The organism is Stenotrophomonas sp. CASM114 (assembly GCF_049384325.1).
GTDB classification, from domain to species: Bacteria; Pseudomonadota; Gammaproteobacteria; order Xanthomonadales; family Xanthomonadaceae; genus Stenotrophomonas; species Stenotrophomonas muris.
In genome coordinates, this window is sequence record NZ_JBMRGJ010000029.1 from 1 (window position 1) to 43,183 (window position 43,183).

General features: G+C 67.5%; 38 protein-coding genes and 2 pseudogenes. 20 read left to right on the top strand and 20 right to left on the bottom strand.

Annotated elements, in window-relative coordinates; all coding sequences use genetic code 11:
* Window positions 1–89 precede the first annotated feature (89 nt).
* The 3 genes from VG566_RS18920 to cyoE are packed head-to-tail and all read left to right on the top strand — an operon-like array spanning window position 90 to window position 2,731.
* The gene (locus VG566_RS18920) at window positions 90–659 is read left to right on the top strand and encodes a hypothetical protein (RefSeq protein WP_046428212.1); all 570 of its coding nucleotides are present in this window, start codon (window positions 90–92) and stop codon (window positions 657–659) included.
* 10 nt (window positions 660–669) lie between these two features.
* Window positions 670–1,833, top strand: coding sequence for a COX15/CtaA family protein (locus VG566_RS18925; protein ID WP_041863006.1), 1,164 nt, complete (start codon window positions 670–672; stop codon window positions 1,831–1,833).
* A 4-nt stretch (window positions 1,834–1,837) separates the two neighbouring features.
* Complete coding sequence (gene cyoE / locus VG566_RS18930) at window positions 1,838–2,731, top strand: heme o synthase (protein WP_164167394.1); 894 nt, start codon at window positions 1,838–1,840, stop codon at window positions 2,729–2,731.
* On the opposite strand, the pseudogene VG566_RS18935 reads toward cyoE, so the two are convergent.
* Window positions 2,718–3,062 (bottom strand): annotated as a pseudogene (locus tag VG566_RS18935) (hypothetical protein); the annotation flags it as partial. The gene cyoE and the pseudogene VG566_RS18935 sit on opposite strands and share 14 nt — an antisense overlap.
* Between VG566_RS18935 and VG566_RS18940 the strand changes: the two are divergent.
* The gene (locus VG566_RS18940; protein WP_401735332.1) at window positions 2,982–3,677 is read left to right on the top strand and encodes a calcium-binding protein; all 696 of its coding nucleotides are present in this window, start codon (window positions 2,982–2,984) and stop codon (window positions 3,675–3,677) included. The pseudogene VG566_RS18935 and the gene VG566_RS18940 sit on opposite strands and share 81 nt — an antisense overlap.
* Before the next feature lie 58 nt (window positions 3,678–3,735).
* On the opposite strand, the gene VG566_RS18945 is transcribed toward VG566_RS18940, so the two are convergent.
* The 6 genes from VG566_RS18945 to rpsU form a co-directional block, all read right to left on the bottom strand.
* A complete protein-coding gene (locus VG566_RS18945; protein WP_049408380.1) occupies window positions 3,736–4,707 on the bottom strand; it encodes a bile acid:sodium symporter family protein in 972 nt (323 codons plus the stop codon).
* A gap of 28 nt (window positions 4,708–4,735) precedes the next feature.
* Window positions 4,736–5,236, bottom strand: coding sequence for a fused DSP-PTPase phosphatase/NAD kinase-like protein (locus tag VG566_RS18950; RefSeq protein ID WP_241884910.1), 501 nt, complete (start codon window positions 5,234–5,236; stop codon window positions 4,736–4,738).
* Window positions 5,237–5,263: 27 nt separating this feature from the next.
* Window positions 5,264–7,003 carry a DNA primase gene (gene dnaG / locus VG566_RS18955; RefSeq protein ID WP_032957772.1) on the bottom strand — a complete coding sequence of 580 codons (1,740 nt, stop codon included), beginning with the start codon at window positions 7,001–7,003 and terminating at the stop codon, window positions 5,264–5,266.
* A 61-nt stretch (window positions 7,004–7,064) separates the two neighbouring features.
* On the bottom strand, window positions 7,065–7,985 hold the full coding sequence (locus tag VG566_RS18960; RefSeq protein WP_032957774.1) for a YihY/virulence factor BrkB family protein: 921 nt from the start codon (window positions 7,983–7,985) through the stop codon (window positions 7,065–7,067).
* Between the two features lie 105 nt (window positions 7,986–8,090).
* Window positions 8,091–8,534, bottom strand: coding sequence for a GatB/YqeY domain-containing protein (locus VG566_RS18965; RefSeq protein ID WP_014645703.1), 444 nt, complete (start codon window positions 8,532–8,534; stop codon window positions 8,091–8,093).
* Window positions 8,535–8,667: 133 nt separating this feature from the next.
* On the bottom strand, window positions 8,668–8,883 hold the full coding sequence (rpsU, locus tag VG566_RS18970; protein WP_002808376.1) for a 30S ribosomal protein S21: 216 nt from the start codon (window positions 8,881–8,883) through the stop codon (window positions 8,668–8,670).
* A 166-nt stretch (window positions 8,884–9,049) separates the two neighbouring features.
* Between rpsU and tsaD the strand changes: the two genes are divergently transcribed.
* Window positions 9,050–10,075 (top strand): tRNA (adenosine(37)-N6)-threonylcarbamoyltransferase complex transferase subunit TsaD, encoded by a 1,026-nt coding sequence (gene tsaD, locus VG566_RS18975; protein ID WP_032957776.1) that lies wholly within the window; start codon window positions 9,050–9,052, stop codon window positions 10,073–10,075.
* 33 nt (window positions 10,076–10,108) lie between these two features.
* Here the strand turns inward: tsaD and VG566_RS18980 are convergent.
* Window positions 10,109–10,774 (bottom strand): annotated as a pseudogene (locus VG566_RS18980) (hypothetical protein).
* 357 nt (window positions 10,775–11,131) lie between these two features.
* Here VG566_RS18980 and folB point away from each other — a divergent pair.
* The 4 genes from folB to VG566_RS19000 all read left to right on the top strand — a co-directional run bounded on the left by folB (window position 11,132) and on the right by VG566_RS19000 (window position 15,818).
* Entirely contained in the window at window positions 11,132–11,485 is a 354-nt protein-coding gene (gene folB / locus VG566_RS18985; protein ID WP_005407807.1) for a dihydroneopterin aldolase, read from the top strand.
* Between the two features lie 91 nt (window positions 11,486–11,576).
* A complete protein-coding gene (locus tag VG566_RS18990) occupies window positions 11,577–12,848 on the top strand; it encodes a mechanosensitive ion channel family protein (protein ID WP_046428231.1) in 1,272 nt (423 codons plus the stop codon).
* A gap of 128 nt (window positions 12,849–12,976) precedes the next feature.
* Complete coding sequence (locus VG566_RS18995; protein WP_169411575.1) at window positions 12,977–15,151, top strand: glycoside hydrolase family 3 N-terminal domain-containing protein; 2,175 nt, start codon at window positions 12,977–12,979, stop codon at window positions 15,149–15,151.
* 127 nt (window positions 15,152–15,278) lie between these two features.
* On the top strand, window positions 15,279–15,818 hold the full coding sequence (locus VG566_RS19000; RefSeq protein ID WP_241884909.1) for a hypothetical protein: 540 nt from the start codon (window positions 15,279–15,281) through the stop codon (window positions 15,816–15,818).
* A gap of 111 nt (window positions 15,819–15,929) precedes the next feature.
* Here VG566_RS19000 and VG566_RS19005 read toward each other — a convergent pair whose 3' ends face one another.
* The gene (locus VG566_RS19005) at window positions 15,930–17,096 is read right to left on the bottom strand and encodes a PQQ-dependent sugar dehydrogenase (RefSeq protein ID WP_241884908.1); all 1,167 of its coding nucleotides are present in this window, start codon (window positions 17,094–17,096) and stop codon (window positions 15,930–15,932) included.
* A gap of 168 nt (window positions 17,097–17,264) precedes the next feature.
* Between VG566_RS19005 and yiaA the strand changes: the two genes are divergently transcribed.
* Window positions 17,265–17,717: an inner membrane protein YiaA gene (yiaA, locus tag VG566_RS19010; RefSeq protein WP_014645710.1), complete on the top strand. Its 453-nt coding sequence runs from the start codon at window positions 17,265–17,267 to the stop codon at window positions 17,715–17,717.
* 107 nt (window positions 17,718–17,824) lie between these two features.
* Here the strand turns inward: yiaA and VG566_RS19015 are convergent, their stop codons facing one another.
* The 6 genes from VG566_RS19015 to VG566_RS19040 all read right to left on the bottom strand — a co-directional run bounded on the left by VG566_RS19015 (window position 17,825) and on the right by VG566_RS19040 (window position 24,227).
* A complete protein-coding gene (locus VG566_RS19015; protein WP_241884907.1) occupies window positions 17,825–18,148 on the bottom strand; it encodes a hypothetical protein in 324 nt (107 codons plus the stop codon).
* A 110-nt stretch (window positions 18,149–18,258) separates the two neighbouring features.
* Window positions 18,259–19,560, bottom strand: coding sequence for an APC family permease (locus tag VG566_RS19020; RefSeq protein WP_049408363.1), 1,302 nt, complete (start codon window positions 19,558–19,560; stop codon window positions 18,259–18,261).
* Window positions 19,557–20,318 (bottom strand): L,D-transpeptidase family protein, encoded by a 762-nt coding sequence (locus tag VG566_RS19025; RefSeq protein WP_049441421.1) that lies wholly within the window; start codon window positions 20,316–20,318, stop codon window positions 19,557–19,559. Before VG566_RS19025 ends, VG566_RS19020 begins: the two co-directional genes overlap by 4 nt.
* Window positions 20,319–20,333: 15 nt before the next feature.
* Window positions 20,334–21,182 (bottom strand): MurR/RpiR family transcriptional regulator, encoded by an 849-nt coding sequence (locus VG566_RS19030; RefSeq protein WP_241884906.1) that lies wholly within the window; start codon window positions 21,180–21,182, stop codon window positions 20,334–20,336.
* A 514-nt stretch (window positions 21,183–21,696) separates the two neighbouring features.
* Window positions 21,697–22,791, bottom strand: a complete 1,095-nt coding sequence (locus VG566_RS19035; RefSeq protein WP_014645715.1) for a dipeptide epimerase — start codon at window positions 22,789–22,791, stop codon at window positions 21,697–21,699.
* On the bottom strand, window positions 22,788–24,227 hold the full coding sequence (locus VG566_RS19040) for an SH3 domain-containing protein (RefSeq protein WP_134966454.1): 1,440 nt from the start codon (window positions 24,225–24,227) through the stop codon (window positions 22,788–22,790). Before VG566_RS19040 ends, VG566_RS19035 begins: the two co-directional genes overlap by 4 nt.
* 132 nt (window positions 24,228–24,359) lie before the next feature.
* On the opposite strand from VG566_RS19040, the gene VG566_RS19045 reads away from it, so the two are divergent.
* The 9 genes from VG566_RS19045 (at window position 24,360) to hglS (ending at window position 35,388) form a co-directional block, all read left to right on the top strand.
* Window positions 24,360–25,832 (top strand): transglutaminase-like domain-containing protein, encoded by a 1,473-nt coding sequence (locus VG566_RS19045; protein ID WP_134966455.1) that lies wholly within the window; start codon window positions 24,360–24,362, stop codon window positions 25,830–25,832.
* Between the two features lie 51 nt (window positions 25,833–25,883).
* Window positions 25,884–28,883, top strand: a complete 3,000-nt coding sequence (locus VG566_RS19050) for a TonB-dependent receptor (protein ID WP_241884924.1) — start codon at window positions 25,884–25,886, stop codon at window positions 28,881–28,883.
* Window positions 28,871–30,457, top strand: a complete 1,587-nt coding sequence (locus VG566_RS19055) for a serine hydrolase (protein ID WP_241884923.1) — start codon at window positions 28,871–28,873, stop codon at window positions 30,455–30,457. Before VG566_RS19050 ends, VG566_RS19055 begins: the two co-directional genes overlap by 13 nt.
* On the top strand, window positions 30,390–31,103 hold the full coding sequence (locus tag VG566_RS19060) for a M15 family metallopeptidase (protein ID WP_241884922.1): 714 nt from the start codon (window positions 30,390–30,392) through the stop codon (window positions 31,101–31,103). Before VG566_RS19055 ends, VG566_RS19060 begins: the two co-directional genes overlap by 68 nt.
* Before the next feature lie 377 nt (window positions 31,104–31,480).
* A complete protein-coding gene (locus VG566_RS19065; RefSeq protein ID WP_012478956.1) occupies window positions 31,481–31,852 on the top strand; it encodes a hypothetical protein in 372 nt (123 codons plus the stop codon).
* 232 nt (window positions 31,853–32,084) lie between these two features.
* On the top strand, window positions 32,085–32,495 hold the full coding sequence (locus tag VG566_RS19070) for an EF-hand domain-containing protein (protein WP_014035758.1): 411 nt from the start codon (window positions 32,085–32,087) through the stop codon (window positions 32,493–32,495).
* A 95-nt stretch (window positions 32,496–32,590) separates the two neighbouring features.
* Window positions 32,591–33,343, top strand: a complete 753-nt coding sequence (locus VG566_RS19075) for an HAD family hydrolase (protein ID WP_014645722.1) — start codon at window positions 32,591–32,593, stop codon at window positions 33,341–33,343.
* Window positions 33,344–33,374: 31 nt separating this feature from the next.
* Window positions 33,375–33,863 (top strand): hypothetical protein, encoded by a 489-nt coding sequence (locus VG566_RS19080; RefSeq protein ID WP_049405514.1) that lies wholly within the window; start codon window positions 33,375–33,377, stop codon window positions 33,861–33,863.
* A 160-nt stretch (window positions 33,864–34,023) separates the two neighbouring features.
* Window positions 34,024–35,388 carry a 2-oxoadipate dioxygenase/decarboxylase HglS gene (gene hglS, locus VG566_RS19085; RefSeq protein ID WP_014645724.1) on the top strand — a complete coding sequence of 455 codons (1,365 nt, stop codon included), beginning with the start codon at window positions 34,024–34,026 and terminating at the stop codon, window positions 35,386–35,388.
* Window positions 35,389–35,463: 75 nt separating this feature from the next.
* On the opposite strand, the gene VG566_RS19090 is transcribed toward hglS, so the two are convergent.
* Window positions 35,464–36,978: an acetyl-CoA hydrolase/transferase family protein gene (locus tag VG566_RS19090; RefSeq protein WP_032960979.1), complete on the bottom strand. Its 1,515-nt coding sequence runs from the start codon at window positions 36,976–36,978 to the stop codon at window positions 35,464–35,466.
* A 374-nt stretch (window positions 36,979–37,352) separates the two neighbouring features.
* On the opposite strand from VG566_RS19090, the gene glnE reads away from it, so the two are divergent.
* Window positions 37,353–40,148: a bifunctional [glutamate--ammonia ligase]-adenylyl-L-tyrosine phosphorylase/[glutamate--ammonia-ligase] adenylyltransferase gene (gene glnE / locus VG566_RS19095; protein ID WP_241884873.1), complete on the top strand. Its 2,796-nt coding sequence runs from the start codon at window positions 37,353–37,355 to the stop codon at window positions 40,146–40,148.
* Between the two features lie 361 nt (window positions 40,149–40,509).
* Here glnE and VG566_RS19100 read toward each other — a convergent pair whose 3' ends face one another.
* From VG566_RS19100 to VG566_RS19115, 4 genes are all read right to left on the bottom strand, one after another.
* The gene (locus VG566_RS19100; RefSeq protein ID WP_014645727.1) at window positions 40,510–41,070 is read right to left on the bottom strand and encodes a queuosine precursor transporter; all 561 of its coding nucleotides are present in this window, start codon (window positions 41,068–41,070) and stop codon (window positions 40,510–40,512) included.
* A 75-nt stretch (window positions 41,071–41,145) separates the two neighbouring features.
* Entirely contained in the window at window positions 41,146–41,661 is a 516-nt protein-coding gene (locus VG566_RS19105; RefSeq protein WP_241884872.1) for a hypothetical protein, read from the bottom strand.
* 32 nt (window positions 41,662–41,693) lie between these two features.
* Entirely contained in the window at window positions 41,694–42,197 is a 504-nt protein-coding gene (locus VG566_RS19110) for a hypothetical protein (RefSeq protein ID WP_241884871.1), read from the bottom strand.
* 19 nt (window positions 42,198–42,216) lie between these two features.
* Window positions 42,217–43,068, bottom strand: coding sequence for a DUF2145 domain-containing protein (locus VG566_RS19115; protein WP_241884870.1), 852 nt, complete (start codon window positions 43,066–43,068; stop codon window positions 42,217–42,219).
* Between the last annotated feature and the right edge of the window lie 115 nt (window positions 43,069–43,183).

The following is a 43,183-nucleotide window of genomic DNA, read 5'->3' on the forward strand; positions in this document are numbered from 1 at the left end:
CCGCTGGCCGGCAACCCCCGCAATCCTGGATGCCGGCCAGCGGCCGGCACTACCGGCATCCCCTACCCAACCATGAGAAAATGCCCCGCATGAACACTGCTACGTCCCCGCAGGCGCGCGGTTCCGGCCGCCGGACCCTGGTGCTGCTGTTTGCCGTGTTCTTCGGGGCGATGGCACTGGCCGCCGTGCTGCGCTTCTCCGGCTGGCAGCCGACCGGGCACCGCAATGCCGGCCAGCTGCTGAAGCCGCCGGTGGACCTGCGCCAGCAGGCGCCGACCCTGGCCAGCGGCCAGTCCTACCCCTGGAACCCCGAGGCCCGTACCTGGCGCCTGCTGGTGGCCCCGGCCGGTGCCTGCGACGCGCAGTGCGTCACTTTGTCGCAGGGACTGGGCAAGGTGTGGCAGCTGTTCGGCCATAACGCCGATAATGTCGAGATCCTGTGGCTGGGTACGCCACCGGCGTCGATCGCCTCGCTGCCCGCGCTGCGGCCGCTGGCTCCGTCGCCAGCCCTGCGCGCGGCGTTGCCGGGCGTCGATGATCCGGCGGGACTGCCGGTCTACGTGATCGATCCGAACGGCTTCGTGATCATGCGCCATGCCCCGGGTTCCGACCTCGGTGGCCTGCGCAAGGACATGGCCACGTTGCTGAAACTGAAGTGAGTCCCGTTTGATGAGCCTTTCCGCGCGTCCGGCGCTGCACCGCAATTTCCACCGCCTGGCGTGGTTCGCCATGATCATGACCGCGAGCACGATCATGTTCGGCGCCTTCGTGCGCCTGTCCGATGCCGGCCTGAGCTGCCCGGACTGGCCGACCTGCTATGGCCAGGCCACCTGGCCGCAGCACGTGGAAGAGACCATCGGCCACCCGGCGGCGGAGATCCGCCCGCTGGAGACCCACAAGGCCTGGCGAGAACAGGTGCATCGCTTCCTGGCCGGCGCGCTGGGCATCGAGATCCTGACCCTGGCGCTGCTGGCCACGCGCAAGCGACGATTCGGAAGCACGGCGGTGGTGACCGCCTGCGTGCTGGTGGCCGCCGGCATACCGCTGTACATGATGGGCTGGCACGGCACCGCCAGTGCCCTGGCTCTGACCGGCGAGGCGATCCTGCTGATCGCCGCGCTGCGCTGGAGCAACATCGATCTCGCACGTGCGGCGCTGCTGACCTTGGCGGTGGTGATCTTCCAGGCCCTGCTGGGCATGTGGACGGTGACCCTGCTGCTCAAACCCATCGTGGTGATGGGCCATCTGCTGGGTGGCATGCTGATGTTCGGCCTGCTGGTGTGGATGGCCTGGCGCGCGACGCACATGCCGATCACCCTGGCCGAAGCGCCGAAGCTGAAGTGGCTGATGCGCATCGGCGTGGCAGTGCTGGTTACCCAGATCGCGCTGGGTGGTTGGGTCAGCGCCAACTACGCCGCACTCGCCTGCGGCGGTGGCAGCGCCTCGCTGGACAACTTCCCGCGCTGCGCCAACCAGTGGTGGCCGCAGCACAACTTCGTCGAAGGCTTCACCCTGTGGCGCGGCATCGGTGTGGATTACGAAGGCGGTGTGCTGGATGGCGCTTCGCGCATCGCCATCCAGATGGCGCACCGCCTGTTCGCGGTGGTGGTGGCCGTCTACCTGCTGTGGCTTGGCGTGCGCCTGTTCCGGTTGCCGAGCATGCGTGGCTGGGCCAGCGCGCTGATCGCGCTGCTGGTGCTGCAGGTCACGCTCGGCATCCTCAACGTGAAGCTGGCGCTGCCGCTGGAAGTGGCCGTGGCCCACAACGGCGTGGCCGTTGCCCTGTTGTTCGTACTGGTCAGCCTGCTGGCCCGCCTGCGTGCCCCGGACTGATTCCATGTTTTCCAATTACCGCCAGTACTGGGACCTGACCAAGCCCAAGGTCGTCGCCCTGATCGTCTTCACCGCCCTGGTCGGCATGGTCCTGGCCATCCCGGGCGTGCCCAGCTGGGAGCAGGTGCGCGCCGGCCTGCTCGGCTTCCTCGGCATCTGGCTGGCGGCCTCGGCCGCGGCCGCCATCAACCAGCTGCTGGACGCGCACATCGATGCGCAGATGGCGCGCACCTCGTGGCGCCCGCTGGTGGTGGGCAAGGTCAAGCCGTGGCAGGTGCTGGTGTTCGCCGGCGTGCTGATCGTGCTGTCGATGACCATTCTGGTGCTGTGGGTGAACCTGATCACCGCGGTGCTGACCTTCGCCTCGCTGATCGGCTACGCGGTGATCTACACCGTGTACCTCAAGCGTGCGACCTCGCAGAACATCGTCATCGGTGGCCTGGCCGGCGCGATGCCGCCGATGCTGGGCTGGGCCGCAGTGACCGGCATGCAGGGTTCGTCGGACTGGGCGTACTCGTCGCTGCTGGTGCTGATCATCTTCATCTGGACCCCGCCGCACTTCTGGGCGCTGGCGATCTTCCGCCGCGAGGATTACGCCAAGGCGGAGATCCCGATGCTGCCGGTGACCCACGGCGTGGTGCATACCCGCAAGCAGATCATGGTGTATTCGGTGGTGCTGGCGCTGGTCTGCCTGTTGCCATACCTGGTGGGCATGAGTGGTGCGTTCTACCTGGGCGGCGCGATCGTGCTCAACGCCGTGTTCCTCTGGTACGCCTGGCGCATGCTCGACCCGCCGGATGAGCTGTTCTCGATGAAGATGTTCTATTACTCCATCGTCTACCTGATGGCGCTGTTTGCCTTCCTGCTGGTGGACCACTGGATCCTGCCCTGGCTGTGACCTCGGGGTCGGATCCCCGAAGGGGCTCTGACCCCACCTGATCGCGCGGACATCCTCGCATGACGTGGATCACCTTGAACCGCCGTCTCGGCGTCGCCATTGCTGTTCCTGACCCCAGAGAAAGGAAGCAGCAGGGATGCATTCGTTCTTCCGTTGGACCACCGCGCTGATGCTGGCGCTGGGCATGGCCGTGACCGCGCATGCCGACGACACTACCGCGCAGATCCGCCAATACGCCGCTGGCCATCGCATGCTGGTGCTGGGCGAATTCCACGGCACACGCGAGACGCCACTGCTGGTGCGGCAGCTGGTGGACGACTACAGCCGCAATGGCGCGCCGGTCCTGCTGGCGCTGGAACTGCCACGTGCCGAGAATCCTGTGCTGCGCGACTATCTGGAATCCGATGGCGGGGCCGCGGCGCGCCAGCACCTGCACGGCCGCGCGTTCTGGACCGTACGCGACGACCAGCACGATGGTCGCCGCAGCCGCGACATGCTGGCGATGATCGAAGGCCTGCGCGCGCTGAAGGCGCAGGGCCGCGCGATCGAGGTGGTTGGCTACGACGTCAATCACAGTGACGGCGGCAGCCAGGCCCGCGATGACCGCATGGCCGCCGAACTACGGCGCCTGTACCAGCGCCTGCCCGATGGCGCACGGATGGTTGTGCTGACCGGCAATGTCCACGCCATGCTGCAGCGCCCCGCCGATGCTCCGCCGGAAATGCAGACCCAGCCGATGGCATCGGTACTGCGCGACCTGGATATCTACAGCGTGCGGCTGGAAGCGTTGCGCGGCCACTTCTGGGGATGCATGGACCGCTGCAAGGCGCTGGCGCTGCTCGAACGGCCCGCGCGTGCGCCGGAGGTCAACACCCACGCCGGCCGCGAGTACGACCTGTGGGTGTGGATGCCGCAGCTGAGCGTGGGCACGCTGGTGGAGCCGTGAATCCACGCATGGCGTGGATCTGCTGTAGATCCACGCCATGCGTGGATGGATTTCCGGGTCAGGGCTTGCGCCGCGCATACCGCTGCGCGATCACACCGCAGACGATCAGCTGGATCTGGTGGTAGATCATCACCGGCAGCACGATGGCGCCCAGGCTGCCGCCGGCGAACAGCACCTTGGCGATCGGCACGCCGGTGGCCAGGCTCTTCTTCGAGCCGCAGAACACGATGGCGATCTCGTCCTCGCGGTTGAAGCGCAGGCGACGGGCGATGAAGGTGATCAGCGGCATGGCGATGCCCAGCAGCACGGCGGCCACCACCGCCACAGCCAGCAGCGACAGCAGCGGGGTCTTGCTCCACAGGCCTTCGGTGACGGCTTCGCCGAACGCCGAGTACACCACCAGCAGGATGGTGGCCTGGTCGGTGTAGCGCAGCAGCGCGCGCTGGCGTTCCACCCAGCCGGCAATCCACGGCCGCAGCAGGTGGCCGGCCACGAACGGCACCAGCAGCTGCAGCATGATGCCGCCGATCGCATGCAGCGGATCATGGATGCCGCCCGAGGTGCCGGCCAGCGCGGTCAGCAGCAGCGGGGTCAGGAACACGCCGAGGATGCTCGACAGCGAGGCGCTGCACACCGCTGCCGGCACGTTGCCATGCGCCATCGAAGTGAACGCGATGGACGACTGCACGGTGGAGGGCAGGGTGCACAGGAACAGCACGCCGAGGTACAGCTCCGGGGTCAGCAGCCAGCCCGACAGTGGCTTGAACATCAGCCCCAGCAGCGGGAACAGGATGAAGGTGCATGCCAGGATGGTCAGGTGCAGCCGCCAGTGCAGCATGCCGCCGATGATCGACTCGCGCGGCAGGCGCGCGCCATGCAGGAAGAACAGCGCGGCGATGGCGACGGTGGTGACATCGTCGAGGACGATGGCGGCGGCGCCCTTCATCGGCAGCAGCGAGGCCAGGCCGACGGTGCACAGCAGGGCGAGGGTGAAGTTGTCCGGTCGCAGGCGCGACCACCAGCGGGTCATGGTGGGCAGGGTCCTTGGTGCGGAGGGTTCAGGGCGAGGTGACCGGCGTGGCCAGGCGTTGGCGGGTGGCGGCTTCCAGCGACTTCAGGCCAGCACGCTGGCCCAGCTGAAGGGCCTGTTCGGGGCTGGCATGTTCGTACCGTGCATTGACCAGGCCGAGCACGGCGCCGGCGCGGTTGCCGGACGCACAGTGCAGCAGCGCCGGCCCCTGGCTCTGCTGCAGGGCCAGGTGCACGGCGCGCACGTTGGCCGTATCCAGGCCATCGGCGCCGGCCACCGGAATGCGCACGTAGCGCAGGCCCAATGATTCGGCGAGGCGGGTTTCATCGAAGCCCCGGTCCTCGCCGGGCTGGCGCAGGTCGATCACGGTGCGCACGCCCTGTGCAGCCAAGGCCTGCAGCTGTGCGGCGCTGGGCTGGCCGCCGGCATACAGGCCGGGGCGGACTTCGTTGAGGGGCGCGTCTTCGGCCAGGGCCGTCAGTGGCAGGCAGAGCGACAACAACAGCAGGCAGGTCAGGCGCAGCAGCATGGTCTTCTCCGTGAAAACGTTCTGCCGCTACAGGCGCAGTCCGGCGCGCGCCTTCAGCAGCTCGCGCAGTTCGTACTTGTCAGTATCGTCCAGGCCCTGCTGGCGCTGTTTTGCCAACAACTCCTCCAGACGTTGCACCAGCAGCTGTTTCTCCAGCTGTGCCACTGCGTCGTGCAGTTCCTGGGTCCAGCTGGCCTCGGTGCCGGGCAGCGTCTGTGCGGCCAGGGTATGCAGCGAGGCCTGTTCCTCGCGCCCGTCGAAGTGTTCCAGCAGGGCGCCGGTACTGATGTCCGGGCGCTGTTCGACCAGCCCCAGCAGCTCCAGCAGCAGTTCCACGCCGGGCAGGCGCAGGCCCTGGAAGTGGTGCTTGCCGCCCAGCGTCAGCGCCAGCGACGGCTGCTGCAGCAGTACGGCGATCGCGCCGCGCACCAGGCTGCGCTTGGCCACGGGCTGGATCGTCCGCTGCGGCTGGCGTTGCGGCATCGGCGCGCGCGTGGCCTGGGCAGTACCGCCCAGGCCGGTCAGCTGCGCCAGCTGCTGCTTCATCAGGTCGCCAAAGGCACCGTCGGGAATCTGCGCCAGCATCGGCTTTGCCCGTTCTGCCAGGCGCGCCTTGCCGTCCAGCGTGCCCAGGTTGATCTCGCGGGTCAGTTCGTCGAAGAAGAACTGCGACAGCGGCGTGGCCTGCTTCAGGCGTTCGTTGAAGGCCTCGGCGCCTTCCTTGCGCACGATGGTGTCCGGGTCCTCGCCATCGGGCAGGAACAGGAAGAACGCCTGGCGGCCATCCTTCATGCGCGGCAGCACCGATTCCAGCGCCTTCCAGCCGGCGCGGCGGCCGGCGGCGTCGCCGTCGAAGCAGAAGAACACGTCCGGTGCGTTGCGGAACAGCAGCTCGGCATGGTCCGGCGTGGTCGCGGTACCCAGCGTTGCCACCGCCTGGGTGACGCCGAACTGGAACAGCGAGACCACGTCCATGTAGCCCTCGACCACGATCAGCCGCTCGATCTTCTGGTTGGCCTGGCGCACCTGCCACAGGCCGTACAGTTCGCGGCCCTTGTGGAACAGCGCGGTCTCGGGCGAGTTGAGGTACTTGGGGCCGTCGTCCTTCTCGAACACGCGGCCGCCGAAGGCGATCACCCGGCCACGGCGGTCGAAGATCGGGAACATCACCCGGTCGCGGAACTTGTCGTAGACGTGGCCGCGGTCGTTCTTGGAGAACAGGCCGGCGCGGTCGAGCAGCTTCATGCGCCGCTCGTCCTTGCCCAGCGCGTCGCGCAGGCCGCTGTAGCCATCCGGTGCGTAACCGATCTGGAAGCGTGCGCGGTTCTCTTCGTCCACGCCACGCCCATCCAGGTAGCTGCGGGCCTTCTCGCTGCCCTCCAGGTTCTTCTGGAAGAACTTGGTCGCCGCGTCCAGCGCAGAGTACAGCTCGCGGCTGTCGTCCTGCTGCTGCGGGCTGCGCGGATTCTCGTTGCGCGGCACTTCCATGCCGGCGCGCTTGGCCAGTTCATCCACCGCGTCGAGGAACTCGAGGCGGTCGTAGTTCATCAGGAAGCTGATCGCGGTGCCGTGCGCGCCACAGCCGAAGCAGTGATAGAACTGCTTGGTGGGCGAGACCGTGAACGACGCCGAGCGCTCGTCATGGAACGGGCAGCGCGCGGCGTACTCCTTGCCCTGGCGCTTCAACGGTACGCGGCTGCCCACCACCTCGACGATGTCGGTGCGGGCGAGCAGGTCGTCGATGAAAGCGTCGGGGATACGGGCCATGGGCAACAGGGCAGGGCGCGGTGCAGGACCACGCGACGGAACCGGGGGCGGTCGGCCTAGTTTACCCCCTGTCGGGCACCTGGCTGGCGGTTGCCGGATCAATGCCGGCTGCGGCCAGGTGATGACGCGCGCGCAGGCGCTCATCGATCACCGCCGTCATCAGTGCGCCAACGAAGAACACGACGGTGGCGTAGTAGATCCAGACCAGCGAGATCACCAGCGCGCCCATCGAGCCGTAGGCACTGCCGGGGGCCACGGTGGCGATGTAGACGCCGATGCCGTAGCGGCCCAGTGCGAACAGTGCCGAGGTGATGACGCCGCCGATGAAGGCCTGCCGCCAGGCCACGCGGCGGTCGGGCAGGTAGTGGTACATGAAGGCGAAGCCGACTGCGTAAAGCAGCAGGCTCGTGACGTACCCCAGCGCGGGCAGGATCGAGGGCAGCTGGGCGAAGGCCACCTGCAGTACCGTGGTGGCCGTCATCGACAGGATCAGCAGGAAGCCCAGGGCCAGCACCACGCCGAACGAGAACACGCGCTTGCGCAGCCAGGCCTTGAGGCCTTCCAGGCGCTCGCCGCTGGTGCGGAAGATCAGGTTCAGTGCGTTCTGCAGCTGGGCGAACACGGCGGTGGCGCCGACGAACAGCAGCAGCGTGCTCCACACACCCGCCAGCGAGCCGACATCCGGCTGGTTGTCGGCGTTCTTCAGAACGGTTTCGGCCACGGTAGCCGCGCTGCTGCCGGCCACCGAGCTGATCTGGTCGATCAGCGCCTGCTGGGCCGGTGGGTACAGCGAGGCGGTCAGCCACAGCAGCAGCACCAGCAACGGTGCCATCGACAGCAGGGCGTAGAAGGAGACGGAAGCTGCCTGGGTCAGCACGTCGACGTCGATGAAGCGCTTGGCCACCGCCATCGGAAAGCTGTCCTGCAGGCGCTTGAGGTACTTGTGCAGGGACACGGGAACGTTGGGCTCGGGTTCAACCATGTGTGCGGTTGTAGCAGGCGACCGACGAAGGTGCGGTGAAGCGGGTGCATCAATGGGGTCAGAGCCCTTCCGCGCTGCGGAAGGGATCCGACCCCAGGTGCTGGATTACGCCAGCAGCTGCTTGACCAGCTTGGAGACCAGGCCCATGTCGGCCTGGCCGGCGAGCTTGGGCTTCAGCGCGCCCATCAGCTTGCCCATGTCGGCCGGGCCGGCGGCACCGGTCTCGGCGATGGCGGCCTGGATGGCGGCCACGATCTCGGCCTCGCCCATCTTGGCCGGCAGGTAGGCTTCGATGACCACGATCTCGGCGCGCTCGATCTCGGCCAGGTCTTCGCGGTTGGCGGCTTCGTACTGGCTGACCGAGTCCTTGCGCTGCTTGACCATCTTGTCGAGCACGGCGATCACGGCGGTGTCGTCCAGCTCGATGCGCTCGTCGACTTCGCGCTGCTTGATGGCAGCGTTGATCAGGCGGATCACGCCCAGCTTGTGCTTCTCGCCCGCCTTCATGGCGGCCTTCATGTCTTCGGTGAGCTGCTGCTTCATGCTCATGAGGAACCTCGTGGTGGTAGGTGGGGCGGGGCGGCTGCCCGAACCCGGAAACGCAAAAAGCCGGCGACGCTCGCGCGTGCCGGCTTCGGCTCCATCGCGACAGGCAGGCCCGCCGCAATGAAGATGCGTCCGATCAGTACAGGCGCTGACGCTTGGTGACGTCGCGCGACGAGCGGCGCAGCTGACGCTTCACAGCAGCGGCGGCCTTGCGCTTGCGCTCCTGGGTCGGCTTTTCGTAGAACTCGCGCTTGCGGGTTTCGGCCAGCACACCGGCCTTTTCGCAAGTGCGCTTGAAGCGGCGAAGAGCAAACTCGAAGGGCTCGTTCTCGCGGACTTTGACGCTGGGCATGGAATCTCCGGGACACAGTAGAACCGGGTCACGCCCGGCGAGCCGCACATTATAGCGGCGAAACGACAAACTGCAAGCGGCCAACCCTGAATACGGGCCGGGGGTTCGAAAGCAGTGAGATCTGCACGTCCCCCGAGGGGGCGGCAGGGGCGTCATAATAGCAGGCATGCGAGTCCTTGGCATCGAATCCTCCTGTGATGAGACCGGCGTGGCGGTGTATGACACCGACCTGGCCGGCAGCGCGGCCCTGCGCGCCCATGCGGTCTACAGCCAGATCGCCCTGCACGCCGAATACGGTGGTGTGGTGCCCGAGCTGGCCAGCCGCGACCATGTCCGCAAGCTGCTGCCACTGGTACGCCAGACCCTGGCCGACGCCGGCCTGGGCGTGGGCGATATCGATGGCGTGGCCTACACCGCCGGTCCCGGCCTGGTCGGCGCGCTGCTGGTGGGCGCTGGCGTGGCGCGTTCGCTGGCCTGGGCGCTGGAGGTGCCGGCCGTGGGCGTACACCATATGGAAGGCCACCTGCTGGCCCCGCTGATGGAAGACGACCCGCCGGAAGCGCCGTTCGTGGCCCTGCTGGTGTCCGGTGGCCACACCCAGCTGGTGGCGGTGGATGCGATCGGCCAGTACCGCCTGCTGGGCGAGACCCTGGACGACGCGGCCGGCGAGGCCTTCGACAAGACCGCCAAGCTGATGGGCCTGCCGTACCCGGGCGGCCCGCAGCTGGCCAGGCTGGCCGAGCAGGGCACGCCGGGCGCGTACCGCTTCGCGCGGCCGATGACCGACCGCCCTGGGCTGGATTTCAGCTTCTCCGGCCTGAAGACCCAGGTCCTGATGGCCTGGCGCGACAGTGACCAGAGCGAGCAGACCCGCGCCGACATCGCCCGGGGCTTTGAGGACGCGGTGGTCGAGACCCTGTCGATCAAGTGCGAGCGCGCACTGGAAGCGGCCGGGACCAACGTGATCGTGGTGGCCGGCGGCGTCGGCGCCAACACGCGCCTGCGCGCCCGCCTGCAGCAGATGGCCGAGCGCCTCGGCGGCCGTGCCTGCTTCCCGCGGCCGGCACTGTGCACCGACAACGGGGCGATGATCGCCTTCGCCGGCGCGCTGCGCCTGCAGGCCGGCCAGCACAGCCCGCCGAAGGTGGATGTGACCCCGCGCTGGGACATGGCGACCCTGCCGGCGGTCTGAGCCGGTGGCGCCGGGCCATGCCCGGCGGACGCATTACCGATGCACTGCCAACGGCGACGCCGCCAGCACGGTTGTCGCCCGCTCATGGCGCTGCAGCCAGCCCAGCGTGTGTGGGCAGCGGGCATGGATCAGCCGCCCGATCGCGGCCAGGTCGGCGCCGAGGTCACGTTCCAGGACCGGCTCGTGGTGGGCGATGCGGTTGCGCAGGTGGCGGATGCGTCCGATATCCGCATGGATGGCTTTCCTTACGGCACTGGGATGAGCAGAGGGAGCATGCTGCAGAACCCTGCTGAGTGCGGGTATCCAAAGCGTGGAGTCGAAGCGACAGGTAAAGAGCTGCTGCCAGAACACCATCGGCAGGTTGGCGACGATCCCAGGTGTATCGGTTACGCGGCTGGCAAGTTGTTCCAGTACGGTGCGCGGAGAAGTACTGGATGAGGTTGGCAGCCTCCGTCGGAAGGCACCATTCCAGGGCCAACGCGGGCCATGCTGCCTGGCGAGCACAGCTGCAGCGGCGTTGCGGGTGACCACTTCGCACAGATGGACCGGCATCATCAGTGCACTGCACATCTGCATGTTCCACAGGTACAGGGATTAGGCTGTGACGTCGGGGCTGCAGCTCGATGCGATTCTCTCGTAAGTAGACAGACGCTCCGCTGACAACGCGCGCCGCAGTACATCGTATGGAGCCATCGTCATGTGCGGTGGTGAAGGAGGGATCGATGTTCGCGAGAGTGGGCGGCGGCGACCATCAGGGAACGTCCTTGTCCGCGCGGCTGATTTTCTGCGTTTTGCCTCGGACGAATACCTGACCTGTCCTGTCGGATTTGGCCTTGACCGGCGATCTGGTCCTTGCCTAATCTGCGTGCCTGCGCCACCGGGACTCGCGGCTGGATTTCAGCTCCCCCCGGGGACAAACGGTAGTACCAAAGGGCCCCGCTAGCAGGGCCCTTTGTTTTTTCCGGGCCGCCCCACGCCGGTGGCCCACCGCCCGTTCCGGGCAGGCTCACCGCCGTGCCGTTACCATGGCCGCCTGTATTCGTGCCGGTAAGCGCAATGGACAAGGTTTTCATCGAAGGGCTGACGATCGACGCACTGATCGGTATCTACGATTGGGAACGACGGATCCGCCAGGACCTGGTGTTCGACCTGGAAATGGGTTTCGACAACCGTCGCCCTGCAGCCACCGATGACATCGCCCACACCCTGAACTACAAGGCGGTGAGCAAGCGCCTGGAACAGTTCGTGCGCGAGTCGGAGTTCGGCCTGGTCGAGACCCTGGCCGAGCGCTGCGCGCAGATCGTGCTGGACGAATTCGACGTGAAGTGGCTGCGCCTGAAGCTGAGCAAGCCGGGCGCAGTGCGCGGCGCGCGCGCGGTGGGCGTGATCATCGAACGCACGCGGGACTGACCCGGTCGTGCCGGCCGTTGGCCGACAACCCCGGTAGTGCCGGCCGCTGGCCGGCAACCTTGGCAACAACGAAACAGACAGGAGACAACTGATGGTGGACGCGGTGGTGGCGGTACAGTGGCTGGAACGGCTGCAGAACACACTGGAACCCTATCCCGGCGCCTACCTGGCGTTGATGATCTCGGCGCTGCTGATCGCCGCTGGCCTGGCCAACTGGGTGACCAAGCGCATCCTGCTGCGCGGGCTGCGGCGGCTGCTGAGCCGCCTGCCGGGCGCTGATACCGGCCGCGGCAGCCACCTGATGCGGGTGATCTCGCGCCTGTCGAACGTGGTGCCCAGCCAGGTGATCGCCTCGGGCATCCGCATCGTGCCGGACCTGCCGCCGGGCCTGGTCAGCTTCATCATCGGCGCCTGCCAGGCGTGGGCGATCCTGACCGTGGTGCTGGCCATCTCGCATGCGCTGGATGCGGCCAACGATCTGTACGAGCGCCGCCCCGAGGCACGCAACAAGCCGATCAAGGGCTACCTGCAGGTCGCCAAGATCGTCCTCTTCGTGATCGCCGGCCTGTCGATCGTCGCTACCCTGGCGGGCGTCGACCTGCGCTATCTGGTCACCGGCCTGGGCGCGGCCACGGCGGTGCTGATGCTGATCTTCCAGGACACCATCCTGTCGCTGGTGGCCAGCGTGCAGATCAGTGGCGATGGCCGCGTGCGCATCGGCGACTGGATCGAGATGCCCAGCCAGAACGCCGACGGCGACGTCATCGACATCGCGCTGCACACCATCACCGTGCAGAACTTCGACAAGACTATCACCACCATCCCGACCAAGAAGCTGGTGACCGAGTCGTTCAAGAACTGGCGCGGCATGCAGGAGGCCGGTGGCCGCCGGATCAAGCGCGCGCTGTACCTGGACCAGCACAGCGTCGGCTTCCTGGACGAGGGTGACCTGGCCTTCCTCGGCGAGTTCGCGCTGCTGCGCGACTACCTGCGCGACAAGGAACAGGAACTGGGGCAGTGGAACGGGCGCCTGCGCGAGCAGGGCGTGGCCGAGGTCAACAGCCGCCGCGTGACCAACCTGGGTACGTTCCGGGCCTATGTGGAGCGCTACCTGCGCAGCCACCCGGGCATCCATACCGACATGACCCTGCTGGTACGGCAGCTGCAGCCGACCACCGAGGGCCTGCCGCTGGAGCTCTACTGCTTCACCCGCAGCACTGCCTGGGCCGAGTATGAGGCGGTGCAGTCGGACATCTTCGACCACCTGCTGGCGATCCTGCCGGCCTTCGGCCTGCGGGTATTCCAGGCCTCCAGTGACGCCATGTTGATGGCCGGGCAGCGCCAGTTGGCCGGCTCGGAGTAAGCTGCGGTGCCCCCGGCGGGGCCATACGGACCCCGCTGGTGGCTGAAACTGAATGAAGAAACCTCTCGCCAAACGGCTCGGGATCGCTAGAATGCCGGGCTTGTAAACGTTTTCATCAAGGACTGCCGGTGGCCTCCGATCGCATCGAATCCCTCATTGCCCAGATGACCGTCGAGGAAAAGGTCGGCCAGCTGGGTGTCTTCGCGGACATGGTCCGCCCGTTCGCCCCGGACGTGAACCCGGAAGCCAACGTGCGCAATGCCGACCAGGTGCTGCAGCAGGTGCGCGAGGGCAAGGTCGGCTCGCTGTTCAATGGTGTGGGCGCCGAACTGGGCCGCCGCATCCAGCAGGTCGCCACCGAGGAGAGCCGCCTGGGTATCCCGGTGATCCTGGCGGCCGACGTCATCCACGGCATGCGCACCGTGTTCCCGATTCCGCTGGGCGAGGCCGCCAGCTTCGAGCCGGACCTGGCCGAGCGCACCGCGCGCGCCACTGCGATCGAAGCCACCGCCGCGGGCCTGCACTGGACCTATGCGCCGGCCGTGGACATCGCCCGCGACCAGCGCTGGGGCCGTGGCGCCGAAGGTGCCGGCGAGGATGTGGTGCTGGGCTGTGCGTTCGCCGCCGCCCGCGTGCGTGGCTTCCAGGGCAGCGACCTGCGTGCGGCCGATTCGCTGCTGGCCACGCCCAAGCACTTCGCCGCCTACGGCGCGGTGATGGCCGGCATGGAATACAACATGGTGGACATCTCGCCGCAGACCCTGCGCGACGTGCACCTGCCGCCGTTCAAGGCCGCCTTCGAGGCCGGCGCGATCACCGTGATGTCCTCGTTCAATGACATCAATGGCGTGCCGGCCAGTGCCAATGCCGAACTGCTGACCGACATCCTGCGCGGCGAATGGAAGTTCCCGGGCGTGGTGATCTCCGACTATACCGCCGACATGGAACTGGTCGCGCACGGCTATGCCGCCGATGACCGCGATGCCACGGCCAAGGCGTTCACCGCCGGCCTGGACCTGAGCATGCAGAGCGGCTTCTATGCCGAACACCTGCCCGGCCTGGTCGAGAGCGGCGAGGTGCCGATGGCGGTGCTGGATGAGGGCGTGCGCCGCATCCTGTGGCTGAAGGAGACCATCGGCCTGTTCGACGACCCGTACCGTTCGCTGGACCCGGCGCGCGAAGCGGATACCTCGCACATTGCCGCGCATGACGAACTGTCGCGCGATGCCGCGCGGCGTTCGATCGTGCTGCTGAACAACCGTGACAACGTGCTGCCGCTGCAGAAAACCGGGCAGAAGATCGCGCTGATCGGCCCGTTCGTGCAGGACCGCGAGAACATCGAAGGCTGCTGGACGCTGTTCGGCGACAAGCAGCGTTACGTGGACCTGGAAACCGGCGTGCGTGCCGCCATCGGCGACGAAGCGCTGCTGGAAATCGTGCCGGGCTGCGAACTGGAAGCCGCGGTTCCGGGCGGCACGGAAGCCGCTGTGGCGGCCGCACTGCGTGCCGACGTGGTGGTGCTGGCGCTGGGCGAACCGCAGCGCTACAGCGGCGAAGCACAGTCGCGCGTGGAGATCACTCTGCCGCCGGCACAGCAGGCGCTGGCCGAGGCCGTGGCGATGACCGGCAAGCCGCTGGTGGTGCTGCTGCGCAATGGCCGCGCGCTGGCATTGCAGGGCGCAGTGCGCAATGCGCAGGCCGTGGCGGTGACCTGGTACCTGGGCACGCAGACCGGCCATGCCGTGGCCGATGTACTGTTCGGCGACTACAGCCCGTCCGGCCGCCTGCCGGTCAGCTTCCCGCAGGTGTCCGGCCAGCAGCCGTACTTCTACAACCACCCGCGCACCGGCCGTCCGGAACTGCCGACCATGTCGGAGTTCAAGGCGCGCTGGCGCGAGATTCCCAATGAACCGCTGTACCCGTTCGGCCATGGCATCGGCTACACCACCTTCGCCTACGGCGTGCCGCAGCTGAGCACGGCACAGCTCGGCTGGGACGACACCCTGACCATCACCACCGTGCTGACCAACACCGGCCGCGTGGCGGGCGAGGAAGTGGTGCAGCTGTACATCCACGATCGCGTGGCCAGCCGCGTGCGTCCGGTGCGTGAACTGAAGGACTTCCGCAAGGTGGCGCTGCAGCCGGGCGAGTCAGCCGAAGTGGTGTTCACCTTGACCCGCGAGCAACTGGCCTTCACCGGCCGCGACGGCGTGCTGCGTGCCGAGCCGGGCCAGTTCGACCTGTGGGTCTGTGCCTCGTCGGCCGCCGGCGAAGCGGTGCAGTTCGAGCTGCTGAAGGCCTGATCGAAAAAAGGGGACGGAGGGGATTAAGTCGTTTTGGCACAAACGACTTAATCCCCTCCGTCCCCTTTTTTGTGGTCCTCACTGTGGCGGCGCTACCATCGGGCCTCCTGTTCGATGGAGTGCGCGCATGCGCCGGATGGCCTACCTGATTCCCGCCCTGCTGCTGGCGGCCTGTTCGCAGCCGGCGCCGCCGGCCGAGCCTGCAGCGGATGCGCCGCCGCCGATGGAGGCCAGTGCTGCTTCGACGCCTGCGGCGCCGGCTGCCGAAGCCGCCGCTGCACCTGCCGCACCGGCAGCCGAGGTGTCCGCCGAGGATGCGCGTGCGCGCATCGAGTCGCTGCTCGGCGATGCCGCGCAGTTCGAAAAGGTCTTCAATGCGTTCAAGGCCGCCGTGGTCGGCGGTGATCGCGCTGCGGTGGTCGAGGAAGTGCGATTCCCCTTGAACATCAGCGGCGGAAAGAAGATCTCCGGCCCCGGAGAGTTCCAGCGCAACTACGGGAAGATCATCACGCCAGAGGTGGTCAAGGCGGTGTCCGAGCAGGACTTCGGCAAGGTGTTCGTCAACCAGCAGGGCGTGATGATCGGCAGCGGCCAGGTGTGGTTGAGCGGCCAGTGCCTGGACCAGGCCTGCACGAAGACCGAGGTGAAGGTCATCACCATCCAATGAATGCAGACGGCCCCGCGTGCGGGGCCGTTTGGCAAGGGTAGTGCCGGCCGCTGGCCGGCAACCGCAGGATGCCGGAAGGATCCAGGGTGCCGGCCAGCGCCCGGCACTACCTCAGGCCTTCGGCGTGAGCTTCAGCAGGCGCGCCTTGCTGCCGTCTTCCAGCAGCCACAGCGCGCCGTCCGGGCCCTGTTCCACTTCGCGGATGCGCTCGCCCATGTTGAAGCGCTCGGCTTCGCGCGCGCTGTCGCCATCGAAGGCCACGCGCACCAGCGAGGTGGACGACAGGCCACCGATGAAGCCGCTGCCCTTCCACTGCGGGAACAAGGCGCCGCTGTAGATCACGAAGCCGGCCGGCGAGATCACCGGCGTCCAGGTCACCTTCGGCGCGGCGAATTCCGGGCGCGTATCGTGGTCGGGAATCGGCCGGCCGTCGTAATGGTCACCGTTGGAAACGATCGGGTAGCCGTAGTTGGCGCCACGCACGATCAGGTTCAGTTCGTCGCCGCCGGCCGGGCCCATCTCGTGCGCCCACAGCTTGCCGTTGGCATCGAAGGCCATGCCGAGGATGTTGCGGTGGCCCAGCGACCACACCTGTGCGGCCACCCCGCCCTGCGAAGCGAACGGATTGTCGGCGGGCAGGCTGCCATCGTCGTTGAGGCGGATGATCTTGCCGAGGTTGCTGCCCATGTCCTGGGCCGGATCGAACTTCTGGCGCTCGCTGGAGCTGATCCACAGCTTGCCGTCCGGGCCGAAGGCGAGGCGATGCCCGTAGTGACCCTCACCGCTGACCTTGGGGCTCTGCCGCCAGATCACCTTCAGGTCCTTCAGCTGGCCACCGCCGTTGGCATCCAGTGCCAGCGTGGCCCGGGCTACGGCGACACCGCGGGTATCCAGCGTGCCTTCCTCGGCATAGCTGACGTAAACGACATGATTCCGGGCGAAATCCGGGTGCAGGATGATGTCGCCGAAACCACCCTGGCCAGCATAGGCGACCTTCGGAACGCCGGTGATCTCGTGCTTCTGGCCGCTGGCCGGGTCCAGGTGCTGGAGCTTGCCGCGCTTTTCGGTGACCAGCAGGCTGCCGTCGGGCAGGAAGGTCATCGCCCAAGGCTGGTCGAAGCGGCTGACTTCGGTGGCGTTGAACGGGCGCTGGTCGGTGGCGGCAGAGGCCGCTGTGGCGGTCTGCGCACCGTTGGCGGCCGGATCGGCGGCATTGCAGGCGGAGGTGGCAAGGATCGGCACGAGGCCGAGGACGAGCAGCAGGGGCGTGCGGGTCATGGGTATCTCCAGTGCGGGGATGCGGATGGCCGGGCTGTCCCTTGTATACCACCGGCGCCGTGAGCGTCGTGGCCCGAAGGTCCTGCGCCCCCTGTGCGAGCGCGGCGGGATCGTCTAGGGTGGGCACGCCCGGGCAAAGCGTGCCCGCCTGCCTGCCAAGGACCTGCAATGAACACTGCCATGCCCCACAAGCCGTCCACCGCCTTCATCGCCGCCTCCTGGGTGGCCCTGCTGCTGGGGGCGGCGGCGTACCTGATCGGCCTGTTCAACGCCACGATGGCGCTCAACGAGAAGGGCTACTATCTGACCCTGCTGCTGTTCGGCCTGTTCGCGGCGGTGTCGCTGCAGAAGAGCGTGCGCGACCGCGTCGAAGGCATTCCGGTGAGTGGCCTGTACTACGCGCTGTGCTGGTTCGCGCTGCTGTCGGCGCTGATGCTGCTGCTGGTCGGCCTGTGGAATGCCACGCTGGCGCCGAGTGAGAAGGGCTTCTATGGCATGGCGTATGCGCTGTCGCTGTTCGGCGCGGTGGCGGTGCAGAAGAACACCCGCGACCTGATCGCTGCCGGTGGGGGCGAGAGCAAGCGCAGCGCGATCGTGCCGCCGCTGCCGGAACAGGAGTGATCGATCCGGTGTAGAGCCGGGCCATGCTCGGCTCAGTCGAGCGTGGCTCGACGTTACAGACGTGGTGCGAGAGCCGAGCGTAGGCTCGGCTCTACAGAAGCATGGCGCTATCGCTTCAACAGCGGGTCCGCCAGGTGCGCTTCGTCCCAGCCACGACGCACCGCATTGCGTGCCTGCGCCCAGTCCAGGCGGCTGCGGCCGCGTTCGTTGGCCCAGCGTGATTCGAGCTCGGCCTCGACCTGTTCATAGGCGCGGATCATGTCCTTTGCACGCGCGGCGTGGCCGATGCGGTAGGCCGGCTCATAGTCCTCGAAGAACAGCTGGTCGTCGTAGTACGGCTCGGCCGTGTAGCGTTCGCGCCAGTAGTTGCTGATCGCATCGCGCGGCGTGCTGTCGTCCGGTACGCGGCCGGGGATCTGGTACTCGGTCATGGAAGGCTCCGTTGTGGACGAAGCCCGATCGTGCCTGTGTGGCGGTTAACGGCCCGGTCCGGCAGCGTGATCACCAGATCAATCCGCCGGGCATGGCCCGGCGCTATCGGTCATCCGGCATCGGTATCTTTTCGCGGCAGCGTGTAGATCACCGCGCCGATGGCGAACGCCACCAGCGCAGCAGCGATGTTCTGCCAGCTGGCACTGGCGAACAGCGCCAGGCACAGCAGCAGCGCCAGCACCGGAATCAACGGCCCGCCGGGCAGCTTCAACGCGCCCGGGCGGTCGGCGTAGCGCTTGGCCAGGACCAGTACCGCCGCGGCGGTGCCGATGTAGGCGAACAGGCGCGTGGTCATCGACAGCAGGGCCAGCTGCACGAACGAACCGGACAGGGCCAGGCCGAGCGCGATCAGGCCCTGGCACAGGATCGACGCGGCCGGGGTGTGGAAGCGTGGATGCACCTGCGCCAGGATCTTCGGGCCGTAGCCATCGCGGGCCAGTGCGAACAGGAAGCGTGGGCCCATCATCATCGTGTTGCTGTTGGTGCCGAGGATGGAGATGGTGGCACCGACGGTCAGGACCAGCGCCAGTGCTTCGCCACCGAAACCGGCGGCGGCATCGGCCAGCGGGGTGGCCGAACTGGACAGGCCGGCCAGCGTTCCCTGCGCCACCACCTGCACCGCGCCGTAGATGACGGTGACGGTGATGATCATGGTGATCAGGGCGAACGGAATATCGCGGCGCGGATTGCGGTACTCGCCGGCGGCGGCCGGGATGTTCTCGAAGCCCGCGTAGGCGTAAAGCAGCAGCAAGGCGGCTTCGCCCATGCGCTGCAGGTCATGCGGGTCCGGGCGTTGGCCGGAGAAGGCCAGCTGTGGGTCGATGTAGAACGCACCGATGGCCACGAACAGCAGCAGCGGCAGCATCTTGCCGATCACCAGCACCACGCCGGTACGCGCGGCCGAGCGCACGCCGATGATGTTGATGCCGGTGAGGAAGCCCAGCGATACCACGATCACCGCGATGCGGCCCAGGCCGGCATCGGCCCACGGCCAGAAACGCGCAACCGCGTCGGCCAGCGCGTTGCTGAGCGCAGCGGCCGAGCTGATGCGGGTCAGCCAGATCATCCAGCCGATCTCGAAACCGGCGAAGCGCCCGAACGCCTCGCGTGCATACAGGTAGCTGCCGCCGGGTTCATCGAAGTAGCTGGCGGCCTGCGCATAGCACAGCACCAGCAAGGCCACGACGATGCCGGCGGCGACCACGCCCCACAGGCTGAAGGGGCCGAGCAGGGCGACGGTGGCGGCCGGCAGCAGGTAGATGCCGCTGCCGATCACATCGTTGATCGACAGGCCGACGATCTGCCAGCGGCTGACCGCGCGTTGCAGCTGCGGTTCGTCCTGCGTGCTCAACGGACGTCTCCGGCCAGCGCGGGCAGTTGCCACTGCGCCTGCAGGCGCTTGTACTCCGCGCGCGGCAGGAGCACGAAACGCGGCGCGTCCTGCGGCCGCAGCCAGTCCAGCAGTGCCTGCATGCGTTCCTGCGGCATGGCCGTGCAGCCGGCGGTGGCTTCGCCGGGCTGGCGCCACAGATGGGCGAAGATGCAGCTGCCCTTGCCGGGCTGGTTGTCCGGGTTGTGGGCGATGACGAAGCCTTCCCGGTAGCGCACGTCGCCCTTGTTGTGCAGGTCCAGCCGCATCGGCTCGGTGGAGCCCTTGACCGCTGCATTGCCGACCTTCTTTTCATCAACGATGCGGTTGTAGAACGGCGAACCGGGCACGTCCATGCAGTAGCTGCTGTCCAGCATCGGCTGGTAGGGCATGGCGGTGCCGCGGCGGGTGACGGCATAGCCGAACGCACTGCCGAGCGCGAATATGCCGGCCGGGCTGCGGCCATCCCCTTCCTGCTTCTGCGGGCCATCGGCCTGTGCCGGATGCAGGCCCAGGCCCCAGGCGCTGCCGGTGCGGCCGAGCGCCACCGGGAACGCCTGGCCATGCGGGTGCCAGCCCTGGCCGTCGCGCACATAGGCCTGCAGTTGCCCCTGGGTGCTGTCCCAGCCTTCGCTGGTGACCACGATCAGCTGGCGCGCGCCATCCAGCGGCGCCGCGTGAACGGACACCGCCGTAGCAAGCAGCAGTGCAGCGGTAGCGAGGCGAACCAGCGATTTCATCAACAGGTGCTCCGATCAGGAATCCAGCAGGTGGTCGATCCGCTCCAGGTTCACCGCAAGCTGCTGCTGGCGATCCGGATTGGTGTGGCAGAGCAGCACGAACAGGAAATCGAGCAGGGCGTGCATGGCGCTACGGTACAGCAGCTGCGCGACCTGTGGCGTGCGGTCGTGGGCGCAGACCGCCAGTGCCGCATCCGCATGCGCGCGCAGCGGGTTGGCGGTGTGGCGGGTGATGGAAATCACCTTGCCACCCATGTCCTGGAACTGCCGCGACAACTGTGAAAGCTGGGGCAGGTTGCCGAACTCGGAGAACATCAGCAGCGCATCGCCGGGGCGTGCGGCCGAGAGGTTGGCCAGCATCAGGATCGGATCGGTATGCGGCACCACCAGCAGTCCGAGCAGCGACAGCCGCATGGCGAACTCGCGGGCATACAGGCCGTCGTCACCCAGGCCGTAGACGAACAGCTTTGGTGCGCCGTCGAGCAGCTGCACGATGCGCTCGATCTCCCCGCGTGGATTGGCCTGGCGTGTTTCCTCCTCGGCCTGCGCCTTGCTGCGGCGCAGGGCCTCGCCCAGGCGCAGGTAGTCATCGCCGCTGTCGGGTTCGTCGGGCGCCTGCTGCGGATCGGCACCGGCGCGGGCCACGTCCTGGCCGATGGAGTACTTCAGGTCCGGGTAGCCCTTGAAGCCAAGCTTCTGGCTGAACTTCACCACGCTGGACTGGCTGATGCCGAGCGCGCTGGCCAGCTGCTGGGACGAGTAGTCGCGCAGCAGGTGGGCGTTGTCGAGGATGAAGTCGGCGATGCGGCGCTCGATGGCCGACATCTGCCCACGCTCGGTGCGGATCTTCAGCAGGGGCGGCATGCGGGGTGTCCGGGGGTCTGCAAAGGCGTTGCGGTTGGCCGCATAAAGCGAATTATGGGGTGGGTCGGGGGGGGGGGGGGGGGTGGGGGGGCCGCAAGTACGTCCGTGTAGGCTTGGCCGCCGCATCCATGCGGCGGACACCCCCGCAAGCCCCACCCGCCCGACCTTGGAGACATCGCGCGCGTGCCAGCCGCGAAGGGATTACGGGGTAGGGCAAAAACAAGCGCTTCCACGCGTGGCGTGGATCTACTGGGTGCAGCTGTTGCATTGGACGTTGAGTCCGCCTTGTAGCGAGCCGAGCACCGCAGGTCCGGCGAGGGCGAAGAGGCGCGGGTGTCTGAGCGCAGCGAGTTCCCGCGCCGTCCCTCGACGGGCCGAGGAGCGCAGGGAACCGGTGCGTAGCACCGGCTCGCGGCCGGCGGAGCGTTTCTTTTGGTTACTTTTCTTTTCGCGAAAAGAAAAGTAACGCGCGACCCAGCGTCAGTGGCAGGCAACGTCAGCCGCAAGGCAGAAATCAACCCAGCATCTCCAGCCCGCGCACTTCGGTGATGCCCAGCCCCGGCACGTCGCTGATGCTGATCTCCGATTCGTTGAAATGCACGCCGCCGCTGACCGGATCGAACTGGCCCAGCGAGGGGCCGTCCAGATCGACCTTGGTGATCACATCGCTCTTGGCCACGGCCAGGTGCACGGCGGCGGCCACGCTGATGCTCGATTCGATCATGCAGCCGATCATGCACGGGACGCCGTAGATGCCGGCAATGTCGGCGATGCGGATCGCGTTGGACAGGCCGCCGGTCTTCATCAGCTTGATGTTGATGATGTCGGCCGCGCGCTGCTGGATCAGGTCCATCACCTGGCTCGGGCTGAACACGCTTTCGTCGGCCATCACCGGCGTGTTGACGCGGTCGGTGACGTACTTCAGGCCGCTGATGTCGGCCGCTTTCACCGGCTGCTCCAGCAGTTCAAGCACCACGCCGGCGTCTTCCAGGGTACGCATCGCATGCACCGCCTGCTTGGCGGTCCAGCCCTGGTTGGCGTCCAGGCGCAGCAGGGCGCGGCCTTCCACGGCGGCATGGATCGCCTTGACCCGTTCGATGTCCAGGCCGATGTCCTTGCCGACCTTGATCTTCAGCGACTCGAAGCCACGTTCGATCGCCGACAGCGAGTCGGCCACCATCTTGTCGATGTAGTCCACGCTGATGGTGATGTCGGTGGTGATCACCGGGTCGCCACCACCGAGCATCTGGTACAGCGGGGCGCCGTGCAGCTGCGCCCACAGGTCGTACAGCGCGATCTCCACCGCCGCCTTGGCGCTGGTGTTGCGCTCCATCGCGGTCTGCACCAGCGTGCACAGGTGGTTGAGGTTGACCACGTCCTGGCCGATCAGGCGCGGGGCGATGAAGTGGCGGATCGCTTCGATGATCGAGCCGTGCGTATCGCCGGTGATCACGGCGGTGGCCGGGGCTTCACCATAGCCGGTGTTGCCGGTGTCGGTGCGGATCAGCACCACCACGTCTTCCACGGTTTCCACCGTGCGCAGGGCGGTCTTGAACGGTGTCTTCAACGGCACGCGCAGCATGCCCAGTTCGATGGCGGTGATCTTCATTCAGGAGTCTTGGCCCGCAGGCGCTGGATGTTGGTGATGCGGTCGATGTAGCGGACGGTATCGCTGGCCATCATCGGCTCCAGCGGCGTGACCGAAACACCATTGAGATGGGCCTGCACGCGCGTGCCGTCGGCACCGAACCAGCTGCCGCCCGCCGTATCGTGGATCACCCACGTACGACCGTCGACGTGGCCGATGGCCATCATCACGTGGCCGGGGATGTAGACCAGATCGCCGACCTTCAGGTCGGTGACGGCACGGTCGCGTAGTGCCTTGCCGTCCTTGCCGGTGAACGGCAGGCGATCCAGCGCCGGGCTGACCGCCTGTGCACTGGTATTGCGTGGCAGCAGCACGCCGAAGCTGCGGTAGATCTCGGAGACGAAACCGCTGCAGTCGCGGGTGTCGTAGTCGTGGCCCCAACCGTAGCGCTCGCCGAGGAACTTGAAGGCCTGCTGCAGCAACAGGCGCGGGGTCAGGGCCAGGTAGTCGGCGGCGGTGTCCTGCGAGCGCGGCAGCAGGGCCGGTACCAGTTTCAGGCGACCATCTGCCTCGCGTACCGGCAGCTGCACCACCCATGATGCGTGCGCCTGCTGGCCGTTCACCGGTTCTGACGCGGGCCAGTCGGCCAGCACCGGCAGGCGCACGCCCATGTCCAGCTGCAGGCGCGAGACACGCGGTTCTTCCGGGGTGTAGGCGGTCTGCGCGGTGGCACCGGTGATGATCCGGTAGGGGCCCTTCGCGCCGTAGCCGAGCACCGTGGCCTTGTCGCCGCTGGCGATGGCGTCGGCTTCGATCCACGCGCTGTAGCGCTCGCTGTGCACGAACAGCCAGCGGCCGTCGGCACTGCGGTGGACCACGGCGACCTTGTCGCCGGGGAACAGTGCCGATTCCTGGAAGCGGTCGATGTCGGTGTCACCGACGGTGCTGAAGACGCGCTCGCGGGTGGGGAAGGTGCGCAGTGCGGCACGCTTCACCACCAGCCCGTAGGCCGGTGCCACCTGGGCGGGGATTGCATCAAGGCCGAGGTTGGCTTCGATCGCGCTGCGCAGGGCCGGCGCGATGGGCGTGCCCTTGTCGCTATAGAGGGTGCGCGTGGGCCAGCTCGACAGCGCGGTGATGCTGGCACGCACCGTCGCCGCATCAAGCTGGGCTGGCAGCGCCGCGATGTCGCGGATATGGCTGTCCTGCGCCCGCATCCGTGCGTTCTGCGCCTCGATCTGCGCGCGATCCAGGATCGGCGCATCGGCGTTGTCCAGACGCGCCGCCCAGTACTGCGGCGTCAGGTAGGCCTCGTGCAGGCCGATCACATAGGGCAGCGGTGCGCCGGGATCGGGCGCCGGGGCGGCCTGTGCAAAGGCCGGTGCGGCCAGCAGGCACAGGGCCAGGGTCAAGCGGCGCGGCCAATGCCGGTGCCGTTCGCGGGAAGCCAGGCTCATGCGGTGCACACCCTCCTCGAATGCCTTGTGGAATATTTATTCCTTTCGGCATCGAAAGCAAGAATAAATTATTGACCGGCATCCCGGCCCGTGTTACACAGCCGTTACCACCCGCGCTGGGGAAGTGTCGCTGTGGATCCTGCCATTCGCAAACCGCGTCTGCCTGCTGCTGCCGGCCTGTGTGCCGCGCTGCTGCTGTGGGTGTCGGTCACGCAGGCGGCAGACGGGCGCAGCAGCCAGCAGCGTGCGCGCCAGGCGCAGGTGATCGACCTGATCGACGGCGGCCGCTTCAGCGACGCCGATGCGTTGCTGGCGACAGGGAGCGATGCTGCCGAAGGCGCGTTCCAGCGTGAGCGCATGCGCCGCATCCGCCTGGATCTTTCCCTCGACGAAACCGCCGCCAAGTCTGCCGTGCGCCGCTGGATTCCCGACCTGACCGACGAGGAATTCGCGCGCTGGGACCAGCTTGGCCTGATCGAGCATCTCGATATCGATGGCGAGCGTTGGTACTTCAAGCGCGCACCGTCGAACCTGTTCCTGCTCAGCGACGAAGCACGCGCACGCCGCCGTGCGGATGCACCGATGCCGCCTCCGGGGCCCAACGAAGTGCTCAACGCGCACCACGCGCGCGTGGTTGCCGCGGCCGAACAGAGTGGCCGGGCGTCGGTGCTGCCGCAGCGTATCGAATTCACCCAATCGCTCACGGTGAAGGCCGATGCCGTGCCGGCCGGCGAAACCGTGCGTGCCTGGATTCCGTACCCACGCGAGATCCCCGGCCAGCAGGAGCAGGTGCAGTGGCTGGGCAGCAGCCCAGGCAAGGCGCGGGTGGCACCGGCCAGCACCTTGCAACGCACGGCCTATCTGGAGGCCAAAGCGGTGGCCGGGCAGCCGACCCGCTTCGAGATCCGCTACGCGGTCACGATCTTCGCCCGGCATACCGCGATCGACCCGGCCGTGGTGCAACCCACCCCGGCCGATACGGCGTTGAAGCCGTATCTGGCCGAGCAGCTGCCGCATGTGCGCTTCACCCCTGCGTTGAGGCTGTTCTCCGACCAGGTGCTGCAGGGCGAGACGCGCCCATATGAAGTGGTGCGCAAGCTGTTTGCTGCGGTCGACCGTATTCCCTGGGCCGGTGCGCGCGAATATTCCACGCTCAGCAACATCAGCGATTACGCGCTGCGTTCCGGCCATGCCGATTGCGGGCAGCAGACCCTGCTGCTGATCGCGCTGCTGCGCCTGAATGGCATTCCCGCGCGCTGGCAGTCGGGCATGGTGTTCTCCGACGATGGCAGTGGCTACAACAACCTGCATGACTGGGGACAGGTCTACCTGGCGCCGTATGGCTGGCTGCCGATGGACGTGACCACCGGCGCACTGGCCAGCGATGTGCCGGCCCTGCGCAACTTCTACCTGGGTGGCCTCGATGGCTACCGCATCGCCTTCAACGATGATTTCGGCCAGCCCCTCGTGCCGGCCAAGCAGCACTTCCGCTCGGAAACGGTCGACTCGCAGCGCGGCGAGGCCGAGTGGGCAGGCGGCAACCTGTACTTCGACCAATGGAGCTACGACTTCCAGTGGCGGGTACTGCCAGCCAGGCAACGCTAGCGCGACACATCGCATTCCACACCATTCAATTCTTGCAGGAGAGAGCAGGGGATGAAGGCTTACAGCATCAAGCGGGCGGCGTTGTGCGTCGCTCTGGGGGCGTGTCTGGGCGTGATCGCGCCCAGCGCATTCGCACAGGATGGTTCAGTGGTCGGCCGGCTGGTCAGCGATGCCGGCCAGGTACCGGCCGGTGCCACGGTGACCGTACGCAACCCGGCAACGGGCTTCGTGCGCTCCGTGCAGGCCGAAGCCAACGGCAGCTACCGCATTCCGCTGCTGCCCGTCGGCACCTATGACATGGAGGTGAGCCTGCCGGGTGGAGGCGCCAGCCGTGTCGGCCAGGTGACGGTCAGTCTCGGCAGCGCGACCACGGTGAACGTGCCGCTGGGTGCGGTCAGTACCCTGGGCACGGTCGAAGTGCGGGCGCCGCAGGTGGTGTCGATGGTGGATGTGAAGTCCACCGAGTCGGCCACCAACATCACCCGCGAGGAGCTGTCGCGCCTGCCAGTGGACCGTGACATCACCGCGGTGGCGCTGCTCGCGCCGGGCGCGGTGAAGGGCAAGGGGTCGCTGGGCGGGCAGGGCATTTCCTTCGGCGGTTCGTCGGTGGCCGAGAACACCGTCTACATCAATGGCCTGAACGTCACCGACTTCTACAACCGGGTCGGCTTCTCGTCGGTGCCGTTCTCGTTCTACCAGGAATTCCAGGTCAAGACGGGCGGCTACTCGGTGGAGTTCGGGCGCAGCACCGGCGGCGTCATCAATGCGGTGACCCGCTCGGGCAGCAACGATTTCAAGGCCGGTGCCGAACTGGTGTTCGAGCCGCGCGCGTGGCAGTCGCAGGCACGCGACCGCTACGACGGCAGCGGCAGCCGCTACATCACCGCCAGCCGCGACGACTACAGCCGCAGCGCGCTGAATGTGTTCGCTTCCGGTGCGCTGGTGCAGGACCGCCTGTTCTTCTTCGGCATGTACGAGGCGCGCGACTACCGTCCCACCTCGACCAATGATGCCGGCACGCGCCTGAGCCAGGGCAAGGCCGATGACCCGTTCTGGGGCGGCAAGATCGATTGGCAGATCACCGACAACCAGATGCTGTCGCTGTTCGGCTTCTCGGACAAGAGCAAGACCCTCACCGACGTCTACGCTTACGACTACGCCACGGGGCAGACCGTGGGCGAGCGCAGCAACCAGATCTACAACACGGTGGGTGGCAAGAACTGGTCCGGTACCTACAGCTGGCAGGTCAACAACGACCTGACCATGAAGCTGATGTACGGCGAGAACAAGCGCAACCGTGTGCAGAGCTCGTTGATGGACCAGAACTGCAACCGCGTGTTCGACAACCGCACGGCCGGCCAGGGCGTGCCGCCGTCACTGCAGGGCGACCGCAGCTGCACCAGCAGCTCGCAGCTGGAGTCGGCGCTGGACACGCGCAAGGCCGCGCGCGCGGACTTCGAATGGACGTTGGGCAACCACCTGCTGCGGTTCGGCCTGGATCGGGAAGAGAACACCTCCGATTACAGCCGCGCCTATCCGGGCCCGGGCGGCTTCCGCTACGACATCTACTACCGCACTCCCGGCAGCTCGCTGAACGGTGGCGTGGTGCCGGCCAGCGGCGTGGTCGTGCGCACCCGCCGCTATGAAGTGGACGGGGCCTTCGAGACGATCAACTCGGCCTACTACCTGGAAGACAACTGGCAGGTGACGCCGAATCTGCTGCTGAACATGGGCCTGCGCCTGGAAGCCTTCGACAACAAGGGCGGCGACGGCAGCAGCTACATCAAGATCGACGACATGCTGGCCCCGCGCCTGGGCTTCTCCTGGGACGTGCGCGGCGATGGCACGACCAAGGTGTTCGGCAACCTGGGCCGATACTTCCTGCCGGTGGCCAACGTCATCAACATCAAGCAGGCCGGTGGTTTCCTCGACGAGCGCACCTGGTACGAGTTCCTCGGCTACACCGGCGCAGCCAACAACATCCCCAACCTGGGCGCGCAGATCGGCCCGGTGGACAACTCGCAGGGCGACGGCAGCGTGCCGGACCTGCGCGCGGAAGTGAACCGGGACATGGACCCGGTCTACCAGGATGAAGCGATCCTGGGCTTCCAGCAGATGATCAACGAGGCCTGGTCGGTAGGCGCCAGCGTGACCTACCGGCGCCTGCACAATGCCATCGATGACATGAACATCACCGCGACCGGCCAGTGTGGTGCCATCGACGGCGTGTGGATCATGGGCAACCCGGGGCGCACCAACACCGTGTGGGGTGACACCGACTGCGACGGCCGCAACGATGGCTGGATCAGCATCGACACCTCGAAGGAAGGTTGGGCGCTGTATGACGACAACGGCAATTATGTCGGCCAGCGCGGCTGGGTGAAGCCCAAGCGTGACTACAAGGCGCTGGAACTGCAGGTCGACCGCGCCTGGGACGGCAAGTGGGGCTTCAACGCCTCCTACACCCTTGCATACGGGCGCGGCAACGCAGAAGGCCCGGTCAACTCCGATACCGACTTCGCCGATGCAGGGCGCACCGAGAACTTCGACAATCCGTGGGTGAACTACGGGGGCTATGGCTACCTGGCCAATGATCGCCGCCACCAGTTCAAGTTCCGAGGCAGCTACGCGCTGACCGAGAACCTGAGCGTGGCCGCCACCCTGGGCGTGCAGTCGGGCAGCCCGATTACCCGCTTCGGCGCCGGCAATCCGTTCGACGACACCGACTTCCACAGCTACTACGTGTGCGTGTCCAACTGCCAGGCGACGGTTCCGTCCCAGCGCGTGTTCGTGCATTCGCCACGCGGTGGCGATGGCCGCACGCCCTGGACCTATGACCTGGACGTGAGCGTCTCGTACAAGGTGCCGATTCCCACCGATCTGCGCCTGAAGCTGGCGGTGTACAACGTGCTCAACCAGCAGCGCGTGGTGACCGTGGACCAGGACTACGAGCCGCAGGACAGCATCGGCACGCCGAACCCGCTGTACCGCTACGGCACCGGCTTCCAGTCACCGCGCTATGCGCAGTTGACCGTGACATGGGCCTACTGAAGCCCGCACGGCAGGCTCGAAACTGCGTCTGCGCGGCGGCGCTGGCGGTGTTCCCGGTTGCGGTGGCACAGACCACCGCGACCGCCTCCCTCGATGCCGATGTCGCTGCCGTCGTCCAGCTCGAGCACCTGCCCGGGCTGGCGATGGCGGTGGTCGACAACGGGCAGGTGGTCTATCGCCACGCCGAGGGCGCGCGTGGCGATGGCGGCCGCATCGACGAGGACACGCTGTTCAAGATCGCCTCCAACAGCAAGGCGATGACTGCTGCACTGCTGGCGCGGCTGGTGCAGCAGGGCAGGCTGCGCTGGGATGATCCGGTGCAGCGGCATCTGCCGGGCTTCCGCATGCACGATGCGTGGGTGGGCCAGCAGATGCAGGTGCGCGACCTGCTGATCCACAACAGCGGCCTGGGCCTGGGCGCCGGGGACCTGATGCTGTGGCCGGAGCCGAACACGTTCACCCGTGCCGACATCATCGCCGGATTGGCGCACCTGAAGCCGGTCAGCAGCTTCCGCAGCCACTATGCCTACGACAACCTGATGTACGTGGTGGCCGGTGAAGTGGCCGCTGCGGCGGGCGGCAAGCCGTATGACCAGCTGATGCGCGAGCAGGTGTTCGAACCACTGGGCATGACGCGCTGCCAGGTGGGGGCGTGGTCGGTGAAACGCGTGGGCAACGTAGCGCAGCCGCATGCCTGGCGTGGCGAACGCAATGAAGTGGTGAACGCCGATGGTGGAACCAGCCCGGACCTGCCGTCGATGGCGGCCGGCGGCATCCGTTGTTCGTTGCGCGACATGACGCGCTGGATGCAGGTGCTGCTCGATCCCACCCTGGCGCCCGGCTGGCTGGACACGGAGCAGCGCCGCACGCTGTGGACCCTGCACATGCCGATGCCGCTGGGCGAGCGCCAGCGGCGCTGGGACAATGCGCATTTCTACGGCTACGGCTATGGCTGGCGCGTGTCTGACATGGACGGCCAGTGGAAGGTGGCGCACACCGGCACGTTGTCGGGCATGTACTCGTCGCTGGCGCTGCTGCCTGACCGGAAGGTGGGCGTGGTGATGCTGATCAACGGCGAAGGCGAGGACGCACGCATGGCCCTGATGCAGGCCGCGCTGAAGCGCTTCACCGCAGCGGACGATGCGCGCCCGGCGATGGAATACCTGGCCGAACTGAAGGCTGACCAGGCAACGCGGGCCGCGACCGGCCATTCGCGGCCATCCACCGCGGCGGCGCAGGAGACGAGCCGTACGGACCTGTCCCGCTGGCAGGGCCGCTACCGCGATCCGTGGCTGGGCGCGGCCTCGCTTTGCCCGGGCAAGGACGGCCTGCGTTTCAGCGTGGACAAGTCGCCCCGGCTGCAGGCCACGGTGCTGCAGCTGCAGGGGCGCTGGCTGCTGCGCTGGGATACGCTGGGCGACGAGGCGCAGGCGTGGCTGCAGCCGGGCGAAGCCCCGGCACCGACGCTGGACCTGCGCGCCATCGACCCGGACATCGACTTCAGCTATGACTTCCAGGACCTGCATTTCACTCGTACTGGCGACTGCGCTGGCGGCGACCACCCGCGCCGCTGAGCCACCGCGCGTTTCACCGGCAACCGACGCGGCCAGCGCCGGACTGGTGGAGATCCGCACGTTGTCGCCGCGCATCGACCTGGATATCCGCTATGCCGGTGCCAACAACTTCACCGGTGCGCGCGTGCCCGGCTACGAGGCGCCATCGTGTTATCTGCTGGCGCCGGTGGCGAAGGCGCTGGCACAGGTGGAACAGGACCTGCGCGGCGATGGCTTCGGCCTGCGCCTCTACGACTGCTACCGGCCGGTGCGTTCGGTGCAGGCGTTCATGGCCTGGGTGAACGATCCGCGCGAGCGCTCGCGCAAGGCACAGCAGTACCCGGACCTGGACAAACCACGGTTGCTGGCCGACGGCTACATCGCCGAGCGCTCTGGCCATAGTCGTGGCGCCACGGTTGATCTGGGCCTGCTGGATTGCCGCAGCGGTGCATGCACGCCGCTGGACATGGCCACCGACTTCGATTTCTTCGGTCCACGCGCGCATACGCAGGCAAGCGGATTGAGCGATGCGCAACAGGCCAATCGCCAGCAGCTGGTGTGCGCGATGGCGCGGCGGGGCTTCGTCAACTATCCGCAGGAGTGGTGGCACTACACCCTGCAGCCCGAACCGGATCCCGGCACCGCGTACGACGTCCCGGTGAGGTAGGGCATCGGCAGGGCTCGCCCTGCACCCGCGGTAGTGCCGGCCGCTGGCCGGCAACATCAGACGCAACAGCAACAGCTTGCTTTCCGTGGGTTGGCGGGGCGGTGCCGGAGTGCGGGGACGCCGTAAATCCGTCCATGGAGGCTTGGCAGCCGCATCCATGCGGCTGACACCCCGCATTCCGGCACCGCCCCGCCTCTGACAGTTTCCCGCGTGGTCCGTTGTAGAGCCGAGCCCATGCTCGGCTGCTCCTTGTTCAATCGTCGAGATATTCGATTTGGATGGAGATTCATCCACGCATGGCGTGGATCCACTGTGGCTGCCGATTGGGTCCGGCGCAGATCCCTTACACTGGCCGCCTCTTCATCCCTGCCCACCCGATGAACCTTCCCCTGCACTTCGGCCTGCTCGGCACCCTGGAAGCCGGCGCCATCGCCCTGCTGGTCGGGCTGCTGGTGTACTTCCTGTGGTCGCAGCTGTGCCGGCTCCTGCACTGGACAGCGGGTCACGCGATCGGCTGGTCCTGTGTCATCGCCGTGATCATCTCCGCTGGCATTGATGCATGGAAGCTGTTCTACATGGGCATCGTGCGGCTGGAGTCGCCGCTGTACGCGCGCCTGTTCCTCGCCACCATCCACGATCCGAACGAACTCGGCAGTCGCGTGGTGCTGGAAATCGCCGGCGCGCTCGCCGGTGTCGCCTTGGGATGGGTGTTGTTCAGTTCGCGGTCATCGGAAAAAACCGTCGACTGACGCAGGTTTTTCGTTGCCTGCCGGTTAAATGCAGAGGCGCTGAATGCGCATCTTATGAGCTGCTCACTCCTCGCTAACCAGCGCGCTAAAGCATGCGTGGATGCGAGTGGTTAATCGTGCGTGTGGAGGCCGGTCGCGGCCCAAAATCGATTCAGAAACGCGGTGGCAGGGTAGGTGCCGTGCGGAAACAACAGGCCGCGCAACACCACCCAATATGCAGGAGACACCCCTGATGACTATTCGCAACCGCAAGCCCCTGATCGCCCTGATCGTCGCCGCTGGCAGCGTGCTGGCCATTCCGGCGATGGCCCAGTCGGCCAAGCAGCAGGCCGCACATGCGCAGAATGAAGCGGCGCAGGCCCAGCAGGCGGCAGCACAGGCCGGGCAGGCGGCTGACCAGGCGACCGATGCGGCCGCAGCGGCCTCGGCGCAGGCCAACGGTGGTGGCCAGACCTGGGCCAGCATCGATACCGATGGCAACGGCACCATCAGCAAGACCGAGGCGCAGGTGAACGCCGGCCTGGCCCAGGTGTTCGACCAGGCCGATACCAACAAGGACGGCGAGCTGAGCGCCGACGAGTACAAGGCCTACGTGGCCGCGCAGCAGGCCGGTGCGGGTGCCGGCGCGGCGCAGGGCCGCTGATCCAGACCTGATTCGGGAAGACCGGTGCATGGGGACCCGGGCGGCTGCGGCCGCCCGGGTTTTTCTCGTCATCGCCACCCCTGTATCCTTGGCCGATGAACACGTCCACGCCTGCGCCGTCGCGCGCCATCGGCCTGGTCGGTTTTGACGGTGACGACACGCTGTGGAAGAGCGAGGACTACTACCGCAAGGCCGAGCAGGATTACCTTGACCTGCTGTCGCGCTATGTCGACGTGCACGACACCCAGACCGCGCGCCACCTGCTGGAAGTTCAGCAGCGCCACCTGGGCACCTTCGGCTACGGCGTGAAGAGCATGACCCTGTCGATGATCGAAGCGGCCATCGACATCACCGGTCAGCGCATCGAGGCCAAGGACATCCAGCGCATTCTGGATATCGGCCACGATACCCTGCGCCACCCGGTGGAACTGATCGACGGTGTGCGCGAAGCCGTGGCGGCCATCGCCGAGCACTACCCGGTAGTGCTGATCACCAAGGGCGATCTGTTCCACCAGGAAGCGAAGATCAAGGTCGCCAACCTGGCCGAGCTGTTCCCGCGCATCGAGATCGTTTCCGAGAAGGACCCGGAAACCTACGCCCGCGTGCTGGCCGAATTCGAACTGCCGATGCAGCGCTTCGTGATGGTCGGCAACTCGCTGCGCTCGGACATCGAGCCGGTGGTGACCCTGGGTGGCTGGGGCGTGCATACCCCGTACGCCGTGACCTGGGCCCATGAGACCCAGCACGGCGTGGCCGACGACGAACCGCGCATGGTCACCGCCGATACCGCCCACGACTGGCCGGCCGCACTGGCGGCGATCGAGGCCAAGGCCGCTGCGGCGGCCTGACAGGGCCCGGCAGCTGCGGCAGAATCGTGGTATGAACGTTCGACTGCGCGCGCTGTTGTTGTCCCTGCTGCTGGCGCCGGCCACCGTGCTGGCCCAGCAGACCGCCGAGCGTTCGGCTGCGTATGAGGTGGCAACCGGTGACCGCTGGATCGATGCCCAGTTGCAGGACATCAACCATTACGCCGAACGCTACCCCGATGCCTTCCTCGATGAAGTGTCGCGCTACGCCGATGTCCCCCGCGGCTACATCAATGCGCTGTTCACCACCCATGGCTGGCAGGCCGGGGATATCTATTTCGCCTGCTTCTGGGCCAAGGCCAGCGGCCAGACCTGCCGCGACAGCGTGCGCGCCTTCAGCCAGGACCCGGAGGGCGGCTGGGAAGCGGTGGTGAAGCGCATGCCGGCCAAGCCGGACAACCTGCATTACCGCGCTGTGCGGCATGCCATCGTGGCCAGCTACCAGCACTGGGACCGGCCGATCACCCTGGATGCCACCCTGAAGCGCCAGTTGAAGCGGTAGTGCCGGCCGTTGGCCGGCAACTGCACCCTTACAGGCATCAGGAGGTTGCCGGCCAGCGGCCGGCACTACCCGGCCATGTTGCTCTGCGTATCGCCGCCGCCGCGCGCTCCGGCGACAATACGGGTCCGAGCTGTTCCCCGTTCCCGTAATCGAGTGACTGATGAGCGCCTCTTTCGTTTCGCCTGATGTGATCCGCCGCCTGTTCGCGCAGGCCATGTCCCGCATGTACCGCACCGAAGTGCCGCTGTACGGCACGCTGGTGGAACTGGTGGAGCGGATCAACGCGCAGGTGCTTGCCCAGGACCCGGCACTGGCCGCGCAGCTGCAGCGCAACGACGAGCGTGCGCGCCTGGACGAAGAGCGCCATGGCGCGATCCGCGTCGGCACCGCGCAGGAGCTGGCGACGCTGCGCCGCCTGTTCGCGGTGATGGGCATGTACCCGGTCGGCTACTACGACCTGTCGGTAGCCGGCGTGCCGGTGCACTCCACCGCGTTCCGCCCGCTGACCGGCGCCGCGCTGGCGCAGAATCCGTTCCGCGTGTTCACCTCGCTGCTGCGCCTGGAGCTGATCGAAGACGAAACCCTGCGTGCCGAGTCGGCGAAGATCCTGGCACGCCGCCGCATTTTCACCGACGGCGCACTGGCGCTGATCGACCAGGCCGAGCGTGACGGTGGCCTGTCGCAGGCCGACGCCGAGCGCTTCGTCGACGAAGCACTGGAAACCTTCCGCTGGCACGGCGATGCCACGGTCGATCTGCCGACCTACCACGCGCTGCACAATGCGCACCGCCTGGTGGCCGACGTGGTCAGTTTCCGTGGCCCGCACATCAACCACCTGACCCCGCGCACGCTGGACATCGACGCGGCGCAGGCGGCAATGATCGAGCACGGCATGGCGGCCAAGGCGGTGATCGAAGGGCCGCCGCGCCGCGCCTGCCCGATCCTGCTGCGCCAGACCAGCTTCAAGGCGCTGGAAGAGGCCGTGCATTTCCCGGATGCGGACGGTGGCGATGCCGGCACCCATACCGCGCGCTTCGGCGAGATCGAACAACGCGGCCTTGCGCTGACCCCGAAGGGCCGCGCGCTGTACGACCAGCTGCTGTCGCAGGCACGCGATGCCGGTGGCGAAGGCAGCACCGGCGGCGACTACGGCCAGCGCCTGCAGGCGGTGTTCGCCAGCTTCCCGGATGACCATGACACGCTGCGCCAGGAAGGCCTGGGCTACTACCGCTACCAGCTGACCGACGCCGGCCGCGCCGCGCCGGAACGCGTGGCCGATCTGCCTGCCGAAGTGCTGGTGGCCGCCGGCCTGGCCACGGCCGATCCGATCGTCTACGAGGATTTCCTGCCGGTCAGTGCCGCGGGCATCTTCCAGTCGAACCTGGGCGGCGAAGAACAGCGCGCGTATGCCGCGCACGCCAACCGCGAGGCTTTCGAGCAGGCGCTGGGCGTGGCGGTGAATGACGAGTTCGAGATCTACGAGCGGCTGCAGGCCGAATCGCTGGCGGCGCTGCGCACCGCGTGAAGGTAGAGCCGGCCGCTGGCCGGCTGTAGGGGAAGCCGGCCAGCGCCCGGCTCTACCCGATGTCCGGACCCGGGGTCAGCCCTTCATCGTGCCCGTATCCAGCCAGCGCTGGTGCCACGACAGTGCTTCGGGCAACAGGTGCGGGGTGTGCTTGCCGTAGCTTTCGCGGCTGGCACGGTCGAAGTAATCCTGCAGCTGCGGGCGGAAATCCGGGTGCGCGCAGTTGTCGATCAGCACCTGCGCGCGCTTGCGCGGGGTCAGGCCACGCAGGTCGGCCAGGCCCTGTTCGGTGACGATCACCGACACGTCGTGCTCGGTGTGGTCGACATGGCTGGCCATCGGCACGATCGCCGAGATGGTGCCGTTCTTGGCAGTGGACGGGCTCAGGAACGCCGACAGGAAACCGTTGCGGGCGAAGTCACCCGAACCGCCAATGCCGTTCATGATCCGCGTGCCCATCACGTGCGTCGAGTTGACGTTGCCGTAGATGTCCACCTCGATCATGCCGTTCATGCCGATGCAGCCCAGGCGGCGCACCAGTTCGGGATGGTTGGAGATCTCCTGCGTGCGCATGATGATGCGCTCGCGGTAGAAATCGATGTTCTCCTTGAACGTCTCGTTGGCCTGCGGGCTCAGCGCGAAGCCGGTACACGAGGCGTAGCTCAGCACGCCATCGCGCAGCAGGTCGAGCATGCCGTCCTGGATCACTTCGGTGAACGCGGCCAGGTCGCGGAAACCACTCCTGGCCAGGCCGGCCAGCACGGCGTTGGGGATGTTGCCCACGCCCGACTGCAGCGGCAGCAGGTTCGGCGGCAGGCGGCCCTTCTTCACCTCGTGCTTGAGGAACTCGATCAGGTGCGAGGCGATCTGTTCGCTGGTCGCATCGATCGGACTGAACGGGCTGTTGCGGTCCGGGCCGTTGGTGCGCACCACGGCCACGATCTTGTCCGGGTCGCAGCGCAGCGCGGTGTCGCCGATGCGGTCGTTGGCGTTCACCAGCGGAATCGGCTTGCGGTGCGGTGGCAGCGCGGTGCCGTAGTAGATGTCGTGCATGCCGTCGACGCCGGCCGGCTGCCATTCGTTGACCTCGACGATCACCTTCTTGGCCAGGTCCAGCCAGGTCTTGTTGTTGCCGACCGAGGTGGAGGGCACCAGCGAGCCATCTTCGCGGATGGCCGAGACTTCGATCACGGCGGTATCGATCTCGCCGTAGAAGCCGAACCACACGTGCTGGGCGACGTGGCTGAGGTGGATATCGATGTAATCCAGCTTGCCCTCGTTGATGCGGTTGCGCGCATCCGGATCGCTCTGGAACGGCATGCGCATGGCGATGCCATCGGCCTTGGCCAGCGCGCCATCGAGTTCCGGCGCGGTGGAGGCGCCGGTCATCAGCTTGATCTGGAAGGGCTGGCCCTGGGCGTGCACCGCTTCGATGCGGCGGGCCAGTTCCACGGGAACGGCCTTGGGATACCCGGAGCCGGTAAAGCCGCTCATGGCCACGGTTTCACCGGGCTGGATCAGCGCGGCTGCGGCCTCGGCGGAGACCACGCGGTCACGAAGACGCGCGTTGGCGATGCGATCAACAGACATGACGACAGTGTTTCTGGGGGGAAAGCCGATTATCGGCCATCCTCATCCGTACGGGGGGTTCTACCTTCGTGGAATGGCTTTTCCCCACCGGGGTCACCCATACCCACCGGTTTTGTTTTGCAGTGCAGCGTGCAAAGTGCTTTCGCAGCCCGCACGATGGCCCTGCATCCCGACGTGGGGGAGGGAGCAGAGCCCGCTGGCAGTTCGCTGCAAGCGGGCTTTTTTGTTGCCTGCCGCCCAGTATGAATGCGCGCGACACACCGGGTCGGATCCTTTTGCCACGGGCAAAAGGCTCTGACCCGCGCAGTGCCAGCACTCTGGGGTCAGAGCCCTTCGCCGTTGGCAAAGGGATCCGACCCCGCGAGAATCAGCGCATGACCCTCGCCACCGCTGACCTGCCCGCCACCCTGCAGCCCCTTGTCGACCGCGCCCTGGCGCGCCTGGCCCAGGTCCTGCCCGAGCCCGTTCCGGCCGAGCTGCTGCCGCTGCTGACCCGGCTGGCGGTGGCCAGCGACTTCGCGCTGGACACCCTGGTGCGGCAACCGGCGCTGCTGGCGCAGCTGGCCGCGCCCGGCTGCCCGCCGATCCCGGCGCCGGTGCTCGATCCGCTGCAACCCAGCGACTGGCCGGCACAGCTGCGGCGCTGGCGCACCGCGATGTCCACGCGGCTGATCTGGCGTGACCTGGCCGGGCTGGACGACGTGGCGCAGACCCTGGCTGGCGCCACCACCCTGGCCGAGGATTGCCTGCGGCTGGCGCTGGACGCCCTGCAGCAGGAATTCGCACAGCGGCACGGCGTGGTCCGTGATGGCGCAGGCGTCCCCCAACAGCTGGTGGTATTCGGCCTGGGCAAGCTCGGCGGTGGCGAGCTCAACTTCAGTTCCGATATCGACCTGGTCTATGCGTACCCGCAGGGCGGCGAATCCGACGGTCCGCGCGCGCTGGCCGCCGAGGAGTATTTCGCCCGCCTCGGCCAGCGCCTGGCCAAGCTGCTGGACGAAACCACGGTCGATGGCTTCAGCCACCGCGTCGACCTGCGCCTGCGCCCGTTCGGCAGCGCCGGTCGCGTCGCGCTGTCGTTCGCGGCGATGGATCAGTACTTCCAGCGCGAAGGCCGCGACTGGGAGCGCTATGCGTGGCTGAAGGCGCGCGCGGTGGCCGGCGACATCGACGCCGGCGAAGCGTGGTTGCAGACCCTGCGCCCATTCGTATACCGCCGCTACCTGGATTTCACCGCGCTCGACGGCCTGCGTGAGATGAAGGCGGCGATCACCGCCGAAGTCGCGCGCCGCGAGCTGCACGAAGACATCAAGCGCGGCGCCGGTGGCATCCGCGAAATCGAGTTCCTGTGCCAGGCGCTGCAGCTGATCCGCGGTGGCCGCGAGCCCGCGCTGCGCGAGCGCCGCCTGCTGGTGGCACTGGACGCGCTGGTGGCCGCCGGGCAGATTGCGCCCGACGATGGCAGCGCGCTGCGTGAGGCCTACCTGTTCCTGCGCCGGTTGGAGAACCGCCTGCAGATGCTGCGCGACGCGCAGACCCACGTGCTGCCCAGCGACGCGCTGGACCGCGCGCGCATTGCCATCGGCCTCGGCTACCCGGATTGGGAGGTACTGCGCGCGGCCCTGGCCGAACAGCAGCAGCGGGTCAGCACCGAATTCGCCGCGCTGCTGGCCCCGCGCAAGGGCCAGGCCGCGCCCGACGCGCTGGCCAACTACTGGCGCAGCCTGCCCGAGGGCAGCAACGCGCCGTTGCTGGCCGAAGCCGGTTTCCTCGATGCCAATGGCGCCGATCAGTCGCTGCGCGATTTCGCCCAGGGCACCGGCGTGAAGTCATTGTCCGACGCCGCGCGTGCACGGCTGGATCGCGTACTGCCGGCGCTGCTGCATGCGGCCACGCGTTCGCCGCAGCCCGATGCCGCGCTCAAGCGCGTGCTTGGCCTGCTGCAGGCGGTGCTGCGCCGGACCAGCTATCTGGCGCTGCTGGACGAACAACCGAGCGCGCTGGCGCGTCTGGTCGATGTGCTGGCGCGCAGCGCGCTGCTGGCCGAGCGGCTGGTCGCGTATCCGCTGCTGCTGGATGAACTGCTGGATGTGCGCGTGTCCGGGCCGATGCCCGATGCGGCCGGCATGCTGGCCGAATGCCAGCAGGTGCTGGCGGTGGAAGATCCCGAATCGGCACTGCGCTGGCTCAACGAGACGCGGCTGGCGCTCAGTTTCCGCATGGCGATGGCCACGCTGGACGGCCGCCAGGGCGCGGTGGACAGCACGCGGCAACTGGCCGAACTGGCGCAGGCGGTGGTGGTCACCGTGCTGGCGATGGCCGAGGCGGACATGCGCGCCGCGCACGGCGCGATTCCCGGTGGACGTTTCGCGATCATCGGCTACGGCAGCCTCGGCGGGCTTGAACTGGGCTTCGGTTCCGACCTGGACCTGGTATTCCTGCACGACAACCCGGCCGGCGTGGAGGCTAGCGACGGCGCGCGTCCGCTGGAGCCGGGGCGCTGGTATGCGCGGCTGGCGCAGAAGGTGATGGCGCTGCTCGGTGCGGTCACCGCCGCCGGCCGCCTGTACGACATCGACGTGCGCCTGCGCCCGGATGGTGGCAAGGGTTCGCTGGTGTCTTCGCTGGCCAGTTACACCGAATACCAGCGCGAACGTGCGTGGACCTGGGAACACCAGGCGCTGGTGCGCGCGCGTGGCGTGGCCGGCGATGCCAGCCTGCTGGCCGATTTCGAGCAGGTGCGTGCACAGACGCTGGGGAGTGAGCGCGACATGGAGGTGCTGTATGCCGACGTGCTGAAGATGCGTGGGCGCATGCGCACCGAACTGGACCGCAGCGACGCCGCACGGCTGGACCTGAAGCAGGGTGCGGGCGGCGTGGTGGACCTGGAATTCCTGCTGCAGACCGGTGTGCTTGCGCGCAGTGCGCGGCACGTGGCGTTGCTGCAGCCGCGCGATACGCCGTCGTTGATCGATGCGTTGGCTGGTGCTGGTTTCCTGCCCGATGCCACCGCGCAGGCGCTGCATGGCGCGCACGCCACGCTGTTGGACGTGGGCCTGGCCTGCACACTGGACCGGCGCCCGCGGCTGGCCCCGACCACGCCGGCGATTGAAGAGGCGTGTGCAGCGATTGCGGCGGCGTGCAGAGCGGCAGAGCTGCCGTTCGCCTGAGTGCCGGATGGCGGAGGACTGCAGTTGGTAGATGCCAACCTTGGTTGGCATGAATGCCAAGCGCCAACCAAGGTTGGCGACTACCGGATCAATGGCCCTGCGATGGCCCGCTGTTGGTAGGTGCCGACCACCGGTCGGCACCCACCGGCTCAATGGCCCTTCGATGGCACGCCGTTGGTAGATGCCAACCTTGGTTGGCATGAATGCAAAGCGCCAACCAAGGTTGGCGACTACCGGATCAATGGCCCTTCGGTGGCCCGCTCCTGGTAGGTGCCGACCGTTGGTCGGCACAATCTGTCGGCAGCGATGAGTTCTGCAGGGCGTGTCGACCAACGGTCGGCACCCACCGGATCAATGGCGGTCAGCTGGTGGCGCGCAGCGGCGCCATCTTCCACAACAACGCGCGGAACGGGGCCAGCAGGCAGACACCGATCGCCAGCTTCACTGCCAGGTCGCCGGCGGCCCAGCTCACCCACGGCAAGGTAGAACCGGCAAACGCGATCGACCAGAAAAGGGTGGTGTCCACCGTCGCGCTGCAGGTGGTGGCCACCATCGGTGCGCGCCACCAGCTGCCGCGGCGCAGGCGGTCGAACACGGTGATGTCCAGCAGCTGGGCCACGATGAACGCCGAGCACGAGGCAATGGCGATGCGCGGGGTGGCCACCCAGATCGACAGCAGCACCGCCACCGCGAAACCGATCCACGCCACGCGGCGCGCCGGGCCCGGGCCGAAGCGGCGGTTGATCAGGTTGCTGACCAGGAACGCGACCGGATAGCTGAAGGCGCCCCAGGTCAGCCAGTCGTTGATCGGGTACTGCACCAGCACGTTGGACAGCAGCACCACTGCACCCATGGCCAGTACCGCCAGCACCAGGGCGCGCGGGGTCAGCGGGGCAAACAGAGGGGCAGGACGCACGGACATGGCGAGCCAGGGGGACAAAGGGGATCGCCCATTATCCGCCCGGCCTGCGGCAAAGCCAAAACCTGTCGTTCAGCTTTACAGCGCTTCACTCATCACATCACCGGCGGCATAGGCCGTCGGCACATAGGCCAGGGTCTGGCCCTGCGCGCTCTTCACGTTCCAGCCGGCACCGGCCTCGGTGGGGTCGAAATGCACCCGTTGCCCGACCACGAAGGCTGCAGTCGGGTTCTCGCCCGGCGGCTGCACCGGCCAGCGCAGGGTGGCGGTGTGGTCGGCCTTGTCCGGTACCTGCAACTGCACCTGGCGTTCGCCCGTGGGCGTGGTCTCCACCTTCTTCACTTCCATTGGCGGCAGCGGCACCGCCTTGGTGCGGGTCGCCCTGGCATTGCGTTCGCTGGCCTTGAACGGCGCCTTGGACAGTTCGGACAGGCCCATCGAGGCCGCCATCGGCAGCGACAGCACCACGAATGAGGTCACGATCACGCTGGCCTCGCTGCTGTTCAACTGCGGCGCGGCGCCGGCATGGACGGTGGGCACCAGCAGCGCGGAGAGCAGCAGGGCAGAAGCGGGAACGCGCAGGCAACGGAACATGGAGACCTCCTGGTCAGCGTGGGGACGGCGGCTCAGCGCCGGGTATCGAAGATGTCGCGCGGGCCGGTGGCCTCGGGCAGGTATTCCAACGGGCGGCCCTGGTTGTCCTTCAACTGCCAGCCCTGGTCCGCGCCGGTCGGTTCGAAGTTCACGGTCTGGCCCACGGTGAACTGCACGGCCGGGTCGCCGATGCCGCGCGGGTACTGCATCGATGCGGTGTTCTGCGGATCGTTGGCATCGCGCAGCAGCACTTCGCGGCGGCCATCGACGGTGGTGGCAATCGCGCTCACCTCCATCTGCGGCAGCTTGATCTGCTGCGGGCGGGCCAGCGGCTGGCCGGCATCGGCGGCATCCTGGGCTTCCTTCGCCGCGGCGGCGCGGACCGAGGCCACCATCTGCGTGGACATTTCCAGGCTCGGTCCCTGCGGGCCCGGGTCATGGATGATCACGATGCGGCGTTCGGCATGGGCGGCCGATGACCAGGCCAGCGCGGTGACGATCAGCATCGATACCAGGGAGTTGTGCAGCAGACGCATGTCGTTCTCCTTGCGGGATTCAGGGCGAGGCGGCGGTGGCACCGGCCACCGGCACATGGGGGATCACCAGTTCCTGCTGCAGCTGGCTGCGCTGGTGCAGGAAGTCGAACGCCGATTCCACCGTCACCACCGAATAGTTGCCGGAGATGCGTTCGCCGGCCGGATGGTCGGTGGTGGTGGCGTTGGCCACGAACAGGCGCGCACCCACGCGCTTGCCCAGGCCGATATGCAGCACGCTGGGCTGGTACTTCTGCTGGCGCAGCCACTGCTGTGCCTGTTCGCGCTTGACGATGGCCGGCGCGCCTTCGGCCTGCGCCATCGCCGCCGCCAGCACTTCCAGCACCCACTGGTTGGAGTTCTGGTAGTCGGTGGCGAACGGGTAGGCGACCACGTTGTACTTGGTTTCGTGCAGCGCCTTGGGCTGGATCGACGGCGGCACCAGCATCGCGCGCAGTGCGGCACGCAACGGTGCCGACGGCACGCCGATGCGCAGGTCGGTATGGCCGCCGCTCTCGCCGACGAAGTTGCCGAGGCCCTCGTGGTACAGCTGCGAGCTGTCGGTCTTGCAGCGGTTGAGCAGGTGCATCGCGCGCCAGCGGCCGTCGTCCTCGCGCAGCAGGAAGGCCAGGTGGCTGTGGCGCAGGCCATAGCGGCTCAGGTCCTGGCCACCGCGCGCGGCCACCACCACGTCCACATCGGGCAGCGCGTCCAGGCGTTCGGCGGTGGTCCAGGCCACGTCCAGCATCGCCGCCTGCGACGCCACGCTGGGGGAGCGCTCGCGGCAGGCGGTGCTGTTGGCCCAGGCCGGTGCGGTCGCCAGCAGGCTGGCGATCAGCAGCGCGGCGCGGGGCAGGCGGGAAAAACGATCCATGTCGGTACCTTCAACGGCGGGCAGGCCCGCGCGCCGATCATACGCTGCTCAGCGCAGCGGGCGATCCACGCCCTTGCGCCGCGCAATCGGGTAGTGCCGGGGCGCGGGGGCGGCC

What these genes read in the sequence shown, in the direction of transcription:
- VG566_RS19090 (WP_032960979.1), bottom strand. Translation starts at nt 36,978, where the DNA reads ATGTCTGTTGATCGCATCGCCAACGCGCGTCTTCGTGACCGCGTGGTC.
- VG566_RS18960 (WP_032957774.1), bottom strand. Translation starts at nt 7,985, where the DNA reads ATGGTTGAACCCGAGCCCAACGTTCCCGTGTCCCTGCACAAGTACCTC.
- VG566_RS19015 (WP_241884907.1), bottom strand. Translation starts at nt 18,148, where the DNA reads ATGACCGAGTACCAGATCCCCGGCCGCGTACCGGACGACAGCACGCCG.
- VG566_RS19000 (WP_241884909.1), top strand. Translation starts at nt 15,279, where the DNA reads ATGCGCCGGATGGCCTACCTGATTCCCGCCCTGCTGCTGGCGGCCTGT.
- VG566_RS19030 (WP_241884906.1), bottom strand. Translation starts at nt 21,182, where the DNA reads ATGCCGCCCCTGCTGAAGATCCGCACCGAGCGTGGGCAGATGTCGGCC.
- VG566_RS19075 (WP_014645722.1), top strand. Translation starts at nt 32,591, where the DNA reads ATGAACACGTCCACGCCTGCGCCGTCGCGCGCCATCGGCCTGGTCGGT.
- yiaA (WP_014645710.1), top strand. Translation starts at nt 17,265, where the DNA reads ATGAACACTGCCATGCCCCACAAGCCGTCCACCGCCTTCATCGCCGCC.
- VG566_RS19065 (WP_012478956.1), top strand. Translation starts at nt 31,481, where the DNA reads ATGAACCTTCCCCTGCACTTCGGCCTGCTCGGCACCCTGGAAGCCGGC.
- VG566_RS18920 (WP_046428212.1), top strand. Translation starts at nt 90, where the DNA reads ATGAACACTGCTACGTCCCCGCAGGCGCGCGGTTCCGGCCGCCGGACC.
- folB (WP_005407807.1), top strand. Translation starts at nt 11,132, where the DNA reads ATGGACAAGGTTTTCATCGAAGGGCTGACGATCGACGCACTGATCGGT.
- VG566_RS19005 (WP_241884908.1), bottom strand. Translation starts at nt 17,096, where the DNA reads ATGACCCGCACGCCCCTGCTGCTCGTCCTCGGCCTCGTGCCGATCCTT.
- cyoE (WP_164167394.1), top strand. Translation starts at nt 1,838, where the DNA reads ATGTTTTCCAATTACCGCCAGTACTGGGACCTGACCAAGCCCAAGGTC.
- VG566_RS18945 (WP_049408380.1), bottom strand. Translation starts at nt 4,707, where the DNA reads ATGACCCGCTGGTGGTCGCGCCTGCGACCGGACAACTTCACCCTCGCC.
- VG566_RS18925 (WP_041863006.1), top strand. Translation starts at nt 670, where the DNA reads ATGAGCCTTTCCGCGCGTCCGGCGCTGCACCGCAATTTCCACCGCCTG.
- VG566_RS19060 (WP_241884922.1), top strand. Translation starts at nt 30,390, where the DNA reads ATGACTTCCAGGACCTGCATTTCACTCGTACTGGCGACTGCGCTGGCG.
- tsaD (WP_032957776.1), top strand. Translation starts at nt 9,050, where the DNA reads ATGCGAGTCCTTGGCATCGAATCCTCCTGTGATGAGACCGGCGTGGCG.
- VG566_RS18990 (WP_046428231.1), top strand. Translation starts at nt 11,577, where the DNA reads ATGGTGGACGCGGTGGTGGCGGTACAGTGGCTGGAACGGCTGCAGAAC.
- VG566_RS19100 (WP_014645727.1), bottom strand. Translation starts at nt 41,070, where the DNA reads ATGTCCGTGCGTCCTGCCCCTCTGTTTGCCCCGCTGACCCCGCGCGCC.
- VG566_RS19070 (WP_014035758.1), top strand. Translation starts at nt 32,085, where the DNA reads ATGACTATTCGCAACCGCAAGCCCCTGATCGCCCTGATCGTCGCCGCT.
- dnaG (WP_032957772.1), bottom strand. Translation starts at nt 7,003, where the DNA reads ATGGCCCGTATCCCCGACGCTTTCATCGACGACCTGCTCGCCCGCACC.
- VG566_RS18940 (WP_401735332.1), top strand. Translation starts at nt 2,982, where the DNA reads ATGCTGGTGCTGGGCGAATTCCACGGCACACGCGAGACGCCACTGCTG.
- rpsU (WP_002808376.1), bottom strand. Translation starts at nt 8,883, where the DNA reads ATGCCCAGCGTCAAAGTCCGCGAGAACGAGCCCTTCGAGTTTGCTCTT.
- glnE (WP_241884873.1), top strand. Translation starts at nt 37,353, where the DNA reads ATGACCCTCGCCACCGCTGACCTGCCCGCCACCCTGCAGCCCCTTGTC.
- VG566_RS19080 (WP_049405514.1), top strand. Translation starts at nt 33,375, where the DNA reads ATGAACGTTCGACTGCGCGCGCTGTTGTTGTCCCTGCTGCTGGCGCCG.
- VG566_RS19110 (WP_241884871.1), bottom strand. Translation starts at nt 42,197, where the DNA reads ATGCGTCTGCTGCACAACTCCCTGGTATCGATGCTGATCGTCACCGCG.
- VG566_RS19025 (WP_049441421.1), bottom strand. Translation starts at nt 20,318, where the DNA reads ATGAAATCGCTGGTTCGCCTCGCTACCGCTGCACTGCTGCTTGCTACG.
- VG566_RS19040 (WP_134966454.1), bottom strand. Translation starts at nt 24,227, where the DNA reads ATGAGCCTGGCTTCCCGCGAACGGCACCGGCATTGGCCGCGCCGCTTG.
- VG566_RS19035 (WP_014645715.1), bottom strand. Translation starts at nt 22,791, where the DNA reads ATGAAGATCACCGCCATCGAACTGGGCATGCTGCGCGTGCCGTTGAAG.
- VG566_RS19115 (WP_241884870.1), bottom strand. Translation starts at nt 43,068, where the DNA reads ATGGATCGTTTTTCCCGCCTGCCCCGCGCCGCGCTGCTGATCGCCAGC.
- VG566_RS18965 (WP_014645703.1), bottom strand. Translation starts at nt 8,534, where the DNA reads ATGAGCATGAAGCAGCAGCTCACCGAAGACATGAAGGCCGCCATGAAG.
- VG566_RS19105 (WP_241884872.1), bottom strand. Translation starts at nt 41,661, where the DNA reads ATGTTCCGTTGCCTGCGCGTTCCCGCTTCTGCCCTGCTGCTCTCCGCG.
- VG566_RS18950 (WP_241884910.1), bottom strand. Translation starts at nt 5,236, where the DNA reads ATGCTGCTGCGCCTGACCTGCCTGCTGTTGTTGTCGCTCTGCCTGCCA.
- VG566_RS19050 (WP_241884924.1), top strand. Translation starts at nt 25,884, where the DNA reads ATGAAGGCTTACAGCATCAAGCGGGCGGCGTTGTGCGTCGCTCTGGGG.
- hglS (WP_014645724.1), top strand. Translation starts at nt 34,024, where the DNA reads ATGAGCGCCTCTTTCGTTTCGCCTGATGTGATCCGCCGCCTGTTCGCG.
- VG566_RS19055 (WP_241884923.1), top strand. Translation starts at nt 28,871, where the DNA reads ATGGGCCTACTGAAGCCCGCACGGCAGGCTCGAAACTGCGTCTGCGCG.